Source organism: Pseudarthrobacter cellobiosi, assembly GCF_023913815.1.
Taxonomy (GTDB): Bacteria; Actinomycetota; Actinomycetes; order Actinomycetales; family Micrococcaceae; genus Arthrobacter; species Arthrobacter cellobiosi.
In genome coordinates this window covers 1-56,895 of sequence record NZ_JAMXBK010000021.1, presented here as the reverse complement: position 1 = coordinate 56,895, position 56,895 = coordinate 1, and the positions used below count along the sequence as shown (strand labels likewise).

Genomic DNA, 56,895 nt, shown 5'->3' with positions numbered 1-56,895 from the left:
GTCCATCAGCCGCAACCGCTACTGGGGCAGCCCCATCCCGGTGTGGCAGTCCAGCGACCCGGAATACCCGCGCACCGACGTCTACGGCTCCCTGGCCGAGATCGAGGCCGACTTCGGCCGCCTGCCGCTGAACAAGGCCGGTCAGGTTGACCTGCACCGGCCGTTCATCGACGAACTGACCCGCCCCAACCCCGACGACCCCCGGACCCCCGCAGAGGGCCAGTCCGTGATGCGCCGCGTCGAGGACGTCCTGGACGTCTGGTTCGACTCCGGCTCCATGCCCTACGGACAGGTGCATTACCCGTTCCAGAACGAAGCATGGTTCGACACGCACAACCCCGCGGACTTCATCGTGGAGTACATCGGCCAGACCCGTGGCTGGTTCTACATGCTGCACATCCTGTCGACGGCCCTGTTTGACCGACCGGCCTTCCGGAACGTCATCAGCCACGGCATCGTGCTGGGCTCGGACGGGCAGAAGATGTCCAAGAGCCTGCGCAACTACCCGGACGTCTCTGAGGTCCTGGACCGCGACGGCTCCGACGCCATGCGCTGGTTCCTGATGTCCAGCCCTATCCTGCGCGGCGGCAACCTGGTGGTCACCGAGCAGGGAATCCGCGACGGCGTCCGCCAGGTCATCCTGCCCCTGTGGAACGTTTACAGCTTCTTCACGCTGTACACGAACGCTGCTGACGGCGGTAAGGGTTACGACGCGAAGCTCCGCTACGACGGGTACGCCGACACCCTGGACCAGTACCTGCTGGCCAACACCGGCGACCTGGTCCGCAACATGACCGCACAGCTGGACAGCTACGACATCTCCGGCGCCTGCGACGAACTGCGCAGCTACCTGGACATGCTCACCAACTGGTACGTCCGCCGCAGCCGCCAGCGCTTCTTTGACGAGAGCGCTGACGCGTTCGACGCGCTGTACACCGCGCTGGAGACCGTGTCCCGCGTGGCCGCGTCGCTGCTGCCGCTGGTCTCCGAGGAGATCTGGCGCGGCCTCACCGGCGGACGCTCCGTGCACCTGGCCGACTGGCCGGACGCGGTCCTGTTCCCGGCCAACGCTTCGCTGGTGGAAGCGATGGACCGCGTGCAGCAGATCTGCTCCACCGGATCCTCGCTGCGCAAGGCCGCCAACCTGCGCGTCCGGCTGCCGCTGCAGGAACTGACCGTTGTGGCACCCGGCGCGGATGCGCTGGGAGGCTTCGCCGCCGTCGTCGCCGATGAACTGAACCTGCGCTCCGTGCGCCTGCTGGACGCGGAGAGCGCCTCCCCGCAGGAGTTCGGCATCGAGCAGAAGCTCGTGGTCAACGCCCGCGCCGCGGGTCCGCGCCTGGGCAAGAACGTCCAGCAGGCCATCAAGGGCGCCAAGTCCGGTGACTGGTCGGTTTCCGATGCTGGAGTGGTCATCGCCGGAGGCCTGGAGCTGGAACCCCAGGAGTACACGCTGGAGACAGTGGTGGCAGAGTCCGACGGCGGATCGGCCTCAGTAGCTGTCCTGCCGGGCGGCGGATTTGTGGTGCTCAATACCGAGGTCACGCCCGAACTTGAGGCCGAAGGGACTGCGCGTGACATGGTCCGCGCCATCCAGCAGGCACGCAAGGACGCCGCACTGAATGTGAGCGACCGGATCCACACCACCGTCACGGCGGTTCCCACCGTGCTCGACGCGCTGCTGGCCAACGCCGAGTTGGTCAAGACCGAAACCCTGACCCTGGAGCTGGCCACCGTTCCGGCTGAGTCAGGCGAACCACGCATCACCGTCGAAAAAGCAGAGGCCTGAGCTATGACTGACGAATTCTCCGTGGAAAGTGTCTACGCCGAGTTGCTGGGGCGTGCGCCGGAAAACAAGATGGAGCCGCGTCTGGCGCCGCTGTTCCGCGCCATGGACGTGCTGGGGGAGCCCAACAAGGCGTTCCCGATCATCCACGTGACCGGCACCAACGGCAAGACCTCCACGGCCCGGATGATTGAGGCCGGGCTGCGCGCGCACGGCCTGAGTACCGGCCGTTACACCAGCCCGCACCTGTCCAAGGTCACCGAGCGGATCAGCATCGACGGCCACCCCGTCTCTGACGAAACATTCGTCCGGATCTGGGACGAGATCCGCCCGTACCTTCAGATCGTCGACGACGAGCTGACCGCTGCGGGGGAGCCCCGGCTCACGTACTTCGAGTGCCTGACCATCCTGGGCTTCGCGATCTTCGCGGACCAGCCGGTCAACGTGGCCGTGATCGAGGTGGGTCTGGGCGGCATCACCGATGCCACCAACGTGGGCGACGGCCTGGTTTCCGTGGTCACCCCCATTTCCCTGGACCACACGGACCTGCTGGGCGATACGACCGAGGACATTGCCTACGAGAAGGCCGGCATCATCAAGCCCGGCGGTTACCTCATCAGTGCCTCGCAGCCCGTTGATGCTGCGCAGGTGCTGCTCGAGAAAGCCAAGGAGGTGGCAGTCCCGTTCCGGTTTGAAGGCGTGGAGTTCGGCGTCGAATCCCGGACGGTTGCCGTGGGCGGCCAGGTAGTGAGCATTCAGGGCATCGCCGGCCGGTACCCTGAACTGCTGCTGCCCCTGCACGGCGCGCACCAGGCCCAGAATGCAGCCGTGGCAGTGGCAGCCCTCGAGGCCTTCTTCGGCGGCGAGAAGGAACTTGACGCCGAGGTGCTCCAGGAAGCCTTCGCATCCGTCACGTCCCCGGGCCGCCTTGAGGTTGTCCGTACGGCGCCCACCATCATTGTTGACGCGGCCCACAACCCGGACGGCATCAGGGTCTCGGCCGAGGCCATCCAGGAGGCCTTCAGCTTCACCCGGCTGGTGCCGGTAGTGGGAGTCCTGAAGGAGAAGGACGCCGAAGAGATCCTGCGCCAGCTCAAGGAATCCCTGGGCGAGATCGCCCAGGAATACTGCTTTACCCAGTCCAACTCGCCACGGGCAGTACCCGCAGCCGAACTTGCCGAACTAGCCGTGGAAATGGGCTTCGGCGAAGACAACATCCACATTGCTGAGAAGCTCGACGACGCCCTGGAGTGGGCCGTGGAACGCGCCGAAGCCAACGACGACCTCTCCGGCGGCGTGCTGGTGACGGGGTCCATCACCCTGGTGGCGGAAGCCCGGATCCTGCTCGGAAAGACGGAGGCCTAGCCTTGGCCAAGCTGACCAAAGCCCAGCGCGAATGGCGCCCGGGAATGCCCAAGAAGCGCCGGTCCACCAAGGTGATGTTTGCCTCCACCGTCCTGCTGCTTGAAGCGTTTGTGGTCTTTTTCGCAACGCTGGCCGTCTTTGGACTCAGGCGCGGCGAGTTTCCGCCGGCGCTGATCCTGGGCATCGGCATCGCGCTGAGCGTAGTGATGATCCTGGCCTGCGCGGTGCTGTCCAAGCCCTGGGGCGTGGGTCTGGGCTGGATCCTGCAGATTGTGCTCATCCTGACGGGCATAGTTGAGCCCATGATGTTCCTGGTTGGCGCGCTGTTCGGCCTGGCCTGGTGGTACGGAATCCGCACCGGCATCAGGATCGATTCCGAAGCCGCAAAGCGCGAACGCGAACAGGCCGAGTGGAACGCGTCGCAGGGGGACGCCCCGGAAGCCTCGTAGAATTGTCCCGAAACCCACCCATTACGCATTGGAGCAGCTATGACCATTGAGCGCACCCTGGTACTGATCAAGCCCGACGGCGTTGCCCGCAACCTCAGCGGCGCCATCCTGGGCCGCATTGAGGCCAAGGGCTACACCCTCGCTGAACTGAAGAAGGTTGACGCCAGCCGGGAACTGCTGGAGCAGCACTACGAAGAGCACGCGGGCAAGCCGTTCTATGAGCCCCTTGTTGAATTTATGCTCAGCGGACCGGTTGTGGCCGCGATCTTCGAGGGCCACCGCGTCATTGAAGGCTTCCGGTCCCTGGCCGGCACCACCGACCCCACCACTGCGGCTCCCGGCACCATCCGTGGCGATTTCGGCCGCGACTGGGGCCTGAAGGTCCAGCAGAACCTGGTCCACGGCTCCGACTCCGTGGACTCGGCCGAGCGCGAAATTAAGATCTGGTTCCAGGACTAACGTCCACCCGCCAACTGTGCGAACGGACACTTGAGTCCACAGCGCGAACGGACACTTGAGGCCCCGGGAAACCGGGGCCTCAAGTGTCCGTTCGCGCTTGTTCGTTCGCGCTTTTTTGTGCGTCTGGTGCGGGGCTCGCGTTAGAAGCCCGAAGTTCCGGCAAACACCTGGATGAAGGCGAAGAAGATGGTGGCGATGACTGCCACGTAAAGCAGCGCCGTGATGATCCAGCCCGATTCGCCCAGCACCCGTGCAGTACCTGCCGGGACGGGGATGATGCCATGGACGACGTTGCGGATGGTTACCCAGACGAAGAGCGGGATCATCGCGGCCCAGACGATCATGCAGAACGGGCACAGAACATGGATGTCGTAAAGTGCCTGGGACCAGAGCCACACCACAAACGCGAAGCCGAGCGTCACGCCGGCCTGGAGTCCTGCCCAGTACCAGCGTGCGAACGTGGCGCCTGAGAGCAGGGCCATGCCCACGGTGATGATGACGGCGAACGCGACGATGCCAATAAACATGTTGGGGAACCCGAACGCCGAGCTCTGCCACGTCTGCATGACCTGGCCGCAGGAGATCCACGGATTAACGTCGCAGGCCGTTACGTGATTCGGATCCTCGAGGACAGCGAGCTTTTCCAGGACCAGCGCCCCCGAGGCCAGCCAGCCGATGGCGCCGGTGATGACCATCAGCCAGCCGAGGGGCCGGTTACGTGCCATCGGCGGCACGGTCCCGGGCGTGGCGGGCAACGGCTCCGCCGCAGGGGAGGCAGCCGGCGTGTCGGTGCCGTGGGAGGAAATGCTTGGCATGGTGTGTGGCGTCCTTTGCTTCGGGTGCTCCTTGCCCCGATTGTAACGCCGGTAACTGGAAGCAGCATTCAGTCAGCGCCCTCAGGTACCGATCTGTTGCCGGTGGTTCCGCCGTCTTTCAGCCCGGGTGTGAGAGAATGTACATGGCTGGAGGCCGACCCACATTCGGACTCCGGTCCGGTGGCTTGTTTCAAGACCGCCAATGATGAGCAGGGCAGGCTTCGGATTCTCTGATCCGGCTTCCCGCAATTCCATTGGTCGGCACCTGGTTGTGGCGTGTAGAACAACGGGTTTCAGGACACAGCCGACGGCTCCCACGGGCTGCCGCACCCCTCTGCCGGTGCGAACCTGGGAGTATCCACTTGACTTCTGTCAACGCCTGCGGGTTTGACAATATGTGCCCCAATGGGTGCCGGATGTGGGGGTACGTCAGGGGCAGGAGTGTTGCCACATATGGAAAACGAACAAGCACCAGCCGTTAATGATGAAGCCGTCGCCGAGGCTACGGAAGCGCCCAAGAAAGTCACCCGGACGCGTCGGAAGGCAGTGCCGAAGGCCGCAGAGCCCGCACCCGTGACTGACGCCGACGCCCAGACTGAGCCTGCGGCAGATGCCGCACCAGAGCCTAAGGCGCCGGTGCGCCGGACCCGTGCACGTAAGACGGTGGTCGCCGCCGAACCGTTGCCGGCCTTCGCCGTTGAGGTTCTGGAAGCACCAGCCGCCGTTGTTACCGAGACCGCCGTAGAGACTGCCGCGGTGGAGACTGCCGCCGTCGAATCCGCGACCCCTGAGGCTGCAGCGGAGACCAAGCCTGTCCGCCGCCGCCGCGTGGCCACCCGCAAAACCTCGGCCCCCGACGTCGCTCCTGCGGCCGTAGAACAGACAGCTCCGGAGCAGGCAGCCCCTGAAACTGCAGCAACGCAGGCCCCGGAAGCAGAGGAGGTCGCCGCTGCGGCGGCCGCCGCGCCCGCAGCAGCCGCCGTCGCCCCCGTCAACGCTGCCCCGGTCAACGCTGCCGCCGCGCCGGCTGAAGAGCCAGCTTCTGCTGAGACTGCCAGCCCGTTCAGTTCACTGTTCCTTGAGCCAGCGTCCACCACATCCGTACTTTTTCAGGCCCCTGACCTCAGCACCGTGGTCCGCCCCGCGCCGGTTGCTGCCGTGGTTGAAGAGCCGGAAGAGGACGACGTCGAAGAAGGCGAAGCGGACGACGCCAACGGCCGCCGCAGGCGCCGCAGCCGTGGACGCCGCGGGCGTAGCCGCACCGGCGAAAGCGATGCTGACGCCGATAACGAAGGCGACGACGGCGCAGCCGAAGAAACCGATGAGGACTCCGCCGGGCAGGCCGATGAGGGCGTGACGTCCCGTCGTCGCCGCCGCCGCCGCCGTGGCGACCAGGACCTGGAACTGACCGGAGGAGAAGGCGACGACCCGCCCAACACGGTGACCCGCGTCCGCGCGCCCCGCGCCGCCACCGAAGCGCCGGTCAACAACCGCGTCACGTCCGTCAAGGGCTCCACCCGCCTCGAAGCCAAGAAGCAGCGCCGCCGCGAATCCCGCGACACCGGCCGCCGCCGCACAGTCATCACCGAGGCCGAATTCCTGGCCCGCCGTGAATCCGTTGACCGGCAGATGATCGTCCGCCAGCGCGACGACAGAATCCAGATCGGCGTCCTTGAAGACGGCGTCCTGGCCGAACACTTTGTCTCCAAGACCCAGCAGGACTCCCTGATCGGCAACGTTTACCTCGGCAAGGTGCAGAACGTCCTGCCGTCCATGGAAGCGGCGTTTGTTGACATCGGACGCGGCCGCAACGCCGTCCTGTACGCCGGTGAAGTGAACTGGGAAGCCGTTAACCTCGAAGGCAAGCAGCGCCGGATCGAAAACGCGCTCAAGTCCGGCGACACCGTCCTGGTCCAGGTCACCAAGGATCCCGTGGGCCACAAGGGTGCACGCTTGACCAGCCAGATCTCGCTGCCCGGCCGCTACCTGGTCTATGTGCCCGGCGGCTCCATGACCGGCATCTCCCGCAAACTGCCCGACGTCGAGCGCAACCGCCTCAAGCGCATCCTCAAGGACCGCCTCCCGGAGCACGCCGGCGTCATCGTCCGCACCGCTGCCGAAGGCGCCTCGGAAGAGGAGCTCACGCACGACATCAACCGGCTGCGCGCGCAGTGGGAGGGCATCGAAAGCCAGTCCACGTCCACCAAGATCCTCGCGCCGGAGCTGCTCTACGGCGAACCTGACCTCACCATCAAGGTGGTCCGTGACGTCTTCAACGAGGACTTCTCCAAGCTGATCGTCTCCGGTGAAGAGGCCTGGGACACCATCGAGGCCTACGTCACCTACGTGGCCCCGGACCTCGTGGGCCGCCTGGAAAAGTGGACCAAGGACCAGGACATCTTCGCTGCGTGGCGGATCGATGAGCAGATCCACAAGGCCCTGGAACGCAAGGTCTTCCTGCCTTCGGGCGGCTCGCTGGTCATCGACCGCACCGAAGCCATGACCGTGGTGGACGTCAACACCGGCAAGTTCACCGGCAGCGGCGGCAACCTCGAGGAAACCGTCACCAAGAACAACCTCGAGGCAGCTGAAGAAGTGGTCCGGCAGCTCCGGCTCCGCGACATCGGCGGCATCATCGTCATCGACTTCATCGATATGGTCCTCGAATCCAACCGCGACCTGGTCCTCCGCCGCATGGTGGAATGCCTGGGCCGCGACCGGACCAAGCACCAGGTGGCCGAAGTGACCTCGCTGGGCCTCGTGCAGATGACGCGCAAGCGCATGGGCACCGGGCTCCTGGAAGTCTTCGGCGAGCAGTGCGAAACCTGTGCAGGCCGCGGGATCGTCACCCACGACGACCCCGTGGAACACCGCCGCGCCAATACGGTAGCCGCAGAGCACCACGTGCAGCGTGTGGACAGCCGCCCGGAAACCCAGCGCACCGATAACATACGCACCGACAGCCAGCGCCCGGACAGCCAGCCGGGTGGCCGCACTGACCGGAAGCGCCGCCGCGGACGCGGCGGACAGCCGCTGGAAACGGTACCGGCAGCTCCGGTGCAGATCCACACGGTCCACCCGGAAGCCAGCGATGCCGAGCGCCATGCGAAAGCGGAGGCCACGCGGGCAGCGCTTGCGAACATTGCGGCCGCAGCCCACGCTGCGCATCTGCATGACGACGAGGTGGCTCACGCATCCGCTGCCGCGGGCCGGCAGCCTGCGGCTCCGGTGCCGGCTCCGGTTGGGCAGTCCGAAACCGACTCCAACGGCCGCCCGGCCGCAGTGCTGACATTCGGCGGCGAACAGGTGGTGCTTCCGTTCGTGGCGCACCACGATGACCAGCCGCACGCACCTGCCCTGACACTTGACCGCCTCGCGGAGGCCTTCGCCCACCTTGGCGAGCCGGCACCTGTAGCGGAAAGCACGCCGTCGGCAGTCCAGGCAACTGAAACCCAGTCGGCCGAACCTGCCCGCCAGCGGCAGCCAGCCGTGGCGGAGAAGGATTACTCCGACCACACCGAGGAGCCCCGCGCCCGCCGTCCCCGGCGGAACCGGAGTGCCAGCCGTGCCCAGGGCGCAGCCAACGCCACGTCCGTAGAGCATCACGAAGCCGCTCCGGCGGCTCCCGCCGGACACACCCACGCCGCCAAGGCGCCGGAGCCCGTCAAGGCTCCTGTGGCCGACAAACCGGTTGCCGCCAACGCGCCCATCATCCTGGGCGTAGGAGTTCCGGCCTCGGAGCTCTGACCAAGCAGTAGGGCAAGCCAATACAACGGCGCCCGGACGTGCCTGTGAATCACAGGCTGCGTCCGGGCGTCCGGCGTTAAGTCCCGGGGAGCGCTAGGCTGGTGACTGACACGGGGTGCCGCGCAGAGAGCCGGCTGAGATCCACACCCGTTGAACCTGTCCGGTTAGCACCGGCGAAGGGATGTCTCCTTTGGCTTCAACTTCTGTCCTTCCCCCTGCAACACCCGCGGCGGCTCTGCTGGAAGCCCCAGCAACCCGGGCTGAGGTCCGGCCCGCACCAGGCCGCTCTTCTGCGGTCCGGGTGTTGCGTGACGTTCCGCGGGTGCTGTCCATTGCCGGATCGGACCCTTCAGGGGGCGCGGGCGTCCAGGCCGACCTCAAAAGCATTGCCGCCCTTGGCGGCTACGGCATGGCGGCCATCACCGCGCTGACGGTCCAAAACACCCAGGGGGTCCAGGCGGTTCACGTCCCGCCTGCGTCCTTCCTGGGCCAGCAGCTTGATGCCATCAGCGACGACATCACCATCGACGCGGTCAAGATCGGCATGCTGGGCGACGCTGCGGTGATAGGCGTGGTCCGCGACTGGCTGGAAAAGGTGCGTCCCGCCGTCGTCGTTCTTGATCCGGTGATGGTGGCCACGAGCGGCGACCGGCTGCTGCAGGAGTCTGCCGAGGCGGCCCTGCGGGAGCTGCTCCCGCTCGCGGACCTGATCACCCCCAACCTGGCCGAACTGGCCATCCTGGTGGGGGAGCCGCAGGCGAGGGAATGGCACGACGCGCTCGGGCAGGGGCAGCGGTTGTCCGCCGCGACCGGTGCCACCGTACTGGTCAAGGGCGGCCATCTCGACGGCGGTGCGTGCCCGGATGCCCTGGTCAACGCTGCCGGGCTGCTCGCCCAGGAGGTGGTGGAGGTGAGCGGGGACAGGATCCCCACGCGCAACAGCCACGGCACCGGCTGCTCGCTGTCATCGGCCATTGCCACGGCTCAGGCCCGGCTGGGGGACTGGGAAGCCGCATTACGGCAAGTGAAGCCCTGGCTGGTGGGCGCGCTGCAGGCCTCTGACCAACTTGAGGTGGGCGCGGGCAACGGCCCCATCAACCACTTCCACCACATGCAACAGGTTCCGGCAGCCGGCGAGTTCGCAGAGACGCTGCGCCGGGCGTCGGAGCCGGATCTTGCAGCCATCTACGGGCTGGATTTCATCCGCGACCTGGAGGCCGGCACATTGGCTGAGGAACAGTTTGCCTATTACCTCGCCCAGGACGCCATCTACCTCAACGGCTATTCGCGGGTCCTCGCCCGGGCCAGCGCGCTGGCGCCCACGGAAGCCGCCCAGCTGTTCTGGGCAAAGTCGGCCCAGCAATGCCTTGAGGTCGAGTCCGAACTGCACCGCACGTGGCTAAGCACCAGGACAGTGGACTCCGTCCTGGGACCTGTCACCAAGTCCTACGTGGACCACCTGCTGGCGGCCTCTGCCTCCGGCAGCTACGCGGTCCTCGTGGCGGCGGTACTGCCGTGCTTCTGGCTGTATGCCGAAGTGGGACAGACTCTCCACGCGGAGTTCCTGGCTGCGGGTGCACCGGCAGCACATCCTTATGCCGACTGGCTCCGGGCCTATGCTGACGAGGATTTCGCCCAGGCCACGCGTGACGCCATCGCCTTGGCTGACGACGCCGGCCGGAGTGCTTCCGCGGATGAACGGGCGGCGATGCTGGTGGCTTTCAGGCAGTCGTGCCGGTTCGAGGTGGAATTCTTCGACGCGCCGCGAATTCATTCCTGACAGGCTGCGGCCCTTGCGGCCTGTACGATAGTCAGGCACGGTTTTGGATTGTCAGTGCAGTACCTGCTTGTGGGTCCTATCACAGACAACCTGCCGTAACCAGCCTCATTTGCGGCCGAAGGCAAAATTAGCGTATTCTAGATCTTCGGTGCTTACGCCAACACTTGGGTTACGACCCCACGGCGTTGAGGCACAGCGAGAACCCAGCCAACTATGGAACAGGGTTCAGCACGCAAATTTAGTAATAAACGTCGAGAGAAGTGAGTTCCCAAGTGGTGTACGCGATTGTCCGCGCAGGCGGCCGCCAAGAGAAGGTTTCCGTTGGAGACTTCGTTACCCTGAACCGCGTCCCCGGTGGAGCCGGCAGCACCTTTGAGTTGCCCGCACTGCTCCTGGTAGACGGTGACAAAGTCACCTCTGCCGCTGCGGACCTGGCCAAGGTAACGGTTACGGCTGAGATCCTCGAGGACCTCCGTGGTCCGAAGATCGTCATCCAGAAGTTCAAGAACAAGACCGGTTACAAGAAGCGCCAGGGTCACCGTCAGGAATTGACCAAGGTCAAGATCACGGGTATCAAGTAACTCTTCGTTACTGTTCAGGTTCTTCAGCAGATTCCCCAGAATTTAAAGGCAGGCATTTCAAATGGCACATAAAAAAGGCGCGAGTTCCACTCGCAACGGTCGTGACTCCAACGCCCAGTACCTCGGCGTCAAGCGCTTCGGCGGCCAGGTAGTTTCCGCAGGCGAGATCATCGTTCGCCAGCGTGGCACCCACTTCCACCCGGGCGCCGGCGTTGGGCGTGGCGGCGACGACACACTGTTCGCACTGGCCCCGGGAGCCGTCCAGTTCGGCACCCGCCGTGGTCGCCGCGTTGTTAACATCGTTGCTGCTGCAGCTGCAGAGTAACAAATAGTTCTGAAGCGGTGGAGCGGGCCATTTTGGTCCGCTCCACTGTTCTTTTAACCGCATTACAATCGTCTTGGCGCCTTTGGGCGTACAGGAAACAGCACTGAGGAGATCCACGTGGCGAGCTTTGTAGACCGGGTAGTACTGCACGTATCCGGCGGTACCGGCGGCCACGGATGTGTCTCCGTCCACCGGGAGAAGTTCAAGCCCCTCGGCGGTCCCGACGGCGGCAACGGCGGCGACGGCGGCGACGTCATCCTGCGCGTCGATCACCAGACCACCACGCTGCTTGACTACCACCACGCCCCGCACCGCCACGCCACCAACGGTGGCCCCGGCATGGGTGACTGGCGCGGTGGCAAGAGCGGCGAGACCCTCATCCTGCCCGTACCGGACGGCACCGTGGTCAAGTCCAAGGACGGCACCGTCCTGGCGGACCTGGTCGGCGAAGGCGCCGAATATGTGGCGGCCGCCGGCGGCCTGGGCGGCCTGGGCAATGCCTCGCTGTCCTCGCAGAAGCGCCGTGCCCCGGGCTTCGCCCTGCTGGGCATCGAGGGTGACGCCCGCGATATTGTGCTGGAACTGAAGTCCATCGCCGACATCGCGCTGGTGGGTTTCCCCTCTGCCGGCAAATCCAGCCTGATCGCGGCCATGTCCGCCGCGCGGCCCAAGATCGCCGACTACCCCTTTACCACGCTGATCCCGAACCTGGGCGTTGTCCAGTCCGGAGATGTCCGCTTCACCATTGCCGACGTCCCGGGCCTCATCGAGGGCGCCAGCGAAGGCAAGGGCCTTGGCCACCACTTCCTGCGCCACGTCGAGCGCTGCGCAGCCCTGGTGCACGTGCTGGACTGCGGCACGCTTGAATCGGACCGTGACCCGTTGGCAGACCTGGCCATCATCGAGGCCGAGCTGGAAAAATACTCCGTGGACATGAGCTACGCGGGTGCCGACGGCGAAGTGGTTCCGCTGAACCATCGTCCGCGTCTGGTGGCCCTGAACAAGGTGGACCTCCCGGACGGCAAGGACATGGCTGAATTTGTCCGCCCTGAACTCGAGTCACGCGGCTACCGGGTCTTCGAGATCTCGGCTACCAGCCACGAGGGTCTCCGCCAGTTGGGCTTCGCCATGGCGGAAATCGTCCAGGCTGCACGTGCCGCCCTCGCGGCCGCCCCGCCCAAGGTCCAGCCGCCCATTCTGCGGCCCCGCGCGGTCAATGAGTCCGGTTTCAAGATCCGCCGCGAGGAGAAGAACCTCGAGCCGCTCTTCCGCGTCCTGGGCGACAAGCCCGTCCGTTGGGTCAAGCAGACCGACTTCACCAACGAGGAAGCCATCGGCTACCTCGCCGACCGCCTGGCCAAGCTCGGCGTCGAAAACGAATTGTTCAAGCAGGGCGCCACTCCGGGCGACACCGTGGTGATCGGCGAGGACGACGGCGTCGTCTTCGACTGGGAACCCACCATGATGGCCGGCGCCGAACTGCTGGCGGCACCGCGTGGAACCGACGTCCGCTTCGCCGACATCGGCGACCGGCCCACCCGCGGGCAGAAGCGGGACGAGCAGGTGGAACGCCGCGAGGCCAAGGCCGCCGCCCGCGCCGAGCTCGAAGCCGAGCGCAAGGCCGGGATCTGGACCGAGTCGGTCAGCGGCCGCCGCGTTGCCAAGCCGGTCAAGGAGAGTGGACTGGGCGCAGAAGATGACCAGTAGCTCCGTCACCGCGGTCCCGCGCAAGCGGACCGCGGACCGTAGTGTGCTCTCGGATGCCCGCAGGATTGTTGTTAAGGTCGGCTCATCGTCGCTGACCAGCATCAAGGGCGGCATCTCGGAAGAATCGCTGACCGCCCTCGCCGATGCGCTGGCAGCCAAGCGGAACTCCGGGACCGAGATCATCTTGGTGTCTTCCGGTGCGATCGCAGCTGGCCTGGCACCGCTGGGTCTCGCCAAGCGGCCACGGGACCTGGCTACGCAGCAGGCCGCGGCCAGCGTGGGCCAGGGACTGCTCATGGCCCGTTACACCCAGGCGTTCGGTGCCCACGGCGTAACCGTCAGCCAGGTGCTGCTCACCGCCGATGACCTGATGCGCCGAAGCCAGCACACCAACGCCTTCCGTGCCCTGGACCGGCTCCTCAACCTTGGCGTGGTACCGGTGGTCAACGAAAACGACACCGTGGCCACGCACGAGATCCGCTTCGGTGACAACGACCGCCTTGCGGCCCTGGTGGCCCACCTGGTCCGCGCCGATGCGCTGGTGCTGCTCTCTGACGTCGACTCCCTGTATGACGGTCCGCCGTCGCACGGTGCCAAGCGGATTCCGCTCGTGGAAGGTCCGCACGACCTCGACGGCGTCACCATCGGCAAGGCAGGCAAAGCCGGCGTGGGAACCGGCGGCATGACCACCAAAGTGGAAGCCGCCACCATCGCGGCCGGTTCAGGGATCCATGCCCTGGTCACGTCCACCGCCAACGCCGCCGCCGCCCTGGCCGGCGAGGACGTTGGCACCTGGTTCAAGGTCAATGGCGCCCGCAAGCCGGTCCGGCTGCTGTGGCTTGAGCACCTTGCCTCCGTGCATGGCAGGCTGATTCTCGACGACGGCGCCGTCAAGGCAGTGCGCCACCGCCGCACTTCGCTGCTTCCGGCCGGCATCTCCGCGGTGGACGGCGATTTTGAGGCGGGCGACGCCGTTGAAATCGTCAGTGCCGACGGCACCGTCGTTGCCCGCGGCCTGGTCAACTATTCCGCCGCGGAACTGCCCCAGATGCTGGGACGGTCCACCAAGGAGCTGGGCAAGGCGCTGGGCCGCGGATATGACCGTGAAGTTGTTCACGTTGACGACCTGGTGCTGGTCTGAGCCTGCGGCTCGCCTAAACTTGGATCATGACTGAGGCACTGATTCACAACACTCCTGCGATTTCCGGGGATACCACTGCGGTTCCCGCTGCCCCGGAAGCGCCTGCATCAGCTGCCGTTCCGTTGTCTGCCGAGGACGTCGAAGCGGCGGTCCATGCCATCGCCGACCGTTCCAAGCACGCGGCCCGCCGGATGGCGAGTGCCAACAGGGCATGGAAGGACCGTGGCCTGCGCGCCATCGGAACGGCCCTGCTGGCGCGGAAGGACCAGATCCTGGCCGCCAACGCCAAGGATGTTGCCGCCGGCAAGGCCAACGGCACCTCGGCGGCCATGCTGGACCGGCTGACGCTTACTGACGCCCGCATTACCGGGCTCGTTGACGCCCTGGAAAACCTGGCCAACCTGCCCGACCCGGTAGGCAACGTGGTCCGCGGCCAGACGCTGCCCAACGGTCTCCGCCTGCGCCAAATCAACGTGCCCATGGGTGTTGTCGCAGCCATTTACGAGGCCCGGCCCAATGTCACCGTTGACATCGCCGGTCTCGCGCTTAAGAGCGGCAACGCCGTTATCCTCCGCGGCGGCACCGCCGCTGCAGCCACTAACGACGCCTTGGTCCACGTTCTCCGCGAAGCCCTGGACGGTGTGGGGCTTCCCGCCGATGCCGTGCAGACAGTGGACCAGTACGGGCGGGAAGGCGCGAATGCGCTGATGCGGGCCCGCGGCCGGGTTGATGTCCTGATTCCGCGCGGGGGCCGGGACCTGATCCAGTCCGTGGTGTTGAACGCCGCCGTGCCGGTCATCGAGACCGGCGAGGGCAACGTGCATATCTTCATCGACGAATCCGCCAGCGAGGACATGGCGGTGGAGATCCTGCTGAACGCCAAGACCCAGCGGCCCAGTGTCTGCAACACCGTGGAGACGCTGCTGGTCCATTCGCGGTCCACCGTGCTGCCCGCCGTCGCCGCCGCGTTGCGCGCCGCCGGGGTCACCCTCCACGCCGACGAGCGCATCCGTGCGGCACTGCCTTCATCCGTTGAGTCCGTGCCGGCAACGGATGAGGATTGGGGAACCGAGTACATGGACCTGGACCTCGCCGTCGCAATGGTGGACAGCCTGGATGACGCCGTCAAGCACATCCGGACCTGGTCCACAGGCCACACCGAAGCGATCCTCACCAACAACCTCGCCAACGCGGAGCGGTTCATCGCCGAGGTTGACTCTGCCGCGGTCATCGTCAACGCGTCCACGCGGTTTACCGACGGCGGCGAGCTGGGCCTCGGTGCCGAGGTTGGCATCTCCACGCAGAAGCTGCACGCCCGCGGCCCGATGGGACTGACGGAGCTCACCACCACTAAGTGGATCGTGCAGGGCGAGGGCCAGGTCCGCGGGTAGCAACGCGGTAATATAGACAGAAGTCCGGAACGGCGGGACAATCCGCTGCCACATCCTTGAACCCTAGGGGAGAAAATGCTGCTCCAGCAGATCGCCATGACCGTTGCCGAAGGCGGAGAACACGCACCCGCTCCGATCTGGGCTGAGCCGTGGGTGTTCGGCGTATCCATTTTCGCCATCCTGCTGGTGATGATGTTCGTTACGCTCTCCTACTCGAACCTAGGCAACCGGCACACCGTAACGGATGAGCACGCCGATCCGCACCGCCAGCACCCCAACAAGCACGACCACGGCCAAGGCCACTGAAATTTCCCGTGTTCTGCACCGTGACGGTGCGCAAAGGCGGCTGCGGCTGGGCGTGATGGGCGGGACGTTTGATCCCATCCACCACGGCCACCTTGTTGCAGCCAGCGAAGTGGCCGCCAAGTTCGGCCTGGATGAAGTGGTCTTTGTCCCCACCGGGCAGCCGTGGCAAAAGTCGCACAAGCAGGTCAGTGAGCCTGAGCACCGCTACCTCATGACGGTGATCGCCACGGCATCGAACCCCCGCTTCACCGTCAGCAGGGTGGATATTGACCGGCCCGGTCGCACGTATACCATTGATACCTTGCGGGATCTCCGGACCCAACGTCCAGATGCGGATCTGTTCTTCATTACCGGTGCGGATGCACTGGCGCAGATTCTGTCCTGGAAGGACATCGACGAGCTGTGGTCACTGGCCCATTTTGTCGGTGTGACACGGCCGGGACATGTGCTTGATGGCATGGGCCGCAAGGACGTCAGCCTCCTTGAGGTGCCTGCCATGGCCATCTCGTCCACGGACTGCCGTGTCCGTGTAGCCGGGAACAACCCCGTCTGGTACCTCGTGCCGGACGGAGTGGTCCAATACATCGCCAAATATGGTCTGTACGCCGAGGGATCAGATCCCGAGGACGTCCGAACTACCGAAACAGACGAGCCAGCCAGTACTGAATGAGTCCTCAATGAGTCAGGAAAAGCCCCCCGTCCGCAGCCGCCGCGAACTGCGGCAGGCCAGAGATGAGAACACGGCTCCCGGGTCCAACGGCCCGGGCCAGGTTTCGCCTGCCCCAAAACAACGGCGCGCGGCTGACGCCGCGGTGGATTCCGTCCCAGAGCAGTCCCAGGCGCAGCGGTCCTCGCAGATCCGGGCCCGCGACCGCGCGGCGCTGCGTGCCATCAAGGAACTCGAGGAGAAAGAGGGCCAGCTTTCCGCAGGCGGCCCTCCCACCCGCAGGCAGTTGCGGCTCCAGCAACTGAAGGAACAGGCCGTCACCTCGGCCAATCCCATCATTCCCGCTCCCATGGGGCAGCCTTTGCCAAGCCAACCTGCGCCGAGCCAATCTGGGCAGAGCCAACCCGCGCCGAGCCGGCCTAAGCCAGGCCAAGCCCAACCGGGTCAAGCGAAGCCAGCCCCATCGAAGCCAGGTCACGACACTGCTGTATCCGCCGATATGGCCGGGCCCGCCGCGCCGGCGAACGGTGCAGGTGTTCCGGCTGGCATGAGCGTGGAGCAGGCACTCGCAGCCCGCACGCTTATTGCCGAGCAGGCCAAGAACCAGCTGGCCAAGATGGAACACATCGCCTCGCTGGACCCCGAAGCAGTGGATCCGGACATCCTTGCGGAACAGATCGCCTTGGCCGAGCGCGCGGCGGTGCTTAACCGCCGGGCGATGGCCAAGCGGAAGCTGGCCGAGCAGGCCGCCCCTGCACAGCCAGTATCAGCACCCACGCAGGCTGCCAATCCGCAGGCCGCGGCCACCCAATCCGTTCCCCCGGCGGGCCCGGCCACCGCCGACAACCTGGCCATGGTGACGCCGCTGGAATTCGTGCAGGTGCCCGGCGTCGATCGTCCTGTGATGAAACCCCCGGCGACCTCCTACGTGCCGCTGGCGACCCAGGCCGGACCTAAGGTCCGGCCTGGCGGCAAGGGCCGCCGGCCGTCCAATACGTCCAAAGAGCCGGCCGCGGGTTCTGCGCAGGCGGTCGCTTCGGGCCGTTCTCGGGTGATCGCCCGTGCGGAAGCTGCTGCCAGGGCCGCCGCGGCACCGAAGCGCGTCGTCCCCGTCCAGCCCATCGTGGCCGATACACCAGTGGGGGAGCCGGACGATCTGTTCGATGAGCTGCCGCGCATCCCGGCACGGTCAGCACACGGGCTGGAGCCGCTGGATGCGGCAACGGCCGGCCTGGCCCGTGCGAAGCGGCTCAGGCTTATGCAGGTCCTCGTCCTGGCTTTTGGGATCGTGGCCCTTATTTCCGGCGTTATCCTCATCGTCAGCGGCATCTCCAGCTGACCAGGCAACGCCCTTTTACGAAGCTTTAGAAAACTACAAGGAGTCCCATGACTGCAACAGATTCATCCATCGCCATTGCCCGCCAAGCCGCCAAGGCAGCCGCGGACAAGATTGCCCACGACATTGTGGCCCTCGATGTCAGCGAACGGCTGGCACTGGCAGACGTCTTCCTCATCGCATCCGCGCCGAGCGAGCGCCAGGTCAACGCTATCGTTGACGGCATCGAAGAAGAACTATCCAAGCAGGACCTCCGTCCGGTACGCCGCGAAGGCCGCTCCGGCGGGCGCTGGGTACTGCTGGATTACTCGGACATCGTCATCCACGTCCAGCATGAAGAGGATCGCGTTTTCTACGCCCTGGAGCGCCTGTGGAAGGACTGCCCGGTAGTTGACCTGCAGCTGGGCGAAGACACTTCAGCCAAGGCGACGGCGGCCTCCGACTCCGAATAGCAGGCCTTGCCGGCCCGAATATGCCCGATTTGGAATTTTCGGAAAAGTTGGTCTAAGATATTTGAGTTGCTCCGGGGAGACCGCGGAGTAACGAAGGTCCGGGGCTGTGGCGCAGCTGGTAGCGCACCTGCATGGCATGCAGGGGGTCAGGGGTTCGAGTCCCCTCAGCTCCACCGGATAATCCGCCGGAATCGAAAGATTCCGGCGGATTTTTTTGTGTACGCCCAGCATGGGCATTGGTGTGAGAGGTGGGTCGGGAAACCCGACCCACCAACTCGATTGCGCCGGACACTCCATTTGCCGGATAGCGGTGGTCGGAATCCCTTGCGTCAGGCACATGCGCCCGCACGCATGCGAACTGTGCTTACATCCTGGGCTTGTTCGCGGATCCTGGCCTTGAAGGTTCGGATCCGCGAACAAGCCTATGACTTGCGGGCCGACGTTCCCGATTGGCGCAGCGCGCAGATTTCTATTAAGCTGATCAGGTTGCTTCGGGCGGTCGGAACCGCGGAGGAGCACAAGTTTGGGGCTGTGGCGCAGCTGGTAGCGCACCTGCATGGCATGCAGGGGGTCAGGGGTTCGAGTCCCCTCAGCTCCACCAAACAGGACCCAAGGTCCACAAAAAAGATGAGCCACCCGGTTGGGTGGCTCATCTTTTCTCTCCCAAACAGGAGCTCGGAGAAGTGGGTGCCTAGTAGTGAGCCCTTAGATCCAGTCACTCCGGCGCAGCGGCGGCCCGTCCCCGCCGGCACGCTGGACGAGGATCTGGTTGACGCCCGTGATCCCGGTTTCAAAGCCCAGGGCACTTGAGGCCATGTACAGCCGCCAGATACGCGCCCGGCCCAGGCTGGTGAGCCGGACGGCTTCGTCCCAGTTCTCTTCGAGCCTGCGCACCCACGCCCGCAGGGTCAGGGCGTAGTGCCGGCGCAGGGCCTCCACATCCAGTACTTCGAACCTGCCGGATTCCAGCGCGCTGACCATCTCGCCCAGGCTGATCATCTCGCCGTCCGGAAACACGTAGCGCGGAATGAAGGAGTCCGGGTCCGGCTTGGTGGGGCCTGCGTTCCAGGAGATGGCGTGGTTGAGCAGCCGGCCGCCGGGACGGAGCAAGCCGTGCAGCACGTCGACATAAAAGGGTGTCTGTTCCCGGCCCACGTGTTCGGACATGCCGATGGAGCTGATGGCGTCGAACGGACCGTCGGCGATATCGCGGTAATCCTGGACCCGGATGTCGATGTTTTCGGTCAGGCCGGCGTCGGCCGCACGTTTGCGTGCCAGCATGGCCTGTTCCGTGGAGAGCGTCACCCCCACCACTGTGACGCCGTAATGCTGCGCAGCGTGCAACGCGAAGCTGCCCCAGCCGCAGCCTACGTCCAGGACCCGCATCCCGGGCTGCAGGCCAAGCTTCCGGCAGACGAGATCCACCTTGGCCTTCTGCGCGTCTTCCAGTCCGGCCGGAAGGCCGCGGCCGGCAGGGGTGCCGCCGCCGTCGGGTCCATCCGCCCACACCGCGCACGAGTAAACCATTGAGGGTCCCAGCACGAGGGCGTAAAAGTCGTTGCCGACGTCGTAATGGTGCGAGATGGCCGCGGCGTCGCGCTGCCGGGTGTGGAGCCGGCGCTTCCGCGTGACCTTGGCCTCCTCCGGCGGCGGAGCAGGGTTGGGACCCAGCGCGCCCAGCCGGACCGCCGTGCTGACCAGCGTGGCCAGTTCACGCGGAGTCAGGGGCCGGAAGGGGCCGGGCTCGGAAAACTTGCCCGCCGAGCTGAGCGCCGTGAAGGCTGCAAAGATGTCGCCGGGGGCATCGATGTCCCCGGCGACGTAGGCGCGGCTGAGCCCGAGCTGCCCCGGCGACCACAGGATCCGGCGCAGGGCGCGGCGTGACCTGAATTCGAGGACCGGGGCGTCGGGCGGCCCCGCCTCGGACCCGTCCCACGCCCGCAGTCTCAGCGGTATCTCCGTCGTCCCCAGGACGATGCCCAGTGCGTTCGCCAGCAGCGACGCTGCCCCTTTTTCTGTTTTCATGGTCCTCGCCTTTCGTCCGCCTAGGCCCAACAGTACGACGCCGGCGCGCACCTGTCAGCGCAGTGGCGCGATTATCATGGGGGAGTGAATGAGACGTTGCCACCGTGCCCCGAATGCTCCAGCGCCTACACCTACGAGATGGGTGCGCTACTGGTCTGCCCGGAATGCGGCCACGAGTGGTCCGCCCAGGTGGCGGAGGCCACGGCAGAGGCCGGGCCGAGGGTCATCAAGGATGCAGTGGGCAACATCCTCGCCGACGGCGACACGGTCACGGTGATCAAGGACCTGAAAATCAAGGGCAGCTCCGGTGTCATCAAGGTTGGCACCAAAGTCCGCGGGATCCGGCTGATGGACGGTGTGGGCGATCACGACATCGACTGCAAGGTGGACGGCGTGGGGCCGATGCAGCTCAAATCCTCCGTGGTGAAGAAGGTCTAGCCGGAACCGGTCAGGGGCATGGACTACGGAACCACCGACGTTGTGGTCATCGGCGCGGGTCAGGCGGGACTCTCCGCCGCCTACCACCTGCAGCGCCGAGGGGTTGAATACAGGGTCCTCGACGCCGAGGAAGGCCCGGGCGGCGCCTGGCGCCACCGCTGGAAAAGCCTGGTCATGGCGACGGTCAACGGCATCAGTGACCTTCCCGGCATCGCGAAGCCCGACGTGGATCCCACGGAACCCAGCTCGGAGTTCCTGAGCCGGTACTTCGCCGGCTACGAGCGGGACCTCGGAATTGAGGTCCTGCGCCCGGTCAAGGTCACCTCGGTCGCCAGGGAAGACGCCGATCCGGCGGGGCGCCTGCGGATCAGCACCGACAGCGGCGACTGGTCAGCGAAGGCGGTCATCAACGCAACCGGTACGTGGACCCGGCCGTTCTGGCCCATCTACTCGGGCCGGGCCACGTTCCGGGGCCGGCAACTGCACGTGGCCGATTACGTCTCCGCCGAGGAGTTCCGCGGCCTGCACGTCATCGTCGTGGGAGGCGGCATTTCCGCCGTCGGGCTGCTGGAGGAGGTCTCGCAGGTGACCAGCACCAGCTGGTTCACCCGGCGGAAACCCGACTGGCGTGACGCCGCGTTCGACGCCCAGGCCGGACACAACGCCGTCGCACTCGTGGAGGAGCGCGTGCGGCAGGGCCTGCCGCCGCAAAGCGTGGTGGCCGTGACCGGCCTCATCTGGACCCCGGCGCTGAGGGCGGCAGCACAACGGGGTGCGCTGGACCGTCGCCCCATGTTCACCGCGATAGAGCCCGACGGCGTCCGGCTCGCCGACGGGAGCCTGCTCCGTGCCGACGTCATTCTGTGGGCCACCGGATTCCGTGCCGAGCTCGAACACCTGGCGCCGCTGCATCTCCGGGGACCCGGCGGCGGCATCGCCATGGAAGGGACCCAGGTGGCAGCTGAACCGCGCGTCCATCTGGTGGGGTACGGGCCGTCGTCGTCCACCATCGGCGCCAACAGGGCGGGCCGGGCGGCCGTCACCGCCATCCTCAAACTGCCCGCGCTTGCACCAACCGCATCAACAACCAGTACATGACCAGACGGCAGGAACCAGTGGCACAGAACACTCTTGAGGACATCCTCGGCACGCTCCGGCGCCACCCGGATGTCGAAGCCCCGAACCTCCAGGCCTGGGACGCCACGGACCGGCTGCTGCTCGAAGCCGCCGCAGCGCGCACGGAACCGGGTACCCGGCTGGCAGTGATCGGCGACCGCTACGGTGCTCTCACCCTCGGTGCGCTGGGCACTCTGGGGGTCCGCCGCGTCCGTGTGCACGAGGATCTCATCACTGGGGAGCGCGCCCTGCGGAACAACGCTGCGGCTGTGGGGCTCGCAGCGGCGGATCCCGGAGCCATTGACGCCACCGGGTTCGAACAATTGCCGCTGGCGGAGGAGCTGCTGTCCGGCGCGGAGCTGGTGCTGCTTCAACTGCCGCGGACGCTGGCGGAGCTTGAAGAAATCGCAGCCGCCGTGGCGCGTTATGCCGCCCCTGACGTGGTGCTGCTCGCCGGCGGGCGGATCAAACACATGTCCCTGGGAATGAACGCGGTCCTGGAGCGCCACTTCGAGACGGTCCAGCCGCAGCTGGCACGGCAGAAGTCCCGGATCATCCTCGCCAGCGGCGCCCGGCAAACTGAGACGCACGAGTGGAGTCCCGCCGTCGAACGCCTTGCCGAGCTGGACCTGGACGTTGCTGCGCACGGTGCCGTCTTTGCTGGAGCGAAACTGGACATCGGGACCAGGTTTCTCCTGACCTTCCTGCCGGAGATGCCTGAAGCCGGGCACGCCATCGATCTGGGCTGTGGCACCGGCATCCTCGCCGCCATGTACGCCCGCCAGAACCCGGTCTCAAGGGTCACGGCCACGGACCGGTCCGCCGCCGCCGTCGCGTCCGCCCGGGCCACGGCGCAGGCCAACGGCCTCGAGGAACGGATTACCGCCCTCCAGGATGACGCCATGAGCACCCTCCCGGCCGGAAGCGCCGACCTGGTCCTCCTGAATCCGCCCTTCCACCTGGGCGCCAGTGTGCATGCCGGAGCGGGCATCAAACTGTTCGAGGCGGCAGCCAGGGTCCTGGCGCCGGGCGGTGAGCTATGGACGGTGTTCAACCGGCACCTGCAGTACCTCCCTGCGCTGGAGCGGCTGGTGGGTCCCACCACTGTGAGGGGCGGCAATCAAAAGTTCACGGTGGCGGTCAGCACCCGGCGGCCATAGGCGCGCCAGCACGGCAAGGTGGCGCCCCGGCCGCGGCGCGGCCCCACCTCCGGCTCTGGGCGTTGATCAGGAGGTAACGTACCATTCAGACATCATCATGAATACGCGGCCGAAAACCTAGGGGAGACCGTGCCAGAAATCCGCCAGTCCTCGGCGCCACGGCGCGGGACTAATCTTCCGCGCATGGGGGACTTCAACCTCACGGTCATCCTGGATGCCATCCGCCGGTCATCCGGGGGGCTCAGCCGCGTGGAGCTCGCCCAGATTGTGGGCCTTTCGCCGCAGACTATCTCCAACATCTCCCGCCGCCTGCTGGACCAGCACCTGATCGTCGAAGCCGGCAAAGAAGGCAGTGGCCCCGGCAAGCCGCGCACCATGCTTCGTCTCAACCCGGGCGGCATGTATGCCATCGGCGTCCACCTGGACCCCGCCGTCACCACGTTCGTGGTCCTCGATCTTGTGGGCGCCGTTGTACAGCATTCACGGATTAGAACACCCGGCGGGAATGATCCTGCCGCCGTTATGTCCACCATGGCCACCGAGATCGAGCAGCTCGTTGCCGAGTCCGGCGTGGACACCAGCCGGATCGCCGGCCTGGGCCTGGCCGCTCCGGGACCCATCGACCTGGACAACGGCACCGTGGTGGAGCCGCCGCTGCTGCCGGGCTGGGACCGCGTGGAGCTTCGGGACGCCCTGGCCAAGGCCACCGGCTATTCCGTCCTGGTGGATAAGGACGTCACCAGCGCCGCCGTCGCCGAGACATGGGCCGGCGGGCCCAGCGGCTCGGGCAGTTTCATTTTTATGTACATGGGCACCGGTATCGGCTGCGGCATCGTCCTCAACGATGAGGTGGTCCGTGGAACGTCAGGAAACGCCGGCGAGATCGGCCACATCGTGGTGGACCCCGATGGCCCGGTCTGCGACTGCGGACTGCGCGGCTGCGTGAAGTCCTCAGCCATCCCGCAGGTGCTCGTGGCGGAGGCCGTCGCCGCCGGCATCCTGAACGGGTCCGGAAAGCACACCAGCGGAGCCGAAGTGCAGCAGAGCTTCTCCCAGCTGTGCGACCTTGCCGATGCCGGCGACGCCAAGGCCCTGGCGATCATCGACAAGTCAGCCGTGCTGGTGGCCCGGGCCGTCTCCGTGGTCACCAACACGCTGGATGTGGAGCGGGTTGTGTTCGGCGGGCCCTTCTGGAGCCGGATCGCCGACCGCTACCTGGAGAAGATCCCGGCCCTGGTGGACGCCAACAGCGCGGCCCGCCTGATCCACACCATCGAGGTTGTCGGCACGGGAGTCGGTGAGGACGTGGGCGCCGTTGGAGCTGCCTGCCTGGTCCTGGAGCATACACTGGCGCCCCGGGCGCAGCGGCTTCTCCTGGAAGTCTGACCGGACGTCTTAACGGGGCCTCCTTGCCACTGGCCGGAGCCCCATCTAGCATGTGGATATCGCCGCGGCTGGGGCCCGCAGATACAGGGGACGGCAGCCATTGACTGAATGGAGCACCAATGCGCCGGGCCCTTAAAATCACTTCACTCATCGCTGCAGCGGGCTTCGTGCTGACGGCGTGTTCCCCCTCCGCCCCCGAAGCGGAGACCAAAACGCTGAAGGTGGTCTACCAAAAGACCGATTCCTTCACTGCCCTTGACACGCTCTTCCAGGCGGCCAAGCAGGAGTTTGAGGCCGCCAACCAGGGCGTGACGATTGCCCTGGAGCCCATCCAGGCGAACGACGACGACTACGGCACCAAGCTTGCCCTCGCTCTCCGTTCGCCCTCCACCGCCCCGGATGTCTTCTATGAGGACACCTTCAAGGTGCGTTCCGACGTTGACGCCGGGTACCTCCTGAAGCTGGACAGCCACCTTGAGGGGTGGAAGGACTGGGATACCTTCGACGCTGGCGCCAAAGCGGCCGGTCTGGGGGACGACGGCGGCACCTACGCGGTTCCGCTGGGCACCGACACCCGAGCTATCTGGTACAACAAAAAGGTGCTCGCCGCCGCGGGCGTCAGCGTCCCGTGGGAGCCCCGCACCTGGCAGGACATCCTGGACACCGCCCGGAAAATCAAGGCCAGTGACGCCTCCGTGGTGCCGTTCAACATGTACGCCGGCAAGGCCACCGGCGAAGGCACCGTGATGCAGAGCTTCTACGAGCTGTTCTACGGAACGGATTCCGAACTCTACGACGCCGACGCCAAAAAGTGGGTAGTCGGTTCCCCGGGGTTCACCGACTCGTTGGCGTTCCTCAAGACCCTCTACGACGAAAAACTGGCCGTCTCCCCGGCGGAGGCCCTCGACGCGAATGTGTGGAAGAAGGTCTTCGGCGAATGGCTGCCGCAGGGCAAGATGGGCGCAACCGTGGAAGGTTCGTATACGCCGTCGTTCTGGCAGAAGGGCGGCAGCTACGAGTGGGCCGAGTACGGGCAGGACATGGGCGTCACAGCGTTCCCGACCCAGAACGGCCAGGCACCCGGCGGCGTCAGCATGTCCGGCGGTTGGACCGTGGCGGTAGGAGCGGAGACCAAAAATCCTGACCTCGCGTTTGAGTTCCTCGCCACGGCACTGAACCAGAAGAACTCCCTGGCCTTTAACATCGCCAGCTCCCAGATCGCCGTGCGGAAGGACGTCGCCGCCGACGCCGGCTACCAGGCGGCCAACCCGTTTGTGAAGGACGTGTCCGAGCTTGTGGCCGTCACGCATTACCGTCCCGCAACTGCCGACTACCCCCGGATCTCCGCGGCCGTCCAGGAGGCCACGGAAGCCGTGATTACCGGGGCGAAATCCCCGGAGCAGGCAGCCGCCGACTATGACACGGCGGTGAAGGGCATCGTGGGTGAGGCCAAGACCGTCGCCAAGTAGCCTGTGGCAGTTTTCCTAACGCGTGACCAGACCGGCCACCGGCGGCGTCGCCCCGGACTCAGGCGCCAGGCACGGCTGCTCCCCGTACTGCCGGCAGTGGTTCTCCTGCTGGTGTTTTTGGCCGGTCCCGTGCTGTGGGCCTTCCACGCGTCATTCACTAATGCAGCCCTGACCGGCCGCAATGCCCGCAGTCCCGGTTGGATCGGGTTCGACAACTACGCCAGGCTCCTGTCGGACCCGATGCTGCCGCTCTCGCTGGGCCTGACTGTCCTGTTCGTGGGCGGGTCTGCCATCCTGGGCCAGAACCTGCTGGGGCTCACCCTCGCGGTGCTGATGCGGCGGGCGCGCCGAACGCTGGCCGCCGTCGTCGGTACGGCGGTGGTGGCCGCATGGGTGCTCCCCGAGATCGTGGCCGCCTTCGCCGCCTACGCGTATTTCAGCCGGGACGGGACCCTGAACCAGCTGCTGGGCGGGCTGGGGCTCGGGCAGACCGACTGGCTGTATTCGTTCCCGATGGTCGCCATCCTGCTTGCCAACATCTGGCGTGGCACGGCGTTCTCCATGCTGGTGTACCGCGCCGCGCTCAATGACATCCCCGGCGAGGTCACGGAGGCCGCGCTGATGGACGGTGCCGGCGGCTGGCAGCGGCTGGCCTTCATCACCATCCCCATGATCCGCGGCAGCATCGCCACCAACCTCATGCTCATCACCCTGCAGACGCTGGCGGTGTTCACCCTGATCTGGGTGATGACAGCGGGCGGCCCCGCCAACGCCAGCACCACGCTGCCTGTGCTGGCGTACCTGGAGGCCTTCAAGTTCGGCGACATCGGCTACGGCACCGCGGTGGCGTCAGTGCTGATCCTCATTGGCGTGGTGTTCGGTGCCGCCTACGTCCGGCTCCTGCGGGAGAGCAAACCATGACGACGACGGCGGGGACCTCCGCGCGGGGGAAGCTGCGGTCCGGGACGGGCGCAGTTTCCCGCGCCCAGCAGCGTGCCCGGATGCCGGCGGACGTGTCCCTGATCCTGATCGGTGCCTGCTTTGTCCTGCCGCTGCTCTGGCTGGTGTTTGCGTCCCTTGATGCCTCCGCCGGGCATGAGGCAAGGCTCCCGGGTCGGTTCTCCTTGGATAACTTTGCCGCCATCATGACACCGGGGCTGCTGTTCCAGCCGCTTTGGAACAGCATGGTGCTGTCCGCCGGCACAGCCGCCGTGAACCTCGTGGCAGCAGTCCTGGCTGCCTACCCGCTGTCCCGCTACCAGTCCAGGTTCAACAAGCCGTTTATGTACACCGTCCTGTTTGGAACCTGCCTTCCCATCACGGCGATCATGGTGCCGGTGTACGGGTTGTTTGTGCAGCTTCAACTGCTGGATTCGATGCCCGCCACGATCTTCTTTATGGCCACTACCACGTTGCCCATGGCCATCTGGATGACGAAGAGCTTTATGGACGCAGTCCCGGTGTCGTTGGAGGAAGCGGCCTGGGTGGACGGTGCGTCAGGATTAACGGCGCTGCGGACCATCGTCCTGCCCCTGATGCGGCAGGGGCTGGGCGTGGTGTTCATTTTTGTGTTCATCCAGGCCTGGGGGAACTTCTTCGTCCCGTTCGTCCTGCTCCTGTCCGAAGCCCGGCAACCAGCAGCGGTGTCGATCTTCAGCTTCTTCGGACAGCACGGCGCAGTGGCGTACGGCCAGCTGGCCGCCTTCTCCATCCTGTATTCGGTCCCGGTGCTGGCCCTGTACGTGATTGTGGCCAAGGGCGCAGGAAGCTCATTCGCGCTCTCGGGTGCGGTCAAGGGCTAGTGACGCGGGGCTAGCGATGCCGATCGGATCCCTCAGTCGATGTCCTCGACCACCACGCCGAAGGGGATGCTGTCATCGAGGTGGGCCTGGTGGCCGGTGGGACCCGCGTTGTAGGTAACCCGGACACCATGGGACTTGTCGGCAGCGGACTGCTGCAGGACAGGCTTGACGGCAAGGATGAACCGCTCGCTCTTGTCGGCGAGAAACTCTTTGTAACTGGCTGGAAGCTCACTCATGGCAAAAGAATAGACCTGCAGAGCCGCGATGGGGAGGGGTCCCCATTGCGGCCGGACCCGCAGGTGGCTTGGATAGGATGGCGGACGGAGTGCAGCCGCCGGCGGCACACCCGGGCTAACATCCGTAAACCACCAGCCATCAGGGGGAAATCCATTGCTTCAGACCAGTGCGCCCGCACGTATCGATCCGGCGGAACTGGCCCGTGCACAGCAGGTGGTGGCGAACATTTCCCGCAGCTTCGATGCCAAAGTGGTGGGCCAGGCACGGCTGCGTGAATCCCTGCTGGTGGGCCTGATGACCGGTGGGCACATCCTGCTGGAAAGCGTTCCGGGCCTGGCGAAGACCACCGCCGCGCAGACGGTGGCCGATGCGGTGAGCGCAGAGTTCCGCCGGATCCAGTGCACGCCGGACCTGCTGCCCAGCGATATCGTGGGCACGCAGATCTACGACGCCGCCAAGGGCACCTTCATCACGCAGCTGGGGCCGGTGCACGCCAACATCGTCCTGCTTGATGAGATCAACCGTTCCAGCGCCAAGACCCAAAGCGCCATGCTGGAGGCCATGCAGGAGCGGCAGACCTCCATCGGGGGAGAGGAGTACCGGCTGCCGTCCCCGTTTATGGTGCTGGCCACGCAGAACCCGATCGAGCAGGAAGGCACGTACCAGCTGCCGGAGGCTCAGATGGACCGCTTTATGCTCAAGGACGTGCTGGACTACCCCACGCCGGCCGAGGAAACGGAAATCATCCGCCGGATCGACGCAGGGGTCTTCACTGAGGCGCAGAAGCCTGCGGCCGCCGCCTCTTTGGACGCCGTCATTAGTGTGCAGGAGCTGGTGAAGCGGATCTATATCGACCCGGCCATCATCAACTACATTGTGGGCCTGGTGTTCGTCACCCGGAACGCCGGGCAGTACATCGACCAGCGGCTCGCCGGCTTCATCGAGTTCGGCGCCAGCCCGCGCGCCAGCATTGCCTTCAGCCAGGCCGCCCGGGCAGTGGCACTTCTCAACGGCAGGGACCACGTGATCCCGGAAGACGTGAAGTCCCTCGCCCACCGTGTGCTCCGGCACCGCCTCATCCTGGGGTTCGACGCCGTTGCCGAGCAGGTGCCGGTGGAGACGATCATCGACGCGGTCGTAGCCTCCGTCCAGACTCCCTGAGGCTGCGGTGACCAGCCTCCTGCAGCGCGTGAAGGCGAAGATGGCCATCTTCGCCCACCGGAAAGCCCGCGGCATGCTCGACGGCGAATACGGTTCCGTCTTCCGCGGCCGCAGCCTCGACTTTGATGACCTGCGCGCCTATATCCCCGGGGACGATGTCCGCGACATCGATTGGAAGGCTTCCGCCCGGTTCGGATCGCCGCTCATCAAGCGGTATGTCGCCGTGCGGCGCCAGACCGTCCTGCTTATTGCCGATACAGGACGGGGCATGGCTGCCGAGTCCCGCGACGGCGAAACCAAGAAGGACATCGCCGTGATGGCACTCGGCGTGGTGGGCTACCTGGCGCACCGGCACGGCGACGTAGTGGGCCTGGTCTGCGGCGACGGCAACGGGACACGCTCCATCCAGGCCAAAGCCGGTGAGCCGCATCTGGAACGGCTCCTGCGCGAGGTTGACTCGTCCACTTCCCTGGACTCTGGCCCCAGCAGGATCGAGGACCAGCTGGAGTACGTGGCCCGCAACGTCAAGGGCAGGTTCCTGCTGTTTGTGGTGTCCGACGAACATGCCGCCGGCGCCGACACCGAACAGCTGCTGCGCCGGCTGCGTGCCCAGCATGAGGTCCTTTGGCTCACCATCCGGGACGCTGACTTGGCCGGGGAAGGAAACACCGGCCAGGACGCCTTCAGCGTGGCAGACTCGTCGATGCTGCCAGCACACCTGGCAGCATCCCCGGCAATCGCGGCGGCCTATGCCAAGGCAACAGGGGAACGGGACGCGGCCCGGCAGGCCATGCTCCGCCGCGCCGGCATTACCCAAGGCCACGTGACCGGCAGCAGTGCGGTCATGACGGAACTCTTCGCCCTCCTGGAAAGGCACCGGCGTGCAGGCTGACCCGGGCATCTACGAACCCCTCCAGTACAGCCAGGCGTGGCTGTGGACCGGACTCGCCCTACTGGCAGCGGTCCTGGGCTGGTACGCGTTCGTTTTCCTGAGCACGCGCAAACCGAAGGTGACGGAGCAGGCGCCCCGGTTCACTCCGCCGTCGGACCTTGCGGGCCTCAAGGAGGCCTACCTGCAAAGGATCGACGCCGTCACGGCAGACGCCGCCGCCGGGCTGCTGACCGCACGGGAGTCCCACCAGGAACTTAGCCTGCTGGTCCGCCGGTTCGCCCGCGACGTCACCGGTATCGACGCCCCCAGGATGACCCTTGCGGAGCTGCACGGGCACCCACTGCCCCCAGTGGCCGAGGCCGTCCGCAAGATCTACCCGGGCGAGTTCGGCCTGGAACCCCTTCCGCCGGTCGCGCAATCGGCCGAGACTGCCCGCCAGGCGGTGCGGCAATGGAACTGATGTTCTGGTGGCTGATCCCGCCTGCGCTGGTCATCGCGGCCCTGGCCGGTTGGCGCGCCTTCCGCCCGGACCGACACGCAAACGCTCAACGGCGGCCGGTGGCCAATGCGGACCGCCTTACCGCGCTGCCCGAATACCAGGCGGCCCTCCGCCAGCACCGCCGATGGCTGGCCGTAGCCGCTCTCGCGGCCACAACCCTGCTGGTCTCCGCGGTGGCCGCGGCGGCGCGTCCGGTGGAACTGACTACCATCCAGCCGTTGCAGCGCAACCGGGACATCATGCTGTGCCTGGACACATCGGGCTCCATGAGCAGCGCCGACGCGGCTGTGGTGCAGGTGTTTGCCGAACTGGCGAAGGAGTTCGACGGCGAACGGATCGGCCTCACTGTCTTCGACAGCAGCGCCGTCCAGGTCTTCCCCCTCACCGACGACTACGGGTATGTACAGGAACAACTCCAGCTGGCCCAACGCGCGTTCGAGGGAAGCCCCGGGAGCGCGGGGTTCCTGGACGGCACCTGGAACGGCCGCGGATCGTCACTGATCGGCGACGGCCTGGCATCCTGCGTCAACGGGTTCCCGGACACCGGCGCCGCGGATGCACGCAGAGCGGAGACCGGCACACCTGACGCCGGTCAGCGGCGCTCGCGGTCCATCGTCCTGGCAACGGACAACTACCTGTCCGGCGATCCCATCTTCACCCTGGAACAGGCGGCCGCCCTGGCCAAGGAGCGCGATGTGCGCATTTACGCCCTGAACCCCGGCGACTTTGACTACGGAACCGGCCCAGGCCAGCCCGGAGCGAGGCTGCGCACAGCGGCCGAAGCCAGCGGTGGGGCGTACCACCAACTGGACAGCCCGGAGGCTGTGGCGGACATCGTCCGATCCGTGCAGGAAACCGAAGCCACGGCCATGAAGGGAGCACCCCGGGCGGTTGTCTCGGACCGGCCCGATCTGCCCCTCGCGCTGGCACTCCTGTCCGCCCTGGTTCTGGCGGGCGCATCGTGGAGGCTCCGGCCATGACTCTGCAACCGATCCTGCCCTGGTGGGTTATGGCCCCGCTCATCGCCGCGACCGTGCTGTTTCTGGTCTGGCGACTCGTCCACGCGGCGCGCCAGAGCTCGGCCGGTATGCGCCGCGACTGGCTGTTCAGGAGCGCCCTGGTGCTGCTGCTCCTGGCTGCGGCGCTCCGGCCGGGTGTCCCCGGCGGGAGTTCCCAAGCCGAGGCGGCGGATGTCAACGTTTTCTTCGTGGTGGACACCAGCAGCAGCATCGCTGCCGAAGACTACGGCGACGGCTCGCCCCGGCTGGACGGGGTGCGGCAGGACATCATGGCCATCGCAGGTGAACTGGCCGGAGCCCGCTTTTCGTTCCTGACGTTCGACAGCAACGCCATTGTCAGGATGCCCCTCACCACCGACACCACCGCCCTGGACACCAGCGTGTCCGTCCTGCGGCCCCAGGTCACCGCATTCTCCAAGGGCAGCAGCGTCACAGCCGCCGGAACCTTGCTGGCGGAGCGGCTGCGCGCCGCGCGGGACAGCCATCCCGAACGGCCGCGCCTGGTCTATTACCTGGGAGACGGTGAACAGACCAGCGCCAAGGCACCGGAAGCGATAAGGCTCGACGGCGGCCTGGTGGACGGCGGCGCGGTGCTCGGCTACGGCACGGCGGACGGCGGCCGGATGAAGGAAAACACGGGCCAGGGGTCGGGGCAGGACGCTGGCGCCGGCTACATCCAAGACCGGTCGTCCGGAACCGGCAAGGATGCTTTATCGGTCATCGACGAAGGCCGGCTGCGGGGCATTGCCGGGCAGCTGGGGATTCCGTATGTCCACCGTTCGGCCGGAGACCCGGTGGCGCCGATGATGCAGGCCGCTGATCCAGGGGAACTCCAACGGGTGCCGGCGGACGGCGTCGGGGGCGGGCGGACGGAGCTGTACTGGCTCCTCGCCGCCGGGGCGTTCCTGCTGGCACTCCGCGAAACCGTCCTGGTGCTGCGCCAGTGGCGGCAGCTCCGGCCCGGACCGGGAACTCGAACATGATGCGGCCAGCGCCCAAACCGGCACCGCAGGAACCGGCACCCCAGGAACCGGCACCGCCGGTGACCTCACGGGACCGGCGGGAGCGCCGCCGTCGGCTGTTGTGGTGGTCTATGCTGCCCGCACTCCTGGTCCTGTGCCTGTCCGCTAAGTTGCTCAGCGTGGGCATTCTCGCCGACACTGCTGCCCGGTCCTTCGCGGCCGGGGACTCCGGCGGCGTGGCGGATGCTGCGGGCGGACTGAGGACCGCCAATTTCATCGAACCGCACAAGGCGCCGTTCGCCGAGGGTGACGGCCTGTTCCTCGCCGGGGACTTCGCTGCCGCCCGCCAACGCTTCGAGGAAGCACTGTCCCTGGCGGGCACGGCCGACGAGTGCGTTGTCCGGGTCAACCTGGCCCTCACCATCGAACGCCTCGGTGACGCCGAGGCCAAAACAGAAGATCCGACGGCGGCGGCCCGGCTGTTCGCCGAAGGCGTTGCGGTAGTGGAGGCTGCTCCGGAGGGTTGCTTTGACGCCCGAGCAGCCAGTGCGGATTCAGGCACGGACGCCGATGCGGCGGAGAAACTGGAACAGGCGGCGGAGCGGCTGCAGCAAAAGGCCGATGCAGCGGCTGCGGACAACACCACCCCGCAACCGCCGGAAGAGCTTGGGCAGGACGAGCCTCCGGCGGATCCGGGCCGGCAGAGCCAGCTTGAGCAGCTCAGGGACAGCGCCAGGGAAGCCCAAAGCGAGCGGAATTCCGGGCAGGAGCGGGACGAGTACCTCCGGGACGATGGCTTCGGGCCGGGTGTTGACCGGCCCTGGTAACAGGCCAAGGCAGCGGCGGGTCTGCAGTATGCCCCATGAATTCGTTGACCAATATGGCGAAGAAAATTCTGCACCAATGCGAAACACGCCGTAAAGCTGCGTCTTAATTCGGCAGTGGACTTGAAGGGTGCCCCGCGGGCTCCTAGAGTTCTATACAAGTTACCGAGGTAACGTGTCAGCGATCCTCCGATTGTGGAGGGTGTGGGTGCCCCCATGTGGGCCTGACATTTGCTCACGGACAACTTCATTACAGGCGTAACAGTCGCGGCTGCGTCCCTGTGGAGTCTTCCGTGTTCCCAAACTCAAATTCATTCTCGGCTTCACCGTCACATTTGCTGACCGGTAGCCGGCAATGGCCCAAAGCCAAGGACGCAAATGTCACCGCCAAGCCTTATTGAAACGCATCCGAACCTCACCGAGACTGCCCCCGTGGCGCTCTCGTACGAGCTCTTCCCGCCCCGCTCGCCGGCCGCGGCCGAGTCGCTCTGGACCACCATCCGGGAACTGGAAACCACCGAGCCGGACTATGTCTCCGTCACTTACGGTGCCAGTGGCTCGAACCGGGACACCGCCGTCGAACTCATCAACAGGCTCCTCCTGGAAACCACGCTCCGGCCCCTCGCCCACCTCACCTGCGTGGGCAACACGCCGGAGGAACTGGCGGAGATTATCGGCGACCTCCTGGACACCGGCGTCCGGGGCATCCTGGCCCTCCGGGGCGACCAGCCGAAGGACGGTGCACCGCTCGCCGCAGGGTCACTGCGGTATGCGCAGGACCTGATCGAACTTATCCGGCGGGTTGAACAGCGGCGGTCGGCCCTGCTGTGTGCAGGCAAGATCGCCGTGGGCGTCGCCGCGTACCCCACCCGGCACCCGGAATCACCCAGTGAAGCCCACGACGTCGAGGTGCTGCTCGCCAAGCAGCGCTCCGGCGCCGACTTTGCCATCACCCAGGTCTTCTTCCATACCGAGCAATACGCGAACCTCATCAGCCGCGCACGCCGGGCAGGGGTCACCATCCCCATCATCCCGGGCGTTATGCCGCTCACCAGCCTGCGCCGGGTCACACGGCTCGGGGAACTGACCGGCGTTGAACCGGCACCGGAACTCCTCGCCCGCCTGGCCGCCGCGGACAGCGACGGCGAACGACTCCGGATCGGTGTCCGGGCCACGGTGGACCTGGCCAACGCGGCCCTCGAGGCCGGAGCGCCGGGCATCCACATCTACACCTTCAACGAACACCAGAGCGCGCTGGAGGTGCTGGACAAACTGGCACTTCCGCGCCAGTCCCGTTCAGTTGGCCGCCGCAGCGCCGCTGTCCGTGCCGACGCCTCAGCCCAGCGCCAGCTCGCCAGCTGACCTTCCAACATCCGCCAGACCATTCACAGTTTCCACTAACACTCAAGGAATCTCCCATGACTGAACAGAACACCACCCCGTTCCCGGCCGCGTCACTCCTCGGCTACCCGCGCATCGGCCGCCGCCGCGAGCTCAAGAAGGCCATCGAAGCCTACTGGGCCGGCAAGATCGACGCTGATGCCCTGGACGCCGCCGCCAAGGGCATCCAGCTGACCATCGCCAAGCGCCTGCAGGAACTGGGCCTCACCGAAGCCGCCGCTGTTCCGGGCACGTTCTCCTACTACGACCAGGTCCTGGACGCCACCGCCCACCTCGGCGCTGTCCCGGCCCGCTTCGGCAAGCTCCTCAACGCCGAAGGCCAGCTTGACATCGACGGCTACTTCACCCTGGCCCGTGGCAACAAGGACCAGCAGCCGCTGGAAATGACCAAGTGGTTCGACACGAACTACCACTACCTCGTTCCGGAGATTGGCCCGGAGACCGAGTTCACCCTCGCCTCCAACCGCATCGTTGAGGAATTCGAGTTCGCCCTGGCCAACGGGATCGAGACCCGCCCGTACATCGTTGGCCCGGTCACCTACTTGCTGCTCTCCAAGGCTTCGGATGAAGCCCAGGCAGGCTTCGCTCCGCTGTCCCGCCTCGAAGACGTCCTGCCGGTCTACGTGCAGCTGCTCGATAAGCTCGCCGCCGCAGGCGCCAGCTGGATCCAGCTGGACGAGCCCGCCCTGGTTGTTGACCAGGACACCCCGGCCGCCGAAATCGAAGCAGCCGTTGCCCGCACTTACGAAGTCCTCTCCGGTGCGGCCAACCGCCCGCAGATCCTCGTCTCCACCCCGTACGGCGCCCTCGATGGCCAGCTGGGCACACTTGCCGCCACCAACATCGACGCCCTGCACATCGACGCCTTCAAGGGCGCGGTCCCGTCCGCAGCGGCCCTGGCCGGCCTCGGCAACAAGACCCTGGTTGCCGGCGTCGTTGACGGCCACAACATCTGGCGCAACGACCTGGCCGTCGCCGCCGCCAAGCTGGACGAACTGAAGGCTGCCGCCGGCCGGATCGCCGTCAGCACCTCCACCTCCACCCAGCACGTCCCGCACGACGTCACCGAAGAAGGCCAGCTCTCCGAGGACCTGCGCAGCTGGCTCGCGTTCGCCGACCAGAAGGCCGTGGAAGTCAAGACCCTCGCGTCCTACTTGGCCGACCCGGCCTCCGCCAAGGCTGCCATCGACGAGGCATCCGCCGTCATCGCAGCCCGCGCCATCGCCGAAGGCGTCCGCCGCGACGACGTCAGGGCCCGCACCGAGGCCCTGACCGCAGCGGACTTCAGCCGCTCCGCCTACGCAGTACGGGAAGCCGCCCAGGAAGAGGCCCTGCACCTCCCGCCGCTGCCCACCACCACCATCGGCTCCTTCCCGCAGACGTCCGAGATCCGCTCGGCGCGAGCCCGCAACAACAAGGGTGACCTTACCAACGAGCAGTACGAGCAGCTCATGAAGGACGAGATCAAGCGCGTTGTTGAGCTGCAGGAAGAGCTCGGCTACGACGTCCTGGTGCATGGCGAGCCTGAGCGCAACGACATGGTCCAGTACTTCGCCGAGAACCTCGAAGGCTTCGACGTCACGGTCCATGGCTGGGTCCAGTCCTACGGCTCACGCTGCACCCGCCCGTCCATCCTCTGGGGCGACGTCACCCGCAGCGCCCCCATCACGGTGGCCTGGGCCGAGTACGCCCAGTCGCTGACCAGCAAGCCGATGAAGGGCATGCTCACGGGTCCGGTCACCATCCTGGCCTGGTCCTTCGTCCGCGATGACCAGCCACTGGGCGAGACCGCCAACCAGGTTGGCCTGGCCCTCCGCGACGAAATCGCGGACCTCGAGGCTGCCGGCATCAAGGTCATCCAGGTGGACGAGCCCGCGCTGCGCGAGCTCCTGCCGCTGCGCAAGGCAGACCACGCCACCTACCTGAAGTGGTCAGTGGATTCCTTCCGCCTGGCCACCGCCGGTGCGGCCGACGCCACGCAGATCCACACCCACCTCTGCTACTCGGAGTTCGGCGTGATCATCGACGCCATTGACGGCCTCGACGCAGACGTCACGTCCATCGAAGCGGCACGGTCGCGCATGGAGGTTGTTCACGACCTCGAGTCCCACGGCTTCGGCCGCGGCGTTGGTCCGGGCGTCTACGACATCCACTCGCCGCGTGTTCCGGGCGAAGCCGAGGTCACCGAACTCCTGGCCACCGCCGTCAAGCACGTCCCGTCCCGCCAGCTCTGGGTCAACCCGGACTGCGGCCTGAAGACCCGCGGCTACGCCGAGACCGAAGAGTCCCTGCGCAACCTGGTCAAGGCCACCAAGACGGTCCGCGCCGGCCTGCTGGAGTCCGCGAAGTAGCCCACCCGCATTAACGACGGCGGCCGGTCACCGAAAGGTGACCGGCCGCCGTCGTACTTTAACCATCGATTGCTGCGTAACTGCCCTTTTCAGGGCTCAATAGGGCCCTTGTGGAGCAATCGATTCAGGACTCCCAGAGGATTTCGTCGTCCACCACGCCGTCTTCGTCGGCGGCTACCACCAGGACCTCGTCCGTGAAGTGTGAGCCCAGGGTGAAGTCCATAACAAAGTAGCGCTCGGGCTGGCCGGGGAAAATGCCCACGTGGCCGAGTTTGAGCGCTTTGAGGAAGACGTCGTTGGTGAGCTGGCTGCGTTCCTCCACGCCGAAGACTTTCTGCAGGTGCTCGTCCTTGAGGGCGCTGCAGTGGAAGTGAAGGTATTCCTGGGGGCTGGTGCCTTCCTGCTCCAGTTCGTCGGCGATCATCTGCCTGACCTCATCCACCAGCTCGGGGAGGAACCGCAGCCGGTAGTCCACCTTGTGCATGGCCGCTTCGTCAAAGTGGTCGTGTGCGTTGATGTTCAGGTCGAGTTCCAGTACCTGGCCACCCAGCTCATGTTTGGCGGCGATGTTGTGATCCCTGCCGTGGTTGAGCTCGATTTCTCCAAAGTGCTGGCTCGCTACCCTGTTCATACCTTCAACATAGACCCCAAGTGCTGCGCTTTCCAGCATTCCGGGCTAATTGCCTGAGGACCCCGCAGCGGCCATCGTCTCGGCGAGCAGGTCCACAAACAGCTGCACCCGGGCGGTCTTCTTCTCGTTGATGAGCAGTGCAAACACGTTCCGGGCCAGCCGGATCTCGGGAACGTCCAGCACTACAACGCCGGCCGGCCGGTTCCGCAATGCGAGCTCGGGCACCAGCGCAGCGCCCAGTCCGGCGGCCGCCATTTCGAGGCTGGCATGGAAATCGTCGCTGTGGGCCACCACGCGCGGATGCAGGTTGCAGCTGGCAAAGAGCCGTTCGATCACCACGGCATCGGGGCTCCCGGGGTGGTGCATGATCCAGGGCAGCTCGGACAGATGGTCCGCCGCCACCTTGGCGTCCGTGCGGAATCCCCAGCCCGCGGGCAGCACCACACGGAAGTTGTCGTCGCCGATCCACTGCCGGTTGATGGTGTGCGGCCAGGCGAGCCCGGACTGGCCCACCTGGAAGACCAACGCCACATCGAGCTCTCCGCCGGTGCGTAGTCCCTGGATGGTCTGGGCCGGCTCGGCCACCGACACTTTGAGGTCGATCCCCAGGTCCTTCCACGCCGGATTCTTCAGGATGCGCGGGAGGACGTAGGTGGCCAGGCTGGGAAAGATTCCCAGCCGCAGTTCCTGGCTGGTGCTGCTGTGTGTTTTGGAGGCTGCCGCCATCAGGGCTTCGATGTCCGTCAGCACCTTCGCGGCGTGCCGGGTCATCACCACCGCCGCTTCCGTGGGGACCACGCTGCGGGCCGAGCGCTGGAACAGGACCACGCCCGTTTCCCGTTCCAGGGCGGACATCTGCTGCGAGACCGCCGACGCCGTGTACCCCAGGCGTGCCGCTGCGGCCGCGAAGGATCCCAGCCGGGTAACTTCGAGGAGAGTCTTCAGATGAACGGGATTTACCAACGCTGTCCTTCGGTCAGGGCCGCCTGGGTACCGCGTTGCGCCGGTTCTGGGAGGCCCGCTTCATTGTGGCACAAAGATTTACGGCAAACTCAGTCATCCACCGGCCCCACGGCGTCGAACTGCCCCTATAGAGTTTGCACCGAGCAAGCGCACATGCAGTCCGAGCAGGGGAGCAGAACAGTGTCTTTGGCAGGGAACTCGACCTTCAAGCCGCAGGGACGGCGCATCGCGGTCGTGGGCAGCGGAGTGGCCGGCCTGACGGCCGCTTATGTCCTGAACCGGCAAGACAACGTCACCCTTTTCGAGGCGGACAGCAGGCTGGGCGGCCATGCCCACACCCACAATGTCACGCAGCCCGATGGATCCGTCCTCGGCATCGACACCGGCTTCATCGTCCACAACGAGCGAACCTATCCCACCCTGCTGCGGTTGTTCGCCGAGCTGGGCGTGGAGACGCAGGACTCCGAAATGAGTATGTCCGTCCGCTGTGACGGCTGTGGCCTGGAATACGCCGGGGCCCGTGGGGGCGGTCGCGGGATCATCGCCCGCCCGTCCAGCCTGCTGCGCGGACGCTACCTGCTGATGCTGCTGGAGATCATGCGGTTCTACCGCAGGGCCCGGGCGCTGATTGAGTCGGCTCCGGCGTCCGACGCCGGCCCTGGTGCGGGCGGCGCGGAGCTCACCCTCGGTGAATTCCTGGCAAAGGAACGCTTCAGCCAGTACTTCATCTCCCATTTCATGACGCCGGTGGTCAGCGCAGTCTGGTCATGCGATCCCACCACTGCGCTGTCCTATCCGGCGCGCTACCTCTTCACGTTCCTGGGCCACCACGGAATGCTGGGCGTCAAGGGTTCGCCGCAGTGGCGGACCGTCACCGGCGGTTCGGGGAGGTACGTGGAGAAACTCGCCGCGACGCTCCCTGACATCCGGCTCGGCACCCCCGTCACCGGTATCCGGCGGCACGCCCTGGGTGTGGAAGTGGACACCGATCAGGGAGTCGATGACTTCGAGGCAGTGGTCATTGCCACACATCCGGCTCAGGCCCTGAGCATCCTCCCAGACGCCACGCCGGCCGAAAAAGAAGCCCTCGGCCAGATGCCGTACTCCGTCAACCACACCGTTTTCCACCGCGACCCGGCCGTCCTGCCCGCCGCGGACAATGCCAGGGCGTCCTGGAACTACCGGCTCCCGGACTGCGAAGCCCGCCCGGATAAGGTGCTGGTCAGCTACGACCTCACCCGGCTGCAGCGCCTGGAGCCAGCCGATGGCCAGCCGTACCTGGTGAGCCTGGGGGAGTCCGAGCTCATCGCGGAGGCACGGGTCCTGGAACATTTGGTCTACGAACACCCCCAGTACACCCCCGAATCACTGCGGGCACAGCAGCGCATTGCGGCACTGAGCGATGACCGCATCGCCTACGCCGGCGCCTACCTGGGCTGGGGGTTCCATGAGGACGGCGCCCTGGCAGGTGTCCGTGCCGCCGCGAGCCTGGGACGCACCTGGGACGGGCCCTCGACTCAGGCGCCCGAGCCCGAACTGCTCCCAGCCTCGGAGCGCGCATGAGCTCAACCGCAGCCATCTACCGCACGTCCATTTCCCACGTGCGCCAGAGCCCGCTGAAGAATGCTTTCACCTACCGGAGCTACAGCTGGTTTGTGGACGTGGACCGGCTCCCCGTTCTGCCCCGGCTCATGCGGCCGCTGGCTGTCTTCCGGGCCGCCGACCACCTGGGCGATCCCGACGCCACCATCCGCAGCAACGTGGAACGGTTCCTGCGGACCCGGGGGATAGAGCCCGACGGCGGGACCATCCGGATGCTGACCAGCGCCCGGGTCTTCGGCCACGTCTTCAACCCGCTCACCCTCTTCTGGTGCTACCGGATGTCCGGGGAGCTGCAGTGTGTCATCGCCGAGGTCCACAACACCTACGGCGAACGCCACTGCTACCTCCTGGAAACGGATCCTTCCGGCCGGGCCAGCGTGCCCAAGGCCTTCTACGTGTCACCGTTCAATGACGTTGACGGGCACTACCGGATGAAGCTGCCCGCACCGGAGCAACGGCTGTCCGTCTCCATCGTCCTGGAGCGGGAAGGGCAGCGGCCGTTCGCCGCAACTATGGACGGGGAACGGCGCCCCGGCACCGTCAGGAACATCCTGGCAGCGGCCGTTGCCGTCCCGGCCGCGCCGCTGCTGGTATCGGCACTGATCCGGATCCAGGGCATCAAACTCTGGGCGCGACGCCTGCCAGTCATCAAGAAACCACATCACCCCTCACAGGAGGCAGTCCAATGACCATGACCGATGAAAACGGAACAGCCGCGACTGCGGAGGTCTCCGCCGCGAAGTCAGCCGCACGGCACCCGGTGACGGAAAGGACCGCTGCCGGGGTACCGGCGTCGCCGGCCACCATCGATCCGGAAGTGTGGCCCGGCGTTGCCCACGCGCCGTCGGGCACTAAGGCGCGGGTGGCGGGCAAGGCCGCCGGCCTGTTGTTCAAGGCGGCCGTACGTCGGCTGCCCCTGCGCATTGCCTACCCGGACGGTTCGGTGCTGGGCGCCGGCGGCCCGGACGCGCCGGTGATGACCATGCTCAGGCCGGCAGCGTTCGAAGTGCGGATCGGTGACAACGGCCTGATCGGGCTGGGCGAGTCTTTTATGGCGGGGGACTGGGAAGCGTCAGACCTCGCCGGTGTGCTGGAGGTCTTCGCCGCGTCCGTGGACACGCTGATCCCTGCGCCGCTGCAGAGGCTGCGGACCCTGTACCTGCCGCGGACGCCGCGGCAGGAACGCAATGAAGAGCACAACACCCGCAGCAACATCTCGCGGCACTACGACCTCTCCAACGAGCTCTTCTCCAACTTCCTGGACACCACCATGAGCTACTCCTCGGCGCTTTTCCCGCTGAGCGACGGTGCACTGGATTCGGTCCCGTGGGATGCCTTGGCGAAAGCCCAGCAAGCCAAGATCGACAGGCTGCTGGACAAGGCCGGCGTCGGATCCGGCACGCGGCTGCTGGAGATCGGCACCGGCTGGGGTGAGCTGGCCCTCCGGGCAGCAGCCCGGGGTGCCACTGTCTACAGCGTGACGCTCTCCAGCGAGCAGCGGGCGCTGGCGCAGGAAAGGATTGCGGCCGCCGGCTACGCAGACCGGGTGACCGTGGCGCTGCAGGACTACCGGGCAGTGGAGGGCGAATTCGACGCTGTTGTGTCAGTGGAAATGGTCGAGGCGGTTGGTTATGAGTACTGGCCCATCTACTTCCAGACCATCGACCGCGTGCTGGCCCCGGGTGGGAAGGTGGCCATCCAAGCCATCACCATGCCGCACGGCCGCATGCTGGCTACCCGCAACGCGTACACCTGGGTGCACAAGTACATTTTCCCCGGTGGCTTCCTTCCCTCAGTGCGGGCCATCGAAAGCGTGACCCAGCAGCACACCACACTCCGCGTGCGGGAACGGATGGGCCTGGGCGATCACTACGCCGCGACCCTGCGCCTCTGGGAGGGGCGGTTCATGGACCGCTCACTGGAGGTGGGCGGGCTGGGGTTCGACGCCGTGTTCCAGCGGATGTGGCTGTTCTACCTGTGCTATTCACGGGCGGGTTTCCAGTCCGGCTACCTGGACGTGCAGCAGATTGTGCTGGACCGCAGGGAGGCTCAGCTTTAATTTTCAGGTGGTCACACGCACGGTCACACGCCGGCGCTGGAAACTCCAGTTATGGAAACTAATTGGAACACCACAGCAGAACTGAATACCTTCATCACCCTCACAGCCGACCGTATCGTGGCTGAGGGCACCCAGAGGGATCGCCGGACCCTGGAGATGATGGCATCCGCGGTCCAGCCGTTTGCGCCGGGCGCGGCGGCCGCGCTCAATGACTGGGACGGTTCGGAGGTAGCCCGGCTGCGGGCATTTGGCATCGTTCACGGTGTGTTGGTGCGTGAGTTGGGTGCGCCCGCCCAGGCTGAACTCCTGGCGCAGCTCAATCCGGCACCCGCTCTGGTGCTGGCTGCCTGAGCGTTGCTACATTGTGCTTGTGCTGCGCCTTCGGTTGATCGGCAGATTGGGTCTTGAACGCGACGGCCAGCCGATTCCCGGGCCCAGAGGCCACAAGAGCTGGGCCGTATTGGGGAGGCTGGTCCGGTCATCGGGGCCGGTTTCCCGCCAGGTTCTCGTGGATGAGCTGTTTTCTGACGCCGACGATCCCATGGGGGCACTGCGGTGGACGCTGGCTGAACTGCGTCGGAAAACGGGCCTGGCCGAAGCTTTCCGGGGCAACCCTGTCTCGCACGGGCTCGGTCCGGATACAGCTGTGGACGTGGCCGAACTCTCGCGGGGCGTGCTGGAAACGGAGATTCCCGAAGGGCACTTCCTGGAAGGGATCGACGTCAAGGGATCGCCAGGGTTTGAGTCCTGGCTCCTGGTGGAGCGCCAGAGGGTGGACAGTGAGGTGCTCAGCGCCCTGAGGCAGGCCGCTCTTCGGGCGCTTTCTGCCCGGCAGTCCGCCCGGGCCGTGGAACTTTCCCGGGCCATGGTGGCACGGGCGCCCTTCGAAGAAGGGCCGCACATCCTGCTGGTCAAGGCGCTGGCCTCATCCGGTGATGTGGACGCTGCCCTCCGGCAGGCCGACGCCAGCGAAGCAATGTTCGCCGCCGAGCTCGGAACAAGGCCCACCGCGGCCCTCCGCGCGGCCGCACGGCCCGCCGTCGCGGCGCCGGTACCCGGTGTTTCAGCCCGCGCGTCCGCCCAGTCCCTGTGCGAGGCCGGGCTTGCCGCCCTGTCAGCCGGCGCTGCCGACGCCGGGATCGAATGCCTGCGCGGAGCGTCCGCCGCAGCCGAGTTATCCGGCGACAAGGAACTGCTGAGCCGCTGCCTGACCGAGCTCGGCGCGGCGCTCGTCCACTCAATTCGAGGCTACGACGACGAAGGCTCCATCATTCTTGCCGCCGCCGTAGACCTGGCGTCTGCCGCCGGCGCGGAGCCGGTAGCGGCAAAGGCGCTGTCGGAGCTGGCATATGTTGACATCCTCGCCGGACGGCGGGCCAGTGCCGCCGGATACCTGGAAACTGCCCGCGGGCTGGCAACCGGGGATCCGTCCCTCGACGCGGCGATCGCCGGGTTTGAAGCCATGAACCTCAGCGACTGGGGCAAGCTTGAAGCAGGTGCCGACCAGTTCGCTGCCGCCGTCGAGCTGAGCCGGAGTGCCGGTTCCGTCAGACGTGAAGCCTGGAACCTGGGACTGGGGGCACGAAGCCTGTTTCTCCTGGGCCGCGTGGACGAGGCCGGAGAATGGGCCCGGCAATCCTGCGAACTGGCCCGCCGCGAACGCTGGACGGCATTCCGGCCCTGGCCGGAAGCGTGGCTGGCCCATGCCCGTCTGTCCGATGGAGAACGGCCCGGGGTGGTCCGGGAGCAGGCGGAGGCAACCTTCGCGCTCGCACGCCAGCTGCAGGACCCCTGCTGGGAAGGCCTTGCTGCGAAGACCATCGGGCTCACGCATTTGCTGGAAGGCAACGCCGATACTGCACTGGAGTGGATGAAGAACGCGGGGATCCTCTGCAGCCGGGTCACTGATTCGTACGCCTGGGTACAGGTTGAGATCCTCCTGGCAGAGGCCAGCGCGGCGCTGGAGTCCGGGGACACGGTCCGTGCGGATGCCGTGGCGAGGCAGGCTGTGGCCGGAGCGGCCCGGGGAAGCATGGATGACCTGCTCGACCGCGCCATGGGCCTCTTGGCGTCGCTGCCCACGGTACGGAGCTAAGACTCCGGTTTGGCCTGTTCGAGCCACGCGCGACACGCCGCCAAACACGCGACACGCTGGGGGGTTAATTGTGGCTAAGTACTCCACAGGGTGTGGATTACGTCCGCAAAAATGGCGGGATTCCGGACATTTTGAGGGCGCTTGCCTGTGGATTAAAAGTGCATTAAATGACATACTTGTAATACATCATCTTGGGGTTCCGAAGAGCCGTCTGCACTACATGTAGTATCGACGTACTAGCTTGGGCGGGACAAAGACGAGCGAAGATTTCGATAAAAGGGGACAGGACCATGACCGTTACGGTTTACACCAAACCTGCGTGTGTGCAGTGCAACGCAACCTACCGTGCGCTGGACAAAAAGGGCATCACTTACCAGAGCGTTGACATCTCCCAGGACGCCGATGCCCTCGAGCGCCTGAAGGCGCTGGGCTACATGCAGGCACCTGTTGTAGTCACGGACCAGGACCACTGGTCAGGCTTCCGCCCGGACAAGATCGAGGAACTGGCGCTGTCTGCCGTTTCCTCCGTGGCCTAAGGCCCTTCATTTCCCGCCAGCCGGCAAAGTTTCGACAAACACATGAGGTGACTCCCGTGGCAGTACTGACAGCGGCCGGGACCCAACAAGTGGCCCGGTTGCAGCCTGTCACCACGCAGAGTCAGCTCATCTATTTTTCCTCCACTTCCGAGAACACCAGCCGCTTCGTCGCGAAACTCGGACGCGAGCGGGCACGGATCCCGCTCCATGCAAAGGATGCACCCCTTCTCGCCACCCGGCCATACGTGCTGGTAGTGCCGACCTATGGGGGCACCGGGGGAGAGGGCTCCGTGCCCAAGCAGGTGATCCGCTTTCTGAATGACCCGCAGAACAGGCAACTGATCCGCGGGGTTATCGGTGCAGGCAACACAAACTTCGGGGACAACTACTGCATGGCCGCGGACATCATTGCCGCCAAATGCAAGGTCCCCAGGCTTTACAGATTTGAACTTATGGGCACGCCAGAAGACGTTGCCCGCGTACACAATGGATTGGACACGTTTTGGACACGACTGTCGCAGAAACAGAAGTAACCAGGGCCGAAGGCCAGGGCACCGCCGCTGCCGAAAAGCGGAGTGCCGCCGTCGAAAAGCCCGAGATGCCGGCTGCCTATAAGGGGCTGGGCTATCACGAGCTCAACGCCATGCTGAACCTGTACGGCCCCAACGGAGAGATTCAGTTCGAGGCCGACCGCGAGGCTGCGCACCAGTACTTCCTGCAGCACGTGAACAACAACACCGTCTTTTTCCATGACCTGGAAGAGAAGCTCGACTACCTGGTGAAGAACCAGTACTACGAGCGCGAAACCCTTGACCAGTACACGATGAACTTCATCCGCGAGCTCTACAACCGCGCGTACAAGAAGAAGTTCCGTTTCGAAACCTTCCTGGGCGCGTTCAAGTTCTACACGTCCTACACGCTGAAGACGTTCGACGGCAATCGATTCCTGGAGCGCTACGAGGACCGCGTCTGCATGGTGGCCCTGCACCTGGCCCGCGGTGACGAGAAGCTCGCCCTGCAGATGGTGGACGAGATCATCGAAGGCCGCTTCCAGCCGGCCACGCCCACGTTCCTGAACGCCGGCAAGAAGCAGCGCGGCGAGCTGGTCTCCTGCTTCCTGCTCCGCATCGAAGACAACATGGAATCGATCGGCCGGTCCATCAACTCGGCGCTGCAGCTGTCCAAGCGCGGCGGCGGTGTGGCGTTCGCGCTGACCAACATCCGCGAAGTCGGCGCCCCGATCAAGCAGATCGAGAACCAGTCCTCCGGCGTTATCCCCGTGATGAAGCTCCTCGAGGACAGCTTCTCCTACGCCAACCAGCTCGGTGCCCGCCAGGGTGCCGGCGCCGTGTACCTGCATGCGCACCACCCGGATATCTACCGCTTCCTGGACACCAAGCGCGAGAACGCGGATGAGAAGATCCGCATCAAGACCCTCTCGCTGGGCGTTGTCATCCCGGACATCACGTTCGAGCTGGCCAAAAAGGACGAGGACATGTACCTGTTCTCCCCGTACGACGTCGAACGCGTCTACGGCATGCCGTTCTCCGACGTCTCGGTCACCGAGAAGTACTACGAGATGGTGGACGATTCCCGGATCAAGAAGACCAAGATCAAGGCGCGCGAGTTCTTCCAGACCCTCGCCGAGATCCAGTTCGAATCCGGCTACCCGTACATCATGTTCGAGGACACCGTGAACCGGGAAAACCCGATCGACGGCAAAATCATCATGTCCAACCTGTGCTCGGAGATTCTCCAGGTTTCGCAGCCCACCACGTACCACGATGACCTGTCCTACGATGAGACCGGCAAGGACATTTCCTGCAACCTGGGTTCGCTGAACATCGCCAAGGCGATGGACAGCCCGGACTTCGGCCTGACCATCGAGACGGCCATCCGGTCCCTCTCGGCGGTCTCGGACATGTCCAACATCACCTCGGTGCCCTCGATCGCCCGCGGCAACGACCAGTCCCACGCCATCGGCCTGGGCCAGATGAACCTGCACGGCTACCTGGCCCGCGAGCGGGTCCACTACGGTTCCGAAGAGGGCCTGGACTTTACCAATATCTACTTCTACTCGGTGGTGTACCACGCGGTCCGCGCCTCCAACCTGCTGTCCATCGAGACCGGACAGACCTTCGGCGGCTTCGAGAAGTCCAAGTACGCCTCGGGCGAGTTCTTCGACAAGTACACGGAGCAGGAGTGGGTGCCGCAGACCGAGAAGGTTGCGGAGCTGTTCAAGAACATCCACATCCCCACCCAGGATGACTGGCGGGAGCTGAAGGCCTCCGTTATGGAGCACGGCATCTACAACCAGAACCTGCAGGCCGTCCCGCCGACGGGCTCGATCTCCTACATCAACAACTCCACCTCCTCGATCCACCCGGTGGCGTCCAAGATCGAGATCCGCAAGGAAGGCAAGCTGGGCCGCGTGTACTACCCGGCGCCGTACCTGACGAACGACAACCTGGAGTACTACCAGGACGCGTACGAGCTCGGCTACGAGAAGGTCATCGACACCTACGCCGCCGCCACCCAGCACGTGGACCAGGGCCTGTCCCTGACGCTGTTCTTCAAGGACACTGCCACCACGCGCGATATCAACCGGGCCCAGATCTACGCCTGGAAGAAGGGCATCAAGACCATCTACTACATCCGTCTCCGCCAGCTCGCACTGGAGGGAACTGAGGTGGACAACTGCGTCAGCTGCATGCTTTAATCTTCAACTAAATCTGGACGGTACGACGGCGGGCGCCCGCCCGCCATCGTACGCTTAACTTCAAAGAATAACCCAACTTTTAGGGGATGACATGACCGAGAAGGTCAAGCTGCTTAGCCACGTCGAAGCGATCAACTGGAACCGCATCCAGGACGATAAGGACGTAGACGTCTGGAACCGTCTGGTCAACAACTTCTGGCTGCCGGAGAAGATCCCGCTGTCCAACGACGTCCAGTCGTGGGCCACGCTGACCCCCGACGAGCAGCAGCTCACCATGCGCGTGTTCACCGGCCTGACCCTGCTGGACACCATCCAGGGCACCGTCGGCGCCGTCTCGCTGATTCCGGACGCTATCACCCCGCACGAGGAAGCCGTCTACACGAACATCGCGTTCATGGAGTCTGTGCACGCCAAGAGCTACTCCTCGATCTTCTCCACGCTGGCCTCCACCAAGGAGATTGACGAGGCATTCCGCTGGTCTACTGAGAACGTGAACCTTCAGAAGAAGGCCCAGATCGTCATGGACTACTACCAGGGCGACGATCCGCTGAAGCGCAAGGTGGCCTCCACGCTGCTGGAGTCCTTCCTGTTCTACTCGGGCTTCTACTTGCCCATGTACTGGTCCTCACGGGCCAAGCTGACGAACACGGCCGACCTGATCCGCCTGATCATCCGCGACGAAGCCGTCCACGGCTACTACATCGGCTACAAGTTCCAGAAGGGCCTTGAGGGCCTCTCCGAGGAGCGCAAGCAGGAGATCAAGGACTACACGTTCGAACTGCTCTTCGAGCTGTACGAGAACGAGGTCCAGTACACTCACGACCTCTACGATTCCGTTGGCCTGGCCGAGGACGTCAAGAAGTTCCTGCACTACAACGCCAACAAAGCACTGATGAACCTGGGCTACGAGGCCATGTTCCCGGCTTCCGTCACCGACGTGAACCCGGCCATCCTCTCGGCCCTGTCCCCGAACGCCGACGAGAACCACGACTTCTTCTCCGGGTCCGGTTCGTCGTACGTCATCGGCAAAGCGGTGAACACAGAGGACGACGACTGGGACTTCTAGTCCACCCCCTGTTGGTTGTTGAGCCCATATGAGGAGGGTCCCCCACGCTGATACGTGCGGGACCCTTCGCGCTCTCCGGTCAGGCTAACGTTTGCTTGTTCGCGAGGCCCGCATCTGCGCCTCCGCGCTGACACCGCCATCGGCCGCCCCGCACCGGCGGCTCCCACGGGACCGGCGGTGGGGACACCCTTCACCGTGAAATGCATAACGGCAACGTCGCCAGAATCACGATCGTCTCCGCCGTGCGGACGGACACGGTGACCACGACTGCGTTTGCGTCAACGCCGAAGAACGGAACCTACCTGCTCCTGGACGTACTGTGGGAGACCTAGGCGGGGAAGGCTAGCTCGAATCCCTTCTACTTCTCAGCCAAAGATGAAAGCGGCCGCAAAGCTGACCTCAGCATGTTTGCCGACAACCAGCTGGGCTCCGGTGACGTCCTGCCGGGCGACCAGTCCGAGGGTGTGTCGCGTTCGACATGGCGCCCGGGGCGGCGACGTGATTGAATCACGGGCTGCTTTCCCTCATCGCCGCTTCGAACGCCGGCAAACTGCGTTCGATCATGTCCTCGTTGGCTGTCAGGGAGATCCGGAAGAAGCCTGGCGTCTCGAACAGCACGCCCGGCAACACGAAGACATCCCGGCGGGCAAGTGAGTTGGTGAACGCCTCATCGTCCGAAATGGGGGACGTGACATACAGGTAGAACGTGCCTTCCGGCCGCCGGACGCGGTACCCCATGCCGCCGAGCACATCGACGAGACGGTCCCGGCGCCGCTGCAACTGGCCGACGTCGATGGTGAACTTCTCCAGTTCGGGAAGCGCGTGCTGCAGCAGGGCGTTCGGATACACCCAGCCCATCGCCACCTGCAGGCCAGTGATAGCCGGTTCCATCTCATCCCGCTGCGGCATGGTGGGCGGCAACGCCAGGTAGCCGACGCGCTGGCCTGGGGAGAGATGGGTCTTGCCGTAGGAGTAGGCCAGAAGCGTGTGCGGGTAGAACTCCACAGGGCTGTGGAATCGCAAGCCGTCGAACACGATCCGGTTGTAGGCCTCGTCCGAGATTAGGTAGATCCGCCGTCTAAGCCTGGCCGAGGCCGCCTCCAGCAGTTCGGCCAGCCGGACCAGTAATTCGGGTGGATAAATCCGCCCCGTGGGATTGTTGGGCGAGTTGACGATCACGGCCCGGGTGCGTTCCGTGATGGCGGCCTCGATCGCATCGAGGTCCAGGTCGAACGTGGTTGTGTTGATTTTCACCTTCACCGGTACGAGCCCGGCTTCAAGGATCAGCGGCTCGTATAGGAACCAGGGCGGCAGGCTGTAAATGATCTCGTCGCCGGGATCTGCGACGGTCTTCAGCGCAAGGGCGATGGCGGCGAAGCCACCGGTGGTGAGGTAAATATCCTCCGTCCGGAAGGGCACATCCAGCAGCCTGTGAAGGGATTGAGCGGCTGCTTCCCGGGCGGCTTCGCCGTTGGTCTGGTAGGCGAACCACTGATCATTCTGAGGAGTCAGCGCGTCCCGCAGCGTATTGACGTAGCGGTCAGCCGGCATCTGGTGCGGATTGCCGAAGGTGAAGTCGCAGCCCGGCACCTGCCCGGTCCCGCGGGCACTGTACTCCCGGATGTAGGCGCTAACCCGCTGAAAGGAGGGGATCGACGCCAGCCGGGCGGCGCGATCAGATACCGCCGAGGTTGTCTGGGATGTGGCTGTCGGATCGTTCATGTCAGCGCTCCTGTGTAGGGCAGCCCGGTGGGGCGGCAGTCGGTTGGGCGGCGCGCTGCCAAGCCAGCGGAGGCCGTTGTAAGAGCCATTGTTGACTCGACGACGCATTGGAGTAAAGACTCCGCGATAATGGCCCGGGCAAGGGCGTGCCTCCGGTGTCGGGTATTTACGTGGGTATAGGGTCGGGTGCTATGGCGCTGCGACTTGTTCAGGTGAATTTCAAGGCTCGGGATGACTCGGCCCTCGGCCGGTTTTGGGCGGAGGCGCTCGGCTGGGGTGTTTCCAGCGAGGGACCCGGAGTGACAAATGTTGAGCCCGTGGGCTTTGCCTGGCCGGACCCCGCCGCCGTCTGCATCGATGTCGTCACCGTCCCGGACCCCGAGACAGTGAAGTACCGCGCGCACCTCGATCTGGCCACCACCTCTGCGGCCCATCACGCGGAGCTGGTCGCGCGGCTGTTGGAGCTCGGTGCGACGCTCGCGGATGTGGGCCAGGGTGATGTGCCGTGGACAGTCCTAGCCGACCCGGAGGGCAATGTGTTCTGTGTGCTGGAGCCGCGACCGATCTACCGGGACACCGGGCCGATTGCCACGGTGGTGGTCAACTGCGCGGATCCGCGGGCCCTGGCCCGGTTCTGGGGCGAGGCCACGGACTGGACCGTGCACGAGGTGAACGACGACCATGCGAGGCTGCGTTCGGCCAAGGGCGTCGGGCCGTATCTGGAATTACTTCGCACGTCTGGCGTGGAGACGGTGTGGAACCGTGTCCATCTCGACGTGATGCCGTACCCGGGTGATGATCAAGCGGCAGAAGTGGCCAGGCTGCGGGCGCTGGGCGCCACGGGCGCCGACGTCCGCCAGGGCGATGTGCCATGGGTATGCCTCGCCGACACTGAGGGTAACGAGTTCTGCGTCCTCACCCCGGGCTGACGCCGGGTCACTGACAGCCAGATTCGAAGCGCTGTCCGTCTGGTCGAAGGCGGCGACCCAAGGGCTTACATGTACGCTTGGTGACCACAGGTGTACATTTGAAGAATGTCCACCATCAACATCACCGACGCGCGTTCCCATCTGCCGGAACTCGTCAGAGTGGCTGAATCGGAGCCGGTATTCATTGAGCGCCGGGGGCGAAGGGCAGCCGTTCTCGTGTCCCCGGAGCGCTACGAGCAGATGCTCGACGCCTTGGAAGAAGTCGAAGATATCGCAGCGTTCGACGAGGCGATGGCCGAAGAGGGCGAAAATATCCCCTGGGCCCAGGTGAAAGTCGATCTTGGCTGGGTATGACCAGCTATCGGATTGAGCTGCGCCCTGCGGCCCTTCGGGCCCTCAGACAGATCCATCCGAACGACCGCGATCGTATCCACGGCGCCATCGCACTCCTCGGGTCCGATCCGCGACCGCCCAAGGCCATCGCCTTGCGTGGACGTCCGGGATTTCGGGTCCGGGTTGGCGACTATCGGATCATTTATACAATCCAGGACGATGTGCTGCTGGTGGTTGTTGTCACCGTTGGTCATCGGCGCGATGTCTACAGCAGTAGGCTGTCGGCTATTCGCTAGTCCCGCTCGGCTGCCTCCGTCGCTGCGGCGGCTGCCAGGCGCCGCCTGCGGCAGCACCGCCGTCGGCCGCCCTTCACCGAACCGCAGGCGCCATTTCCGTCTGATGCGCGCACAATAATAAGGACAGGCCGGGCCTGGCCGGCCCTGGTTTCCGGAGTCGAGGACGGTCACCGTGAGAGCGATTCAGGCCAAGGCCACAGTGCTGCTGATGGCGGCGCTCCTTTTGGGCGGTTGCGGCTCCGGCGCCGGAAGTCCCGCGGCGTCCCCCGGGCCGGGGACAGCGACGACGGGAGCGGTCACCCCTGGAGCGCCAGTTATCACCATCAAGGACTTCGAGTATGGCGCGCCGCTGACCGTTGCGCCGGGCACAATTGTCACGGTCACCAACATGGATTCAGCGGGCCATACCGTCACCGCGGACCAGGGCCAGGCATTTGACGTGGATGTGCGGGGAAGCGGCGGGACGGCCACGTTCACAGCGCCGTCGGCACCCGGGTCCTACCCCTACTTTTGCACGTATCACCCCAATATGCGCGGGACGCTGATAGTCAAATGAACGTGGCACTGAGGGTACTGACAGCACTGGCTTTGTTCATCGATGCCGGGGTCCATATTTATCTGGCCCCCGGCTACCAGGCGGCCTCACCTGGCGGAATCGGACAAGGCAACTTGTTCTATCTCGAATCGGCGGCGGCGGTGCTGACGGCGCTGTGGGTTCTGTTCCGCGGCAGCAGAGCCTCCTTTGCCCTGGCCCTGGTGGTGGCCCTGAGCGCATTCGTGGCCGTGGTGTTGTACCGGTATGTGGATATCCCGGCCTTCGGACCCTTCCCTGCCATGTATGAGCCTGTGTGGTTTTTTGAGAAGTCGCTCAGCGCCGTGGCTGAAGGAGCCGGAGCGCTACTGGCCGCTGCGGGCCTGGTGCGTACCAAGCCCAAGGTACGGTCCGGCAGCGGATAGTGGGTCGTCAGGGCATCGGTGCGGGTGGGAGGTTTTTGGCGGCCGGCCCTTGGATGACGGTGCCGTCGGTGCTGAATCGCGAGCCGTGGCAGGGGCAGTCCCAGGTGGCGTCGGCGGTGTTGAAGCCGACGGTGCAGCCCAGATGGGTACAAGTGGCGGAGACGGCGTGGACCTGCCCGTCCGCGTCTTTGTAGACGGCCGTGCTCTCGCCGTTGACTGTCATGACTGTCCCCTCACCCGGCGACAGCTCCGTGTGGCCGGGCCGGCCGCGGAGTTTGCCGGCCAGGACAGTTGCCACGGTCTTGATGTTCTCCTTCATGAACCGTCGCGCGCTGGCTGCCGGGGTAATCCGGTTGCTGTTGAACACCGAGGCCCAGGGGTTCTCCCGGCCGCTGAGGGTGTCAGTGAGAATGAGAGCGGCGGCGGTTCCGTTGGACAGGCCCCATTTGCGCAGACCGGTGATCACGTACACGTGTTTGGCAGTGGGGGACATGAGACCGGCGTAGGGCAGCCCGTCGAGCGGGATGCCGTCCTGTGTTGACCAGCGGTAGGCGACCTTGTCCACGCCGAGGCGGTCGTGGGCGAAGGCTGCGAGTCTGTTGTACCGCTCGGCCGTGTCGCCGGGCTCCGATACGCGGTGGCCTTCGCCGCCGGTAAGCACGTAGCTTGTACCGTTGACGCTGGCGGTCAGAATGGACCGCATCGGTTCGTCGACGCTGATGAACGTGGCGTCCAGCGGTGGGGTGTCCACGCGTCCGGCGACAAGATAGGAACGGTGCGGATGACACCGCAGGTAGAAGAGGCCCTGGCCGCTGAACGGCACATTCGTGGCGACGATGATGTCGCGGGCCCGGACGGTGCCGTGTCCGGTATCGACGACGGCCGGGGAGCCGTCGTGGATTCGCTCCGCCCGGGTCTGCTCGAAGACGAAGCTGCCCTCACCATCGACCACGCGGGCCAGACCCTGAAGGTATTTCACGGCATGGATTTGCGCCTGCCCATCGAATCGGGCCGCACCCTTGACCGGGAAGGGCAGCGGCACCTCGGTGGTGAAGGCTGCGGGAAGGCCGAGCCGGGCCGCAAGGTTGGCTTCGCCGCGCACGAGGTCGAGCGCGTTATCGGTTTCGGCGTAGGTGTAGTTGGCGACGCGGCGGAAGTCACAGTCGATGGCTTCCTCGGCCACCAGCTGCGCGACGTGTTCGACTGCGGACTGGTTGGCCTGCCCGTACGTGCGGGCGGTTTCGTCGCCGTGTTTGCGTGCAAGGTCCGTGTAGGCAAGGCGGTGAAGGGAGGTGACCTTGCCGGTGGTGTGGCCGGTGACGCCGGTTCCGACGCGGGCGGCGTCGATGACCGCGACGGTCTGGCCGGTGCGTTTGAGCGCCAACGCGGCGGTCAGCCCGGCGATGCCCGCCCCGATAACCGCGACGTCCACCTCCAGATCCCCGCGCAGGACGGGATAATCGGTGGTTCCGGCGGTAGCGACCCAGAGGGAGACCGGTTCACCTTCGGGCCGTCCACTGTTCGATGCGTCATTCACTGCGTCACCTCAGGATCACCCGGTACTGCTCGGCTGTGTTAGGGCTGCGTCAGCAGCCGCCGACGCCGAGGGGACTCACGGCGACCGTCCCGAGGATTTCACGCCCCGGGGGACGGCCGCCGTCGTCGGTTTTCCACGAACCGTGGAGGCGCTACATAGGGCTTCCCTTCATCTTCTCCATGGCATCCCGGCCGAGCCAGAGGCCCAGGCCCACCATGCCAACGCCCAGAACCAGGTGCAGCCAATTGTCGGCGGTGTTGAACGGGACGAAGTTGGCGGCCGCGTTCATGTCGATGACCAGGCCGTAGATCCACAGCAGCAGGTACACAACGCCGCCGCCAAGGAAGAACCAGCGGGCCATCGAGTTTGTCCGGGCCATCGCAATGCCGGCCGCGCCAAACAGCAGATGGACGATGTTGTGCAGGATGGACACTTGGAAGACTCCAAGCAGCATGGCCCCGGACTCATGTCCGGCAAAGGTCATGGCGCCGTAATTGGTGGTGATTCCCGGGATAAACCCGAGGACTCCAACCAGCAGGAAAACGGCACCAGTGCCTATGGCGGTGTTGTGAAGCGTCAACCCCATCATGTGGTGTTGAGCGGGGTGTGAAGCGGTAGTCATTGGTCTCCCTTTCACGCAAACTGCCGGCTCTTCAGATGGAGAACCGGCCTGGCGGCAAGGAGTCGCAGGAATCCTGCCGACGCCCACATCGTACTCCGGAAAACCGTGTGTGGGCAGGGGAAACAGAGCCTGGGGGGCCTCGCCCAGGCGTTGACCGGGCGCGGCCATCTTTCCCAGAAGCCGCAGTCGCTGACATGCTTGTGTTGTGACCTTAGTCTCGACGCAGCCACCCCGTACCGCGCTCACTTGGAAGTTGGTGCCAGCGGTCCTGCTCTCGGCGTCCGGGGTGTTGCTATTCGGCGTCGAGAATGACCTCGTGGGCTACAGCGTGCTGGTTTTGAGCCTGGTCACGGCCGCACTGATCGACCGCGAATTCGTGCGGCACCTCGCGCTGATTGCGGCGGGAATGGTGATCATCAGCCTGGTTCCGCTGAACGCGGATTTGAGCATCCCGCACATGACCCTGATGGGTGGTGCCCTCGCGTTGGCCGTGCTGGTGCCGTGGCTGGTGTCGCGGTTCGTCTACCGCGAGAAGATCATCAAATTTCCGGTAAACACGGGCCGCAAATGGCCTTTGTCAGCGAAGCTGTACCTGATCGCTGTTGTAGCACTCGGCTACCTGATCCTGCCTGTGTACCTGATACGCACGGAGGTGTATCAGAACTGGCCGGACGCGTCCGACCCCACCATCTTCTGGCGCCTTTTTCTCGGCGTGAACGCTGTTGGAATTTGGGACGAGCTGTTCTTCATCTGCACCACCTTCACGCTCCTGCGGCGGCACTTCCCGGACTGGCTCGCCAACATCCTGCAGGCCGTGGTCTTCTCGTCTTTCCTGTGGGAGATCGGCTACATGGCCTGGGGACCGCTCCTGACGTTCCCGTTCGCGCTGCTGCAGGGATACACCTTCAAGCTGACCAAGTCGTTCACCTATGTTGTGACGGTGCACTTGGTCTTCGACTTCGTGCTGTTCCTCGCACTCGTGCACGCGCACAACCGCGACTGGCTGCCGATCTTCTGGTATTGAGGCCTGCTTGCGTGGATCAGAGCCAATTGTGAAAGCGGCACTTTCACCAGTTATCCGACGGCGGTCCCGCCGGAGCGGCTGTACCAGGAGCGGTCGTACCTGGTGAGCACAGTAAAGCCATGGTGGGACAGATCGAGTACGTTCACGACGCCGAGGCTACGTCCCGGCTATGAATGACATCCTCAGCCGAAGGGATGCTGGTCGTTGAGCGTGTCGGGGCCTATCCCGATGGACGTACTGGCTGACGCAGCACAGTCCTTAGCTTCCCCGAAGCCACTCACTTGGGGTCGTCCAGGTAGATCTCCTGGTGGTTCCCGTTTGGAACCAGGTTATGGGCGGGCAGGAACTTACTGTGCAGCCTGGCAAGGGTCGGCACCTCCCCGCTGTTCGGCCCCACGTGCATGATCTGGGCGCAGGCCTTCGTGAAAGCTTTCGCTCCGCAGGCTGGCCGGCGGTTCACCCATGCTTGCTTTCGCCTTATCGACGGCATCCTTCAAACATCGCCGCCGTCAGCCAGCCCGGTTCAAAGACGATCATCATCCGCCAGTTCAGTTTGTCTCGGTTTCCGTGGATGAAGTCCTGGATGTCGTCCGCCCACCACAAACCTTCCGGCGGTGCTTCCACGAAGGGCTTGCCCATTTGTTTTCTAGCGTTCCTTGGTGTTCCAAACTTTGACACTGATCTTGAGTTTTAGGCAGCGTTTTTCATTCGGGCGTTGTCGATGTAGCCGTTGACGTGGCGGTCGATGGTGGCCA

At 65.4% G+C, this 56,895-nt stretch carries 56 protein-coding genes, 2 tRNA genes and 1 riboswitch (1 of these 59 only partly in view); of the genes, 48 read left to right on the top strand and 10 right to left on the bottom strand.

What is annotated here, in order from left to right; translation table 11 throughout:
* The 4 genes in view from ileS to ndk are tightly spaced (at most 39 nt apart) and all read left to right on the top strand, a layout consistent with a single transcriptional unit that may run on beyond the window.
* Positions 1-1,789, top strand: partial view of an isoleucine--tRNA ligase gene (gene ileS, locus NG701_RS07020; RefSeq protein ID WP_252565709.1) — the 3' portion only. The gene continues 1,538 nt to the left of window position 1, outside the view; the window shows 1,789 of its 3,327 coding nt (coding positions 1,539-3,327); the start codon falls outside the window, past its left edge; its stop codon occupies positions 1,787-1,789.
* Between the two features lie 3 nt (positions 1,790-1,792).
* Entirely contained in the window at positions 1,793-3,151 is a 1,359-nt protein-coding gene (locus NG701_RS07015) for a bifunctional folylpolyglutamate synthase/dihydrofolate synthase (RefSeq protein ID WP_252565706.1), read from the top strand.
* Positions 3,152-3,153: 2 nt separating this feature from the next.
* On the top strand, positions 3,154-3,600 hold the full coding sequence (locus tag NG701_RS07010) for a DUF4233 domain-containing protein (RefSeq protein WP_252565703.1): 447 nt from the start codon (positions 3,154-3,156) through the stop codon (positions 3,598-3,600).
* A gap of 39 nt (positions 3,601-3,639) precedes the next feature.
* Complete coding sequence (ndk, locus tag NG701_RS07005) at positions 3,640-4,059, top strand: nucleoside-diphosphate kinase (protein ID WP_252565700.1); 420 nt, start codon at positions 3,640-3,642, stop codon at positions 4,057-4,059.
* Between the two features lie 140 nt (positions 4,060-4,199).
* Here the strand turns inward: ndk and NG701_RS07000 are convergent, their stop codons facing one another.
* Entirely contained in the window at positions 4,200-4,874 is a 675-nt protein-coding gene (locus NG701_RS07000) for a vitamin K epoxide reductase family protein (RefSeq protein WP_252565697.1), read from the bottom strand.
* A gap of 453 nt (positions 4,875-5,327) precedes the next feature.
* Between NG701_RS07000 and NG701_RS06995 the strand changes: the two genes are divergently transcribed.
* The 13 genes from NG701_RS06995 to NG701_RS06935 all read left to right on the top strand — a co-directional run bounded on the left by NG701_RS06995 (position 5,328) and on the right by NG701_RS06935 (position 18,908).
* Positions 5,328-8,621, top strand: a complete 3,294-nt coding sequence (locus NG701_RS06995; RefSeq protein ID WP_252565694.1) for an Rne/Rng family ribonuclease — start codon at positions 5,328-5,330, stop codon at positions 8,619-8,621.
* Positions 8,622-8,722: 101 nt separating this feature from the next.
* Positions 8,723-8,820: riboswitch (TPP riboswitch) on the top strand.
* Positions 8,803-10,401: a bifunctional hydroxymethylpyrimidine kinase/phosphomethylpyrimidine kinase gene (thiD, locus tag NG701_RS06990; protein WP_252565691.1), complete on the top strand. Its 1,599-nt coding sequence runs from the start codon at positions 8,803-8,805 to the stop codon at positions 10,399-10,401. (Overlaps the previous riboswitch by 18 nt.)
* A 272-nt stretch (positions 10,402-10,673) precedes the next feature.
* Positions 10,674-10,982: a 50S ribosomal protein L21 gene (rplU, locus tag NG701_RS06985; protein WP_018773353.1), complete on the top strand. Its 309-nt coding sequence runs from the start codon at positions 10,674-10,676 to the stop codon at positions 10,980-10,982.
* 61 nt (positions 10,983-11,043) lie between these two features.
* Positions 11,044-11,307 (top strand): 50S ribosomal protein L27, encoded by a 264-nt coding sequence (gene rpmA, locus NG701_RS06980; protein ID WP_056340543.1) that lies wholly within the window; start codon positions 11,044-11,046, stop codon positions 11,305-11,307.
* Positions 11,308-11,424: 117 nt separating this feature from the next.
* Entirely contained in the window at positions 11,425-13,014 is a 1,590-nt protein-coding gene (gene obgE, locus NG701_RS06975) for a GTPase ObgE (protein ID WP_058932215.1), read from the top strand.
* A complete protein-coding gene (proB, locus tag NG701_RS06970; protein WP_252565688.1) occupies positions 13,004-14,155 on the top strand; it encodes a glutamate 5-kinase in 1,152 nt (383 codons plus the stop codon). The genes obgE and proB overlap by 11 nt, the downstream gene beginning before the upstream one ends.
* 26 nt (positions 14,156-14,181) lie before the next feature.
* Entirely contained in the window at positions 14,182-15,546 is a 1,365-nt protein-coding gene (locus NG701_RS06965; protein WP_252565685.1) for a glutamate-5-semialdehyde dehydrogenase, read from the top strand.
* 75 nt (positions 15,547-15,621) lie between these two features.
* Positions 15,622-15,852: a hypothetical protein gene (locus tag NG701_RS06960; protein ID WP_056340536.1), complete on the top strand. Its 231-nt coding sequence runs from the start codon at positions 15,622-15,624 to the stop codon at positions 15,850-15,852.
* Positions 15,791-16,522: a nicotinate-nucleotide adenylyltransferase gene (gene nadD / locus NG701_RS06955; protein ID WP_256468649.1), complete on the top strand. Its 732-nt coding sequence runs from the start codon at positions 15,791-15,793 to the stop codon at positions 16,520-16,522. Before NG701_RS06960 ends, nadD begins: the two co-directional genes overlap by 62 nt.
* 7 nt (positions 16,523-16,529) lie before the next feature.
* On the top strand, positions 16,530-17,858 hold the full coding sequence (locus NG701_RS06950) for a hypothetical protein (protein WP_252565682.1): 1,329 nt from the start codon (positions 16,530-16,532) through the stop codon (positions 17,856-17,858).
* 47 nt (positions 17,859-17,905) lie between these two features.
* Positions 17,906-18,307, top strand: a complete 402-nt coding sequence (gene rsfS / locus NG701_RS06945) for a ribosome silencing factor (RefSeq protein ID WP_058932218.1) — start codon at positions 17,906-17,908, stop codon at positions 18,305-18,307.
* Positions 18,308-18,407: 100 nt separating this feature from the next.
* Positions 18,408-18,480, top strand: a tRNA-Ala gene (locus tag NG701_RS06940).
* Between the two features lie 352 nt (positions 18,481-18,832).
* A tRNA-Ala gene (locus tag NG701_RS06935) sits at positions 18,833-18,908 on the top strand.
* Between the two features lie 104 nt (positions 18,909-19,012).
* Here NG701_RS06935 and NG701_RS06930 read toward each other — a convergent pair.
* Entirely contained in the window at positions 19,013-20,332 is a 1,320-nt protein-coding gene (locus NG701_RS06930; protein ID WP_252565679.1) for an SAM-dependent methyltransferase, read from the bottom strand.
* An 84-nt stretch (positions 20,333-20,416) separates the two neighbouring features.
* On the opposite strand from NG701_RS06930, the gene NG701_RS06925 reads away from it, so the two are divergent.
* From NG701_RS06925 to NG701_RS06895, 7 genes are all read left to right on the top strand, one after another.
* Positions 20,417-20,770: a zinc ribbon domain-containing protein YjdM gene (locus tag NG701_RS06925; protein WP_252565676.1), complete on the top strand. Its 354-nt coding sequence runs from the start codon at positions 20,417-20,419 to the stop codon at positions 20,768-20,770.
* A gap of 18 nt (positions 20,771-20,788) precedes the next feature.
* On the top strand, positions 20,789-21,868 hold the full coding sequence (locus tag NG701_RS06920; protein WP_252565674.1) for an FAD-dependent oxidoreductase: 1,080 nt from the start codon (positions 20,789-20,791) through the stop codon (positions 21,866-21,868).
* Between the two features lie 17 nt (positions 21,869-21,885).
* A complete protein-coding gene (locus NG701_RS06915; protein ID WP_252565671.1) occupies positions 21,886-23,046 on the top strand; it encodes a class I SAM-dependent methyltransferase in 1,161 nt (386 codons plus the stop codon).
* A 183-nt stretch (positions 23,047-23,229) separates the two neighbouring features.
* Positions 23,230-24,432: an ROK family transcriptional regulator gene (locus NG701_RS06910; RefSeq protein ID WP_252565668.1), complete on the top strand. Its 1,203-nt coding sequence runs from the start codon at positions 23,230-23,232 to the stop codon at positions 24,430-24,432.
* A 119-nt stretch (positions 24,433-24,551) separates the two neighbouring features.
* A complete protein-coding gene (locus tag NG701_RS06905; RefSeq protein ID WP_252565665.1) occupies positions 24,552-25,901 on the top strand; it encodes an extracellular solute-binding protein in 1,350 nt (449 codons plus the stop codon).
* A gap of 3 nt (positions 25,902-25,904) precedes the next feature.
* Positions 25,905-26,822, top strand: a complete 918-nt coding sequence (locus NG701_RS06900) for a carbohydrate ABC transporter permease (protein ID WP_252565662.1) — start codon at positions 25,905-25,907, stop codon at positions 26,820-26,822.
* Positions 26,819-27,703: a carbohydrate ABC transporter permease gene (locus NG701_RS06895; RefSeq protein WP_252565659.1), complete on the top strand. Its 885-nt coding sequence runs from the start codon at positions 26,819-26,821 to the stop codon at positions 27,701-27,703. Before NG701_RS06900 ends, NG701_RS06895 begins: the two co-directional genes overlap by 4 nt.
* A gap of 32 nt (positions 27,704-27,735) precedes the next feature.
* On the opposite strand, the gene NG701_RS06890 is transcribed toward NG701_RS06895, so the two are convergent.
* Complete coding sequence (locus tag NG701_RS06890; RefSeq protein ID WP_056341538.1) at positions 27,736-27,939, bottom strand: hypothetical protein; 204 nt, start codon at positions 27,937-27,939, stop codon at positions 27,736-27,738.
* A gap of 154 nt (positions 27,940-28,093) precedes the next feature.
* On the opposite strand from NG701_RS06890, the gene NG701_RS06885 reads away from it, so the two are divergent.
* From NG701_RS06885 to metE, 8 genes are all read left to right on the top strand, one after another.
* The gene (locus tag NG701_RS06885; protein WP_252565656.1) at positions 28,094-29,101 is read left to right on the top strand and encodes an AAA family ATPase; all 1,008 of its coding nucleotides are present in this window, start codon (positions 28,094-28,096) and stop codon (positions 29,099-29,101) included.
* 7 nt (positions 29,102-29,108) lie between these two features.
* Complete coding sequence (locus NG701_RS06880) at positions 29,109-29,993, top strand: DUF58 domain-containing protein (RefSeq protein ID WP_252565653.1); 885 nt, start codon at positions 29,109-29,111, stop codon at positions 29,991-29,993.
* On the top strand, positions 29,983-30,453 hold the full coding sequence (locus tag NG701_RS06875; RefSeq protein ID WP_252565650.1) for a hypothetical protein: 471 nt from the start codon (positions 29,983-29,985) through the stop codon (positions 30,451-30,453). The genes NG701_RS06880 and NG701_RS06875 overlap by 11 nt, the downstream gene beginning before the upstream one ends.
* On the top strand, positions 30,444-31,472 hold the full coding sequence (locus NG701_RS06870; RefSeq protein ID WP_252565647.1) for a vWA domain-containing protein: 1,029 nt from the start codon (positions 30,444-30,446) through the stop codon (positions 31,470-31,472). Before NG701_RS06875 ends, NG701_RS06870 begins: the two co-directional genes overlap by 10 nt.
* Positions 31,469-32,494 (top strand): VWA domain-containing protein, encoded by a 1,026-nt coding sequence (locus NG701_RS06865; protein WP_252565644.1) that lies wholly within the window; start codon positions 31,469-31,471, stop codon positions 32,492-32,494. The genes NG701_RS06870 and NG701_RS06865 overlap by 4 nt, the downstream gene beginning before the upstream one ends.
* Positions 32,491-33,300, top strand: coding sequence for a hypothetical protein (locus NG701_RS06860; protein ID WP_308291985.1), 810 nt, complete (start codon positions 32,491-32,493; stop codon positions 33,298-33,300). Before NG701_RS06865 ends, NG701_RS06860 begins: the two co-directional genes overlap by 4 nt.
* 375 nt (positions 33,301-33,675) lie before the next feature.
* Positions 33,676-34,659: a methylenetetrahydrofolate reductase gene (locus tag NG701_RS06855; RefSeq protein ID WP_252565641.1), complete on the top strand. Its 984-nt coding sequence runs from the start codon at positions 33,676-33,678 to the stop codon at positions 34,657-34,659.
* A gap of 56 nt (positions 34,660-34,715) precedes the next feature.
* Positions 34,716-37,049 carry a 5-methyltetrahydropteroyltriglutamate--homocysteine S-methyltransferase gene (gene metE / locus NG701_RS06850; RefSeq protein ID WP_252565639.1) on the top strand — a complete coding sequence of 778 codons (2,334 nt, stop codon included), beginning with the start codon at positions 34,716-34,718 and terminating at the stop codon, positions 37,047-37,049.
* A gap of 124 nt (positions 37,050-37,173) precedes the next feature.
* Here metE and NG701_RS06845 read toward each other — a convergent pair whose 3' ends face one another.
* Entirely contained in the window at positions 37,174-37,680 is a 507-nt protein-coding gene (locus NG701_RS06845) for a DUF2004 domain-containing protein (RefSeq protein WP_104060889.1), read from the bottom strand.
* A 45-nt stretch (positions 37,681-37,725) separates the two neighbouring features.
* Positions 37,726-38,643 carry a LysR family transcriptional regulator gene (locus tag NG701_RS06840; RefSeq protein WP_252565636.1) on the bottom strand — a complete coding sequence of 306 codons (918 nt, stop codon included), beginning with the start codon at positions 38,641-38,643 and terminating at the stop codon, positions 37,726-37,728.
* A gap of 186 nt (positions 38,644-38,829) precedes the next feature.
* Between NG701_RS06840 and NG701_RS06835 the strand changes: the two genes are divergently transcribed.
* The 10 genes from NG701_RS06835 to NG701_RS20950 all read left to right on the top strand — a co-directional run bounded on the left by NG701_RS06835 (position 38,830) and on the right by NG701_RS20950 (position 49,052).
* Positions 38,830-40,206: an NAD(P)/FAD-dependent oxidoreductase gene (locus NG701_RS06835; RefSeq protein WP_252565634.1), complete on the top strand. Its 1,377-nt coding sequence runs from the start codon at positions 38,830-38,832 to the stop codon at positions 40,204-40,206.
* Complete coding sequence (locus tag NG701_RS06830; protein ID WP_252565631.1) at positions 40,203-40,934, top strand: DUF1365 domain-containing protein; 732 nt, start codon at positions 40,203-40,205, stop codon at positions 40,932-40,934. The genes NG701_RS06835 and NG701_RS06830 overlap by 4 nt, the downstream gene beginning before the upstream one ends.
* On the top strand, positions 40,931-42,304 hold the full coding sequence (locus NG701_RS06825) for a class I SAM-dependent methyltransferase (RefSeq protein WP_252565628.1): 1,374 nt from the start codon (positions 40,931-40,933) through the stop codon (positions 42,302-42,304). The genes NG701_RS06830 and NG701_RS06825 overlap by 4 nt, the downstream gene beginning before the upstream one ends.
* Positions 42,305-42,355: 51 nt before the next feature.
* A complete protein-coding gene (locus tag NG701_RS06820) occupies positions 42,356-42,655 on the top strand; it encodes a hypothetical protein (protein WP_252565625.1) in 300 nt (99 codons plus the stop codon).
* Positions 42,656-42,812: 157 nt separating this feature from the next.
* A complete protein-coding gene (locus NG701_RS06815) occupies positions 42,813-44,399 on the top strand; it encodes an AfsR/SARP family transcriptional regulator (protein ID WP_252565622.1) in 1,587 nt (528 codons plus the stop codon).
* 290 nt (positions 44,400-44,689) lie between these two features.
* Entirely contained in the window at positions 44,690-44,935 is a 246-nt protein-coding gene (nrdH, locus tag NG701_RS06810; protein ID WP_009356333.1) for a glutaredoxin-like protein NrdH, read from the top strand.
* Positions 44,936-44,991: 56 nt separating this feature from the next.
* Positions 44,992-45,468: a class Ib ribonucleoside-diphosphate reductase assembly flavoprotein NrdI gene (gene nrdI / locus NG701_RS06805; RefSeq protein WP_252565619.1), complete on the top strand. Its 477-nt coding sequence runs from the start codon at positions 44,992-44,994 to the stop codon at positions 45,466-45,468.
* Positions 45,469-45,533: 65 nt separating this feature from the next.
* On the top strand, positions 45,534-47,654 hold the full coding sequence (gene nrdE / locus NG701_RS06800) for a class 1b ribonucleoside-diphosphate reductase subunit alpha (RefSeq protein WP_252566131.1): 2,121 nt from the start codon (positions 45,534-45,536) through the stop codon (positions 47,652-47,654).
* A gap of 91 nt (positions 47,655-47,745) precedes the next feature.
* Positions 47,746-48,720, top strand: a complete 975-nt coding sequence (nrdF, locus tag NG701_RS06795; protein WP_024368367.1) for a class 1b ribonucleoside-diphosphate reductase subunit beta — start codon at positions 47,746-47,748, stop codon at positions 48,718-48,720.
* Positions 48,721-48,920: 200 nt separating this feature from the next.
* Positions 48,921-49,052, top strand: a complete 132-nt coding sequence (locus NG701_RS20950) for a hypothetical protein (RefSeq protein ID WP_256472332.1) — start codon at positions 48,921-48,923, stop codon at positions 49,050-49,052.
* Between the two features lie 175 nt (positions 49,053-49,227).
* On the opposite strand, the gene NG701_RS06790 is transcribed toward NG701_RS20950, so the two are convergent.
* Positions 49,228-50,442, bottom strand: a complete 1,215-nt coding sequence (locus NG701_RS06790) for an aminotransferase class I/II-fold pyridoxal phosphate-dependent enzyme (protein WP_252565617.1) — start codon at positions 50,440-50,442, stop codon at positions 49,228-49,230.
* Positions 50,443-50,633: 191 nt separating this feature from the next.
* On the opposite strand from NG701_RS06790, the gene NG701_RS06785 reads away from it, so the two are divergent.
* The 5 genes from NG701_RS06785 (at position 50,634) to NG701_RS06765 (ending at position 52,957) form a co-directional block, all read left to right on the top strand.
* Positions 50,634-51,371 carry a VOC family protein gene (locus NG701_RS06785; protein ID WP_252565615.1) on the top strand — a complete coding sequence of 246 codons (738 nt, stop codon included), beginning with the start codon at positions 50,634-50,636 and terminating at the stop codon, positions 51,369-51,371.
* Positions 51,372-51,476: 105 nt separating this feature from the next.
* On the top strand, positions 51,477-51,725 hold the full coding sequence (locus tag NG701_RS06780) for a type II toxin-antitoxin system Phd/YefM family antitoxin (protein WP_252565613.1): 249 nt from the start codon (positions 51,477-51,479) through the stop codon (positions 51,723-51,725).
* A complete protein-coding gene (locus tag NG701_RS06775) occupies positions 51,722-52,000 on the top strand; it encodes a type II toxin-antitoxin system RelE family toxin (RefSeq protein ID WP_252565611.1) in 279 nt (92 codons plus the stop codon). The genes NG701_RS06780 and NG701_RS06775 overlap by 4 nt, the downstream gene beginning before the upstream one ends.
* A 172-nt stretch (positions 52,001-52,172) precedes the next feature.
* Positions 52,173-52,556 carry a cupredoxin domain-containing protein gene (locus NG701_RS21135; protein WP_252565609.1) on the top strand — a complete coding sequence of 128 codons (384 nt, stop codon included), beginning with the start codon at positions 52,173-52,175 and terminating at the stop codon, positions 52,554-52,556.
* Positions 52,553-52,957 carry a hypothetical protein gene (locus NG701_RS06765; RefSeq protein WP_252565607.1) on the top strand — a complete coding sequence of 135 codons (405 nt, stop codon included), beginning with the start codon at positions 52,553-52,555 and terminating at the stop codon, positions 52,955-52,957. The genes NG701_RS21135 and NG701_RS06765 overlap by 4 nt, the downstream gene beginning before the upstream one ends.
* Positions 52,958-52,964: 7 nt before the next feature.
* Here the strand turns inward: NG701_RS06765 and NG701_RS06760 are convergent, their stop codons facing one another.
* Both NG701_RS06760 and NG701_RS06755 read right to left on the bottom strand, forming a co-directional pair.
* The gene (locus NG701_RS06760; RefSeq protein ID WP_252565605.1) at positions 52,965-54,494 is read right to left on the bottom strand and encodes an FAD-dependent oxidoreductase; all 1,530 of its coding nucleotides are present in this window, start codon (positions 54,492-54,494) and stop codon (positions 52,965-52,967) included.
* Positions 54,495-54,645: 151 nt separating this feature from the next.
* A complete protein-coding gene (locus tag NG701_RS06755; RefSeq protein ID WP_252565602.1) occupies positions 54,646-55,116 on the bottom strand; it encodes a DUF4383 domain-containing protein in 471 nt (156 codons plus the stop codon).
* Between the two features lie 253 nt (positions 55,117-55,369).
* Here NG701_RS06755 and NG701_RS06750 point away from each other — a divergent pair, with 253 nt between their 5' ends.
* On the top strand, positions 55,370-56,140 hold the full coding sequence (locus NG701_RS06750) for a CPBP family intramembrane glutamic endopeptidase (protein WP_252566128.1): 771 nt from the start codon (positions 55,370-55,372) through the stop codon (positions 56,138-56,140).
* A 277-nt stretch (positions 56,141-56,417) separates the two neighbouring features.
* On the opposite strand, the gene NG701_RS21350 is transcribed toward NG701_RS06750, so the two are convergent.
* On the bottom strand, positions 56,418-56,630 hold the full coding sequence (locus NG701_RS21350; RefSeq protein WP_256472331.1) for a GyrI-like domain-containing protein: 213 nt from the start codon (positions 56,628-56,630) through the stop codon (positions 56,418-56,420).
* The gene (locus NG701_RS06745) at positions 56,618-56,779 is read right to left on the bottom strand and encodes a hypothetical protein (protein ID WP_252565599.1); all 162 of its coding nucleotides are present in this window, start codon (positions 56,777-56,779) and stop codon (positions 56,618-56,620) included. The genes NG701_RS21350 and NG701_RS06745 overlap by 13 nt, the downstream gene beginning before the upstream one ends.
* Positions 56,780-56,895 lie beyond the last annotated feature (116 nt).

Bases quoted from the DNA above. Each gene is read 5' to 3' on its own strand.
- NG701_RS06775 (WP_252565611.1), top strand. From the start codon at position 51,722: ATGACCAGCTATCGGATTGAGCTGCGCCCTGCGGCCCTTCGGGCCCTC.
- NG701_RS06865 (WP_252565644.1), top strand. From the start codon at position 31,469: ATGACTCTGCAACCGATCCTGCCCTGGTGGGTTATGGCCCCGCTCATC.
- nrdF (WP_024368367.1), top strand. From the start codon at position 47,746: ATGACCGAGAAGGTCAAGCTGCTTAGCCACGTCGAAGCGATCAACTGG.
- nrdE (WP_252566131.1), top strand. From the start codon at position 45,534: ATGCCGGCTGCCTATAAGGGGCTGGGCTATCACGAGCTCAACGCCATG.
- NG701_RS06960 (WP_056340536.1), top strand. From the start codon at position 15,622: ATGCTGCTCCAGCAGATCGCCATGACCGTTGCCGAAGGCGGAGAACAC.
- NG701_RS06745 (WP_252565599.1), bottom strand. From the start codon at position 56,779: ATGGGCAAGCCCTTCGTGGAAGCACCGCCGGAAGGTTTGTGGTGGGCG.
- NG701_RS06920 (WP_252565674.1), top strand. From the start codon at position 20,789: ATGGACTACGGAACCACCGACGTTGTGGTCATCGGCGCGGGTCAGGCG.
- NG701_RS06870 (WP_252565647.1), top strand. From the start codon at position 30,444: ATGGAACTGATGTTCTGGTGGCTGATCCCGCCTGCGCTGGTCATCGCG.
- rpmA (WP_056340543.1), top strand. From the start codon at position 11,044: ATGGCACATAAAAAAGGCGCGAGTTCCACTCGCAACGGTCGTGACTCC.
- NG701_RS21350 (WP_256472331.1), bottom strand. From the start codon at position 56,630: ATGCCGTCGATAAGGCGAAAGCAAGCATGGGTGAACCGCCGGCCAGCC.
- NG701_RS06785 (WP_252565615.1), top strand. From the start codon at position 50,634: ATGGCGCTGCGACTTGTTCAGGTGAATTTCAAGGCTCGGGATGACTCG.
- NG701_RS06830 (WP_252565631.1), top strand. From the start codon at position 40,203: ATGAGCTCAACCGCAGCCATCTACCGCACGTCCATTTCCCACGTGCGC.
- NG701_RS06905 (WP_252565665.1), top strand. From the start codon at position 24,552: ATGCGCCGGGCCCTTAAAATCACTTCACTCATCGCTGCAGCGGGCTTC.
- NG701_RS06845 (WP_104060889.1), bottom strand. From the start codon at position 37,680: ATGAACAGGGTAGCGAGCCAGCACTTTGGAGAAATCGAGCTCAACCAC.
- NG701_RS06755 (WP_252565602.1), bottom strand. From the start codon at position 55,116: ATGACTACCGCTTCACACCCCGCTCAACACCACATGATGGGGTTGACG.
- NG701_RS06790 (WP_252565617.1), bottom strand. From the start codon at position 50,442: ATGAACGATCCGACAGCCACATCCCAGACAACCTCGGCGGTATCTGAT.
- nadD (WP_256468649.1), top strand. From the start codon at position 15,791: ATGAGCACGCCGATCCGCACCGCCAGCACCCCAACAAGCACGACCACG.
- NG701_RS06825 (WP_252565628.1), top strand. From the start codon at position 40,931: ATGACCATGACCGATGAAAACGGAACAGCCGCGACTGCGGAGGTCTCC.
- nrdH (WP_009356333.1), top strand. From the start codon at position 44,690: ATGACCGTTACGGTTTACACCAAACCTGCGTGTGTGCAGTGCAACGCA.
- NG701_RS07000 (WP_252565697.1), bottom strand. From the start codon at position 4,874: ATGCCAAGCATTTCCTCCCACGGCACCGACACGCCGGCTGCCTCCCCT.
- NG701_RS06910 (WP_252565668.1), top strand. From the start codon at position 23,230: ATGGGGGACTTCAACCTCACGGTCATCCTGGATGCCATCCGCCGGTCA.
- NG701_RS07015 (WP_252565706.1), top strand. From the start codon at position 1,793: ATGACTGACGAATTCTCCGTGGAAAGTGTCTACGCCGAGTTGCTGGGG.
- NG701_RS06765 (WP_252565607.1), top strand. From the start codon at position 52,553: ATGAACGTGGCACTGAGGGTACTGACAGCACTGGCTTTGTTCATCGAT.
- NG701_RS06820 (WP_252565625.1), top strand. From the start codon at position 42,356: ATGGAAACTAATTGGAACACCACAGCAGAACTGAATACCTTCATCACC.
- NG701_RS20950 (WP_256472332.1), top strand. From the start codon at position 48,921: ATGCATAACGGCAACGTCGCCAGAATCACGATCGTCTCCGCCGTGCGG.
- ndk (WP_252565700.1), top strand. From the start codon at position 3,640: ATGACCATTGAGCGCACCCTGGTACTGATCAAGCCCGACGGCGTTGCC.
- NG701_RS06930 (WP_252565679.1), bottom strand. From the start codon at position 20,332: ATGAAAACAGAAAAAGGGGCAGCGTCGCTGCTGGCGAACGCACTGGGC.
- NG701_RS06890 (WP_056341538.1), bottom strand. From the start codon at position 27,939: ATGAGTGAGCTTCCAGCCAGTTACAAAGAGTTTCTCGCCGACAAGAGC.
- NG701_RS06895 (WP_252565659.1), top strand. From the start codon at position 26,819: ATGACGACGACGGCGGGGACCTCCGCGCGGGGGAAGCTGCGGTCCGGG.
- NG701_RS06780 (WP_252565613.1), top strand. From the start codon at position 51,477: ATGTCCACCATCAACATCACCGACGCGCGTTCCCATCTGCCGGAACTC.
- NG701_RS06965 (WP_252565685.1), top strand. From the start codon at position 14,182: ATGACTGAGGCACTGATTCACAACACTCCTGCGATTTCCGGGGATACC.
- NG701_RS06995 (WP_252565694.1), top strand. From the start codon at position 5,328: ATGGAAAACGAACAAGCACCAGCCGTTAATGATGAAGCCGTCGCCGAG.
- rsfS (WP_058932218.1), top strand. From the start codon at position 17,906: ATGACTGCAACAGATTCATCCATCGCCATTGCCCGCCAAGCCGCCAAG.
- proB (WP_252565688.1), top strand. From the start codon at position 13,004: ATGACCAGTAGCTCCGTCACCGCGGTCCCGCGCAAGCGGACCGCGGAC.
- NG701_RS06855 (WP_252565641.1), top strand. From the start codon at position 33,676: ATGTCACCGCCAAGCCTTATTGAAACGCATCCGAACCTCACCGAGACT.
- thiD (WP_252565691.1), top strand. From the start codon at position 8,803: ATGTCTCCTTTGGCTTCAACTTCTGTCCTTCCCCCTGCAACACCCGCG.
- metE (WP_252565639.1), top strand. From the start codon at position 34,716: ATGACTGAACAGAACACCACCCCGTTCCCGGCCGCGTCACTCCTCGGC.
- NG701_RS06860 (WP_308291985.1), top strand. From the start codon at position 32,491: ATGATGCGGCCAGCGCCCAAACCGGCACCGCAGGAACCGGCACCCCAG.
- NG701_RS06950 (WP_252565682.1), top strand. From the start codon at position 16,530: ATGAGTCAGGAAAAGCCCCCCGTCCGCAGCCGCCGCGAACTGCGGCAG.